Raw genomic sequence first — 57,671 nt, 5'->3', positions numbered from 1 at the left:
TAAGCAAGTATTCCACGGTCATCATCACGAAAACTTTACTTATCGAACAAAGTATCCCTACAAAATCACGAATGTAGGTTTCCGCAGTCTTGCTGATGCAGATGGAAATTATTTGCTACAAACTATCGACGATCGTGAAAAATAAATCTATTCCAAAACAAAAGCCGATTCAAATGAATCGGCTTTTTTACATTCAAAGTGCGGTATTATTCCGCATTGTTTTTCGATTTAATAATGGCGTAAACCACACCTGTTGATAAAGCACCAATCGCAATTGCACCAAGATATTTCAATGGCTCAGATACAAATGGAATGACAAATAATCCGCCGTGTGGAGCTTGTAATGTAATATTTAATCCCATTGAAATCGCACCAGCCACCGCACCACCAATCACTGAGCTAATAATGACTCGAATTGGATCTGCTGCCACAAATGGTAATGCACCTTCAGAAATAAAACATAAACCAAGAACAAATGACGCTTTCCCCGCATCGCGTTGGCTAACTGTGAATTTATTGCGAGCAATCCAAGTCGCAACTGTCATACCAATTGGTGGAACCATACCCGCGGCCATTGCAGCAGCCATTGGCGTATAAACTTGGGATGCAATCAATCCAACAGAAAAGGTGTACGCTGCTTTATTTACCGGTCCGCCCATATCTATACACATCATTGCACCGATAATTGCGCCTAACACAATCGCATTCACTTCGCCCATTGAAGTAAGCCAATTACTTAGCTCTTTCATAATTTCAGCCACTGGTGGATTGATGAGGTAAATCATCGTCAAGCCAACAATCATCGAACCTAAGAGCGGTAAAATTAAAATCGGTTTTAATGAAGTCAGGCTTGCTGGCAATCGAATAATCACATTCAGCCCTTTCACCACATAGCCCGCTAAGAAACCAGCAATAATACCGCCAAGAATCCCTGCACCCGCTTCACTTGCCAGCATCCCCGCAATCAAACCAACTGCAAGTCCTGGACGATCCGCGATAGAAAATGCAACGTAACCGGCAAACACGGCAATCATTAACTTGAACGCCACTCCACTACCGATATTCATCAACATATTTGGAAGATCCTGTAAAACTCCTGTATTTTCAATTACATTAAAACTGAACATAAAGGACATCGCGATCAACAACCCACCCGCAACCACTAACGGTAACATATGAGAAACGCCAGTCATTAAGTGTTTGTACACACCTTTTTTCTCACGGCTTTCTTCTTTTGATTCCGAATTATTTCCACCATCAAAAATTTTGGCTTCTTTAAATGCTTTATCAAATTCTTGCTCGGTTTTCTTCAAGGCTAATCCTGTTGAAGTTCGGTACATTGGTTTACCTTTAAATTTATCTAAAGGCACATCAATATCTGCTGCAACAAATACCAAATCAGCCGCAGCGACTTCTTCTGCAGTAATTTCATTGCCCGCCCCAACTTGACCACGGGTTTCAACTTTTACATTCCAACCTTGTTTTTTCGCATAGGTTTCGATCGCTTCGGCTGACATAAACGTATGTGCAACGCCTGTCGGACAAGCAGTTACCGCAACAATATTTTTTACACCAGAAACACCTGTAAAACTCACCGCACTTTTCGGTGCAACATAATCAGCTCCATTCGCTAAGGCATTTGCCAGCGTGACTTCAGGAGAAATCATGGCGATAGCTTCGCCGATAATAAAGACTTTTTTACCAACTAACGCAGAGTTATTTGGTAATACTGAACCAAATACAAGAACAAGATCTGCTTCGGCTGGTGTTTCTACAATAGAGACATTCGCTTTTTGTGCAGCCGCTCGAAAAACTTCATGTAATAAATAGGCTTTCGCATCACCTACATTAGCTGATTGGGTTAAAAATAACTTCATACTATCCTTCAATCATCGTTATTTGTACTTTTTCTAAAATGGGGTCAAGTAAACTCAAATCACTCACACCAACATTACTTTGAGACACCGCAAAAGCGGACACAGCCGTAGCAAAAGACAAAGTTTCTGTTTCCGATAACCCTTTTTCAAAACCATAGATTAAGCCTGCTACCATTGAATCCCCAGCCCCAACGGTACTCACTACATTTTCACATTTTGGTGGTTCGGCTTTGAGCACGCCTTCATTATTAATCCATAAAGAACCTTTTGCGCCCATTGAAATAATCACGTTTTCAATGCCTTGTGCTTTGAGTTGCTGTGCAGCGGCAATAATTTCCTCAAGACTATTTAATGGATGACCAACCCAAGCCTCAAGTTCTCGATGATTGGGTTTTACTAGCCAAGGTTTCGCTTTTAATCCAGCGGTGAGCGCATCATTGCTACTATCAAGCACAACTTTTACGCCAGCTTGATGAAGCTGATTCAACCAATCAGCAAATAATTCAGAAGATACACCTCGAGGTAAACTGCCACAAACTGCGACAATGTCATAATCTAAACAATAAGCCAAAGAATCAGTCACAAATTGTTGCCAAACTTGTGGGCTTATTTGATATCCCAAGAAATTTAAATCTGTCACATCCGCTTCAGTCTCGGTAATTTTTACATTGATGCGCGTTTTGCCATCAACACGGTGGAATTTATCTTCCAAACCGTACTTATTAAACATTTGCTCGAAATCAGCTGAATTATCCTCGCCCAAGAAACCGCCTACTGCAACATCAACGCCTAAATCTTTTAGTACTTTTGCAACATTAATACCTTTCCCCGCAGGAAATAAGCCAAGGGTTTCTACCGTATTTACTTCACCAAGTTGGATACGATTTAAACGCCCGACTAAATCATAGGCGGCATTTAAAGTAATTGTTACGACGCTTGCCATACTATTCCCCTAAACCCGATTCAATCACAGCACCGATTCCGTCAATAGCCTGTTGCGCTTCATCGCCTGTCGCAACAAAACGTAAACGAGTCCCTTTCACCACTCCAAGCGCAACAATTTTCATCAAGCTTTTAGCGCTCACTAATTGAGAATTACGATCAAGATTCTGAACTGCCACAGAGGCATTATATTTTTTCACTTCGTTTACTAACACTGCACTTGGGCGAGCGTGCAAACCGTGTTCGTTCTTAATTACAAACACAGCCTCAATGGCATTTGCCGGTAAGTTATGATCTTCGCTTACCGCTAGTACGTGAATTTGTTCTCCCATAATCTCAATGGTGTCTGGTTCAGATGGTGGCACTGCAGAAACATTCTCACCCAAACCATCAGCAATCGCTTTGCCCAATGTTTCAATAGCTTGTTTTGCATCTTCCCCCTCTGCCACAAAACGTAAACGATGTCCTTGTGTTACACCAAGCGCAACAATCTTCATCAAGCTTTTTGCGCTGACGACTTCACTTTCACGAGTAAGATTTTGCACGGTAATTTTCGAAGTGAATTTTTTCACTTCATTAACCAAATTTGCACTTGGGCGCGCATGTAAACCGTGTTCATTACGAATCGTAAAGGTTCCTACAACAGCACCTTCTACAGATTGAGTTTCAACATCACTCGATGAACCCAAAAGTGCGGTCAAAATTTCTGTTGAATTACCATTGAGCAAGGTTGTTTGAACATCGTCATCTAATAAACGCGCTAAAGTTGGATTAATTTGATCACTGACGGCTGCAACAGTTATCACGCCTTTTACGGCTTTGCCATTGTGGCTAAAAATCGTTTTGACACGACTAAATGCCAAGGCATTTTTCACATTTCCTACGACAGAATCCGTTACCCATAACCCTTTGCCAAGCGGTAATGCCGCATTATTAATCACCTCAGAAATAAAGCGATTTTCTACCGCACTTTGCACCTGTAATTGCCCCGCATTAATCGCGACTAAAGTTAATAAACTTTGGGTATCTACATCTACACTGATATTGGCAGCAGGAATTTCAAATGGCTCAATTGTCTCGCCCATTAAAATCGCACGAAATTCAGCAACATCCGTTATTTTTGCTAATTTCGCTGCGGTATCTTCATCACTCAAAACGTGAGTAAGTTGACGTAATAAGGACAAATGCTCATCAGATCGCGCCGCAATACCAATCACGACATAAGCAATATTTCCCTCACCCCATTCTATGCCTTGAGGAAATTGAAACACTTGCACGCCCGTTTTCTTTACCATCGAACGAGTATCCAAGGTGCCATGAGGAATAGCGATGCCATTGCCTAAAAAAGTTGAGGTTTGCTGTTCACGCGCCAACATTCCTTGCAAGTAACCATTTTCCACATTATCTGCTTGAACTAATGCGGACGCGGCCATTTCAATCGCTTGTTCTTTATCAGTTGCGTTAGCATTTAAATGAATGTTGCTTTCCGAAAGTTCTAACATTCTTGCTCCTTAATAATTTAAAAATAAAGCTGCTGGTGAAATAAATCGACCAGCAGCTTGTTGAAAAACAATTATTTAGATGTACAGGCTTTCAGCAGTGCTTCACTACCTTGCGCAATATATTCATCATTTTCACCGCGCTCTTTGCCTTTTTGCAAATCACGCATCGCATCATAAATACCTTGAGTCATGCTTTGCGAATCCACTTTTTCCCAACAATTTGCGTTCAAACGTTTAATATTAGCTTGCAATGCTTCCGCATGTAACACACCACTATAATAAGCATATACATCAGAATCATGTCCGCCAGTGTAAAGTTTATCTTGAATTTGTTTCACAGGAACTAAAATACGCCCCAAATACCAGTCATTCGCACCACTTGCAAAATTATCTACAAAGAAATTTTCATTCACGCGACCTTTATATGTCGCCACAGTCGCTTCATAAGCTGCTGCATAAGATTTCTGATCGATTTTATCTTTATCTAAATCAATCACTTTTTTATCGTTCCCCATAAATGGAATATAGTTGGTAACCGATGACCAAGAAGAACAACCTGCCAACATTAACGTAAAAAATAAAACAGAGATTTTTTTAAACATAGTCATACCTGATTAAAGTTAATAAAACGCCGCCATTATACTGGCTGAAGGGGATTAAAGAAAGGGCGGTAATTATTCCGCCTCTTTTACTAAAGACACCAAAATCTGATCGATTTTAAAGTTTTCCGTATCAATTACTTCAAACTTGTATTTTCCGTAAACCACAGAATCGGTTTTTTTCGGAATTTTACGTAGCATATACATCATAAAGCCACTGATGGTTTCGTAATTTTCTTCATCAGGGAAAGATTCAATATCTAACACTCGTGTCACATCTTCTAATGGCGTTGCGCCATCAATAAGCCACGAATTTTCATCACGACTAACAATATATTCTTCTTCGTTAGAAACCAATTCCCCCATGACAATACTCATGACATCATTTAGCGTAACAATACCTACTACAAGGGCATATTCATTCACAATAATCGCAAAATCTTCACCGGTAGATTTAAACAATTCCAACACTTCGTAAAGAGAAAGCGTATCAGGCACAAATAATGCTTTACGTAGTAGTTTAGGATCAGTCAGCACCACATTTTCATTCTGCAAATACATGGTTAGCAACGTATGGGATTCGACATAACCTAAGATTTTGTCGAGGCTATTGTCACAAATCACGATTTTAGAATGAGAATCACGAGAAAGCGTATCCATGACTTCTTGGCGAGAAAAAGTGCGGTCTAAATACACGATATTTTCACGGGTTGTCATGGTGGAAGTCACTGTACGCGCTTGCATATCGAAAATATTTTCGATGAGATAATGCTCTTGAGTTTTCAATACACCTGCTTCTGCACCTGCTTCTACTACAGCGAAAATATCTTCAGACGTCATGCCATCTTCACGCACAGTGGAAATACGAAATAAGCGGAAAAATACATTAGCAATCGTATCAAAAAACCATACAAGTGGCTTAAACACAAACATACTGAAATTCATGATGCCGACAACACGCAAAGCCACCATTTCCGGATAAGTAATAGCAATACGTTTTGGAATAAGATCAGCAAATAAGATAAAGAAACAAGTAACCAATACAAACGCAATTGTGGAAGCTGTTGGCTCAATCCAATCGCCCACAAAAGAGCGGCTTAAAATTTCCGCGATATAAGGACTTAGTGCGCTTTCACCAATTCCCCCTCCAAGAATTGCCACCATATTCAAACCAATTTGAACTACGGTAATAAAACGACCAGGATGCTCTTGTAATTTAAGCACTTGAAGCGCACGCACATCCCCTTCATTTGCAAGGGTTTGTAGTTTCAATTTACGCGAACCCGCCAGTGAAATTTCTGCAGAAGAAACAACCGCACTAATTAGAATTAAGGCAATAATCGCCAAAATAGTATGAAATAATTCCATAATCATTACTCAAAAATATGAAAGAAAACGACCGCACTTTGCGGCCGTTCAGGATATTACTCTTCGCTGTCAAACCAGCCACGAACAAATTGAATAGACAAGAATAAAGTAGCTAACAGGAATGCATAGAAAATCCAAGAAACGATTGGATGACTTGGCGTGTCGTCAGCAGTAATTTCTTTTATTGAGGTTGCATTGCGATATTCATCCATCATCGTAATACGCCAACCATAGTATTTAATTTGCACAAGTTTGTTGTCATTACCCAAAGCCTGCGCTTCAGCCTGTAAATTGGCCGATCCAAATTTGAAGTAAAACGGGAAACCCCAACGGGTATCTTCATTGCGATACACCATAATTTTGCCATCGTCATTTTGCGTATTGATGTAATACACATCACGTGTTGGGCCATCAGCTGGATTCGATTTTGTGATTGGGCCGTCTTTATCAACGCGTTTTACTTCTACGCCAGTAACACGTGTCACATCATAATGAGGGAACACATAATTCACCACAGAAAACATAAAACCGTGGAATAAAAAAACAACAATAAATAAGAAATATTTAAAAAACTTTCGCATACTTTTCCCTTGTCAGAACTGTGCATTTATTCTACACGAATTTTAAATAAACGCTCGAAATTTTGCGTAGTGATTCTAGCAAACTCCTCAGTAGAAACGCCCTTTAAAGTTGCCACGTATTCACATACTTCTCTCGTATAAGCCGGTTGATTTTCTTTTCCCCGATAAGGCACTGGCGCAAGATAAGGCGAATCCGTTTCTACTAATAAGCGATCCATTGGTACATAACGAATAACCTCACGAATCGCTTCAGCATTTTTAAAGGTGACAATGCCAGAACAAGAAATGTAAAAACCTAAATCCAACGCTTTTTTCGCAAACTCCATGGTTTCCGTAAAACAATGAATAACACCACCGCACTTCTCAGCATGGTGTTGGCGTAATATTGCAATAGTATCATCACCTGCAGAACGTGTATGAATAATTACAGGCTTATCTAACTGGTTTGCAATATCGATTTGGCTACCAAACACCGCTTGTTGCTCCGCTTTATTGTCCGCGCTGTAATAATAATCTAATCCAATTTCGCCAATAGCAATCACTTTTGGATCTTGTGCTAAACGCAATAAGCGTTCTGCGTCATAAGGTTCCTCTTCAAAATCCAGTGGGTGAACACCGCAAGCAAGCGAGACATTATTAAATTCACGTAAAGAGTCATAAGCCTGCTCAAAACGGCTTAATGTTACACCAATCGCGAGCAAATGCTTCACATCACGAGAGCGCGCTTTTTCCACCACATCTGCAATGTTTTTATGTAAATTTTCATAATCCAATGCATCTAAATGGCAGTGGGAGTCAACAATGAACATAATTATTTTTCCTTATGCCTAAGGCTTGAACGCCATAGACGATATATTTTCAATTTATTGCGTTTCAAATACTTCTGTGACTAATCTGGTCAAGCTATCTAATAGCATCAATTCAACATTCACACCATTAATTGTCAGCAAATCTGACCGCACTTTTTGCATAATTTTGATTGCTTGTAATAAACCAAGGGCGGTTTGCTCATCGCTGAATTGTTCTATGCCACGGCCAAGATCGGCAACTTGTCGATGACTATCAATTTCAAGTTTATGTTTTAAACAATCGGAAAGAAAAGCCAAAATCCAATCCACTTGCTGAACATAACGTTCTTTATCAAACAACGGAAGCAATTCCAATGGTGAACGTCGGCGATAGAACATCCAAAATTGACGTAAGAAGTTTTTACGCTGTTCAATAAGCCCTTGTTGTAACGTCTCTAATGCTAAAAGCGGACGCCCAAGATTCATCGCAAGTGCGGTCAAAATTTCCTGATTTTCAGCCGCACTTTCTGATTTCAACCAATCAAGAGCTATTTGTTCATTAGGCACGGACAGATTCCACACTTGGCATCGACTATAAATGGTTGCTAATAAACTTGCTGAACTATCTGTCTGAAGTAAAAAATAAGTATTTGTACGAGGCTCTTCCAATGTTTTCAATAACGCATTGGCAGCCGCTTCCGTTAAACGTTCCGCTCCTTGCACATACACCACTTTATTACCGTTTTGTTGTGCGTGCTGCGCGACAATGTCATTAATGTCGCGTACCTGATCAACGCCAATATTCTTACCGCCAATAGGGCTTAATTCATGATAATCTGGATGGCTATGGGCCTGCATTAAATGACAAGAATGGCATTGACCACAAGGCTTATCGCCTTGAGCCACACACATTATTTTCTGCGCAAGTGCATCAAATAAACGTTCTACCCCTAAACCAGAATCAGCTTTAATCAGCACAGCATGATGCCCCAAACCTTCGTCAAAGGTTTGAGCAATTTGATGATAAATTGGCATTAACCAAGGGTAAAGTGCGGTCATTTTTCGTTTGATTTCCACCAATTTTTTACCGCGCTTTCGATATCAGCTTGAACAAGTTCAATACTCGGCTCAGCATTAATCACCACTGCTTTTGGATTATCTTTTACTAACGCTAAATAGCGTGCTCGAGTGCGATGGAAAAAATCCAAATCCATTTGCTCAATACGATCTAATTCACCTCGTCCACGAGCTCGTGCTAAACCGACACTCGGTTCTATATCCAAATAAATTGTTAGATCAGGCTCAAAATCACCTAATACGGTTTCTTTCAAGGTGAGCATAAAATGCGGGTCTAATTGACGTCCACCACCTTGATATGCCTGAGATGACATATCGTGGCGATCGCCTACCACCCATTTTCCTTGCATTAAAGCAGGTTTAATTACGTTATCCACCAACTGAATACGTGCCGCATAAAGCATTAATAACTCTGCTTTCGCAGTCACGGGTTCTTCAGTTTCATGTTTAATTAGATGGCGTAATTTCTCTGCTAATGGGGTTCCACCAGGCTCGCGTGTAAATACGACGTCTTGAATACCAAGTTCATGTAAGACTCTCACAACAGACTGATGAGCGGAGCTTTTCCCCGCACCTTCCAAGCCTTCAATGACAATAAATTTTCCTTTCATATTTTCTTCCGCACTTTTATTTGGCATTTTTCTGGCTGCGATACCAACGTAAATATTCTTGTACTGCTTTATTATGTTCATTCAAATTTCGGGTAAATTTGTGTCCACCAGAACCATCTGCCACAAAATAATAAAAATCTGTTTTTTCAGGGTTCGCAACAGCCTGTAACGAGCTTTCACTTGGCATAGCAATTGGCGTTGGTGGTAATCCATCAATCACATAAGTATTATAAGGCGTTGGCATTTCTAAATCTTTTTTACGAATATTACCACTGTAATTCTCACCCATACCATAAATTACGGTTGGATCCGTTTGTAATTTCATTTTTGCTTTTAAGCGGTTGAGAAATACAGAGGCCACTTTTGCTCGTTCAGCAGCCACGCCCGTTTCTTTTTCCACGATAGAAGCCAAAATCAACATTTCATAAGGATTCGCTAAAGGTAAATCCTCGTCACGCTCGTTCCAAGCCTTATTTAACGCCTTTTTCATTCTCTCTGCTGAGCGCTTCAGTAGCTCCAAGTCTGTCGATTTAGGCGTATAGTTATAAGTATCAGGATAAAGCCAACCTTCCACATTTTTTAGTTCAAGATTTTGACCGACATCTGGCAAATCAAGTAATGTGAAAATTTCTTCGTTACTCTTATTTTTCAAGGTTTGCGCCAAGTGCGGTGCATTTTCAAGATCTTTTCGCCAATCTTTAAAGGTTTTTCCTTCAATCCATTTTACATTGAATTGCACTTCCTTACCTGAATTAAGCAAATCCAGTAAATCTTGCACAGTTTTAACATTCTCAAGAGAATAAGTCCCAGCTTTTATTTTATTTAGCTCAGGTTTCAACTTCAGCAAATAAGGTAATAATTTCCCATCATCAATTAACTTTTCTTGCTCAAAAAGTGCGGCTAATTTTGAACCTGTTGTGCCACGTTCAATAGTTAAAAGTTGATCTGCCTGCACATTTACTGGTGTTTTTACAAATTCAGTAATTTTGTAATAACCAAAATTAGCCACGCCCGCTAAAATCAAAATTAAAAGTAAAATCGCAATTAAAAATTTCTTCATAAGCTATAAGAAAGAGAAAATAAAAAACAACAAAAGGGGCAATTAAGCCCCTTTCTTTTAAACATTAAATCATTTATTAAAATATTGGATATCTGCTTTTTTACGCAATGCTTTAACCCAGTCTTTTGTTGCATCTTGCAATTGAGAATTTACTAAATGTTCATAGGCTTTTTGTGCGTAGGCTTCTGCAGTAAGATCGCCATCTCGCATTCCTGTCACTTCTAAAATATGCCAGCCAAACTCTGTTTTAAACGGTGCAGAAATTACTCCTTGTTTACTTTGTACAACAGTTTGTGCAAACTGTGGCGCATAAGTTTCAGGGAATGCATAACCTAAACTGCCGCCATTTGCGCCGGATAAATAATCTTTTGAATATTTTAACGCTGCATCTGAGAAAGAAATTTTTCCAGCAAGAATATCTGAGCGAATTTTGGTAAGTTCTGCTTTGGCTTGTGCATCATTTAGCATCGGATTTAGTTTAAGCAAAATATGACGAACTTCATATTCTTTTCCTGTTATTTTCTGTACGGAACCTTTTTCTTTTGCTTCCTCTAACATTTTTTGTCCAAGGGCCCAAGCTTCACTACGTGCTTGTTCAACATCCACGCTTTCATGAATTGCTTTATTTCGAATTGCATCGCGGGTCATCGTTTGTAATTGGTTTTCCCAGGCTTTTTTGACATCTTTTGCGATACGTTGGCGAAATTCATTTAGTGAGGAACCTTCATTACTTAGCGCAATAGCGAACTGACCCAAGGTTAAATTGTTTGCTGCAGCAATATGATTAAGCTGTTGCTCTACAGCTGCATTTAATGCTTTAGGGTCAATTGAAGGGGCTTTCACATCTTGCATTGCTTGATGAAGCAAAATGTCATCAATGATTTTATCTAAAGCAACTTGGCGATCTCCACTTTTTCCTATATTCGCTTGAACCTGACTTTCAAGGACTGGAACGCCATTTACCATTGCTACAACACGTTCTTCGGCTTTTACAACAGAAGCTAAAACAATGGCGCTAATAGTGGCTAAAAACAATGATTTAAATGTAGATTTTTTCATTTCTGTTTTATCAAAAAGTATCAACAATGCTCTTTAGATTATCAGTTCTAAAGAAGGTTCACAAGTGACAGTAATTATTTCCCAATAATAGCAACTTCATAGCAACCATCATATTTTTCAGTGCGAACTTGTACTAATTCCTCGCGACTTGTTGGGACATTTTTTCCTACATAGTCAGCCCTAATTGGTAGTTCTCTATGTCCACGATCGATAAAAATGACTAACTCAATTTTTGCCGCTCTACCAAAATCAGTGAGTGCATCCATTGCTGCTCGAATGGTTCGACCAGTAAAAAGTACATCATCGACAAGAATTACTGTTTTGTCTTGAATATTCAAATATTGTGAGGAGCCACTGTATACAGGCATTTTATCCTCTTGATCTACTAAGGTTAGATCGTCTCGGTAAAAGGTAATATCCAGTTCCATAGATGGTAATTTATTACCACTTAATTTTTCTACTCTATGCTGCAATAATGCGGCAATTTCAGCCCCGCGGCGTTTTATTCCAACAATCACTACATTATCGAGAGATTGGTGTTTTTCAATGATTTCATGGGAAATTCGTGAAATTGTACGAGAAAAACGATCGTGATCGATAATAATTTTTTCCATCTTGCCCAGCTTAATAAAAGATTTTCTAGGGGCTAGAGTATAAAGAAAAAGTAGTTAAAAAGCGATTGTATTTACACCCTTTTTCTTATTGTTCCGTTATACTACTAAACAGATAGATTATTGATTAGGAGGCGAGACAATGCATTATTCTATTCAGGATTTTATTCAACTTATTGCTCAATTGCGTAATCCAAATGGCGGATGCCCTTGGGATTTAAAACAAAATTATGAATCCATGATTCCTTGCTTAACGGAAGAAACTTACGAAGTAATCGAAGCGATTGAGAAGAAAGACATTCCAAATTTACGCGAAGAATTAGGGGATTTATTGTTGCAAGTCGTTTTCTTCAGTCAGCTTGCTACAGAAGATAAATACTTTACTTTTGACGATGTATTGCAAGATGTTGCTGAAAAAATTGTGCGCCGTCATCCTCATGTGTTTGGTGATGCAAAAGCGGGGGCCGAAACAGAAGCCCTTTCTCGTTGGAACGAAATGAAAGCCAAAGAAAAGCAAGGTAAAAATGAAGAAACCTCTATTTTAGATAATATACCTCGAGCTTTGCCTTCTCTTACGCGAGCAGCAAAATTGCAAAAACGTTGTTCAAAAGTAGGGTTTGATTGGGAGGAAATTTCACCCGTATTTGACAAAGTGCGGGAAGAGTTAGAAGAAGTTCAAACTGAAATTAACCGCACTTCGATTGAACAAAATAAAGTAGAAGAGGAAATCGGCGATTTATTGTTCGCAACTGTTAATCTTGCTCGCCACTTAAAATGTGATCCTGAAGATGCATTACGGAAAGCGAATTTAAAATTTGAACGTCGTTTCCGAGCAGTAGAGCAAGCGGTTCAACAACAAGGTAAGCAAGTTAATGATGTGCCACTTATTGAATTAGATTTGTTGTGGGATGAAGTGAAAAAACAAGAAAATTAATTGAAAAGTGCGGTAAAAATTTCTCTCATTTTTACCGCTCTTTCTTTGTTAAAGTTGCTGAATATCCAATGCCATTTGGTCTAACATTTCATAACGTTTACGATACATAGAACGTTTTTTACTTGCGATATCTTCTAATTGTTTACGTTCAATATCCAAAGGTAATTGCCAATAATTATGGCGATATTCCCCTTGATTCTCTTGCCAGAACTCATCGTAATTAAACAAAATCTTACTGCGCGCAGAAAGACGATATTTTCCTTGCGCTTTGTGCGGAATGCCCACTAACTCACATTGCCATTTTTCAGCGAGCATTTTAAACGCATAAACCAACAGAAACATTGGACGCATACCGTGCAATGCTTTCGTAGCCTGTTTTACAAGTTCTTGAGCATTGTCACTTGAAGGGCCTTGAATCGAGGCGATAAGCAATTTATTCGGGCTCAAAAAAGTGAAAGAAGCATCGTATACTCGTTCATCATGTTGATTACGAATGTTAATAGAAAAATACCCTTCAAAGGGATCGATATGGTTGATACTCAAAGATAAACGCAAATCATCAGTTAATTGCGTTAACACGATATTTTGTTGTTCCAATAATTGTTGGCAAAGCGAACGTCCCATTTTCTCTTCTGCTAAACGTAAATTCTCCGTAATCGCCGTTAAACGTTCTGAAGCAGAAAAGCGTTTATCGCAAAAAGTAGTAAGAATTGTATTTATACGATAATAATCTTGTGTAAATAAAGGCTGCCATTGAGTTTCTGTATTAAGAAAATCCACTAATTGGCTACATTGCTTTTGATACAACCATTTATAGCCATAATAACGTAATTTTTCCCGCACTTGTTTGAGAAAAGGGCGATCCTTGGAATAAGGATACATTTGAACGTAAGTGGGGAAAATAAAATTATTTTTCGTGGACATAACTCAATATTTTGTGAAATTTAATAAAATTGTCAGTCATTCTAGCGATTATCACGTCATTTGCCAAAATTCTTTTTTGTTTAAAACCTACTTTATAACTCAGATTTTGTTATAATCTTTTCCTTGAATTCCTTTTTCCCTACCCCAATATTTACCCAAATTATCAGAAAGAATTAAGAGAGATAAATTATGGCGAAGAATACCCAACGTACGATGCCCGTATTGCCGTTACGCGATGTCGTCGTTTTCCCTTACATGGTGATGCCACTTTTTGTAGGGCGTGCGAAATCAATTAATGCCCTGGAAGAGGCGATGAACGATGATAAACAACTTCTTTTGGTATCTCAAAGAGAAGCAGATTTGGAAGAGCCGACCCCTGAAGATTTATTTGATGTGGGTACCGTTGCTAATATTATTCAGTTACTAAAACTACCTGATGGCACAGTGAAAGTGCTAGTTGAAGGTCAAAGTCGCGCGAAAATTAACAGCCTTGAAGATGGCGAAAAGTGCTTTTCCGCAAAAATTACCCCTATCGAAACCACTTATGGTGATGAAAAAGAGTTAGATGTTGCGAAAAAAGCGGTACTTTCTGAATTCGAAAATTATCTCACCTTAAATAAAAAAATCCCTGCAGATGTATTAAATGCACTTCATCGTCTTGGTGATGCAGATCGTTTATCAGACACAATGGCGGCTCATTTACCGGTAAGTGTTCGTCATAAACAAAGTGTCTTGGAACTTGCTAACGTACAAGACCGACTAGAATATCTGCTTGGCATGATGGAATCAGAGGCAGACATTCTTCAAGTTGAAAAACGCATTCGCGGTCGTGTAAAGAAACAAATGGAGAAAAGCCAGCGTAACTATTATCTAAGCGAGCAAATTAAAGCCATTCGTAAAGAAATGGATGATGGTGAAAGTGAGGATACGATTGATGAAGTTGAACAACTTCGTCAAAAAGTAGAAGCTGCTGGCATGCCAGCAGATGTGCGCAATAAAGTGGAAAATGAGTTACAAAAACTCAAAATGATGTCAGCCATGTCTTCTGAAGCAACCGTTGTTCGTAGCTACATTGAATGGATGATCCAAGTGCCTTGGCATCAACGTTCTAAAGTGAAAAAAGACATTTTGAAAGCACAACAAGTATTAGATGCCGATCACTATGGTTTAGAACGAGTGAAAGAACGTATTCTTGAATATCTTGCAGTACAAGCTCGTTTAAACAAAGTGAAAGGACCAATTCTTTGTTTAGTCGGGCCTCCAGGCGTAGGTAAAACTTCTCTTGGTCAATCTATTGCTAATGCCACTGGTCGCAAATATGTACGCATGGCATTAGGCGGTGTTCGCGATGAGGCAGAAATTCGCGGTCACCGTAAAACCTATATTGGTGCATTGCCAGGTAAATTAATTCAAAAAATGGCAAAAGTGGGGGTGAAAAATCCATTATTCTTGCTTGATGAAATTGACAAAATGGCATCCGATATGCGAGGTGATCCAGCATCAGCATTGCTTGAAGTATTAGATCCCGAGCAAAACACCACCTTTAACGATCACTATTTAGAAGTGGATTATGATCTTTCTGATGTAATGTTTGTGGCAACATCAAACTCTATGAACATTCCAGGCCCATTATTGGATCGTATGGAAGTTATTCGTCTTTCTGGTTACACCGAAGATGAAAAACTTAATATCGCGATGCGTCATTTGTTAGCGAAACAAATTGAACGTAATGGTTTGAAGAAAGACGAACTTACCGTCGAAGAAAGTGCAATTTTAGATATTATCCGCTATTACACACGTGAAGCGGGTGTTCGTGGATTAGAACGTGAAATTTCAAAAATCTGCCGTAAAGCAGTGAAAAATTTATTGGTAAATCCAAAACTTAAATCTATCACGGTAAATTCAGATAATCTGCACGATTATCTTGGTGTCAAACGCTTTGAATTTGGCAAAGCCGACACACAAAACCGCATTGGTGAAGTGACAGGCCTAGCTTGGACAGAAGTGGGCGGCGATTTACTCACTATTGAAACCGCCTCCGTTGTTGGAAAAGGAAAACTCACATTTACCGGCTCGTTAGGTGATGTAATGAAAGAATCTATCCAAGCGGCAATGACGGTTGTGCGCGCACGTGCTGAAAAATTGGGTATCAATTCTGAATTCCATGAGAAACGCGATATTCACATTCACGTGCCAGATGGTGCTACACCAAAAGATGGCCCGAGTGCAGGTATTGCAATGTGTACTGCATTAGTTTCTTGTTTAACAGGTAATCCTGTACGTGCTGATGTAGCCATGACAGGTGAAATCAGTTTACGCGGAAAAGTATTACCAATCGGTGGATTAAAAGAAAAACTTCTTGCCGCACATCGTGGGGGAATTAAAACTGTATTAATTCCAAAAGAGAACGTTAAAGATCTCGAAGAAATTCCAGAAAACGTGAAACAAAATCTTGCGATTCATGCGGTGGAAACCATTGATGAAGTTCTTGGTCTTGCGTTGGAAAATCCACCTGAAGGCATTGAATTTGTCAAAATTGAAGCTAAAGCGGCAAAATCACCCCGCCGTAAAGCGACCAATAAGACAACAAGAGCGGTCAATTAATTGAATGTTTTAGGGCTTGTGAAAACAGGCCCTTTTTATCAACGTTCACTACGTCAGTTAAGATTTCATATTTACACAACGTTAATTTGTACTTTTTCTAACTGTTCTCACATTTAAAACTTGTTAATAACACCATGCTCAAACTTCCTCCACTTTCCCTTTATGTACACATTCCATGGTGCGTTCAAAAATGCCCTTATTGTGATTTTAATTCGCACGCACAAAAAGGCGATATACCAGAACAAGACTATATTCATCATCTTCTGAAAGATCTGCAGGCCGATTTACAGCGCTTTAAAGATTCTATTCAACAGCGAAAACTCCATTCAATTTTTATTGGTGGCGGTACGCCAAGTTTGTTCTCGGCAGAAAGCATTGCGTATCTCTTAAAAGAAATAAAAAAGCAGATTGATTTTGAAGATAATATTGAAATCACATTAGAAGCGAATCCCGGTACGGTAGAAGCTGAACGCTTTAAAGGTTATGTATCAGCAGGCATTACGCGAATTTCTATGGGAATACAAAGCTTTAATGATGACAAATTACAGCGTCTTGGGCGGATTCATAATGCAGCAGAGGCAAAAAGTGCGGTCAATTTAGCGAAAGTTTCTGGGCTAAAAAGTTTCAATTTAGATTTAATGCACGGTTTGCCAAACCAAACGTTGGAAGAAGCCTTAGATGATCTTCGCCAAGCTATTGAGCTATCTCCTCCTCACCTTTCTTGGTACCAGCTTACTATTGAGCCAAATACGATGTTTGCTTACCGCCCACCTAAATTGCCAGATGATGATGAGCTTTGGGATATTTTTGAACAAGGCCACCAACTGTTAACCGCGGCAGGCTACCAGCAATATGAAACATCGGCTTACGCAAAAGCGGGTTTTCAATGTAAACATAATTTGAATTATTGGCGGTTTGGGGATTATTTAGCTATTGGCTGTGGCGCACATGGGAAACTGACCTTCCCTAATGGCGAGATTACCCGCTTTTCTAAAACCAAGCACCCGAAAGGTTATTTGCGTGGCGAATATCTTTACGAAGAAAAAAACGTGCCAGAAATTGACCGCCCTTTTGAGTTTTTTATGAATCGCTTTCGTTTGTTAGAAGCGGTGCCCAAACAAGAATTTGAAGATTACACAGGTTTATCTCAAAGTGCGGTGAAAAATCAAATTGATTTTGCCATTCAACAAAACTATATTGTGGAAAACGCTGATTCTTGGCAAATCACTGAGCATGGCAAGTTATTTCTCAATGAACTATTGGAATTATTTTTAACGGAATCGTAGCTCATCCGTTAAACCTCTCATTGCTGAAAAATTACACTTGTTTATTAAATACTCTCGTAATAAAGTAACTCAATCGTTTACTTATTAGAATAAGGAAAAGAAATGAATCAATTAGAAATGAAAAAACTCGCCGCACAAGCCGCATTACAATATGTAAAAGCTGACACAATTGTTGGCGTGGGAAGCGGCTCCACGGTGAACTGCTTTATTGAGGCTTTAGGTACAATCAAAGATAAAATTCAAGGCGCAGTAGCGGCTTCAAAAGCATCAGAAGAATTATTACGTAAACAAGGTATCGAAGTATTTAATGCAAATGATGTCTCTAGCTTAGATATTTATGTGGATGGTGCGGATGAAATCAATCCACAAAAAATGATGATTAAAGGCGGCGGCGCAGCGCTCACTCGTGAAAAAATCGTCGCTGCATTAGCCAAAAAATTTATTTGTATTGTGGATTCTAGTAAACAAGTGGATGTTTTAGGTTCGACCTTCCCATTACCAGTTGAAGTTATTCCAATGGCTCGTTCACAAGTAGGTAGAAAATTAGCCGCACTTGGAGGCGCACCTGAATATCGTGAAGGCGTGGTGACAGACAACGGCAATGTGATTTTAGATGTGCATAACTTCACTATTTTAAATCCAGTCGAAATGGAAAAAGAATTAAACAACGTTGCGGGTGTCGTCACTAACGGGATATTCGCGTTACGCGGCGCAGACGTTGTGATTGTCGGTACGCCTGAAGGCGCCAAAATTATTGACTAATTCATAATAAAAATCATAAGGAAGCAAACATGACAAACAAAGTCTCTCTAGACAAATCAAAAATCAAATTTGTATTGTTTGAAGGTGTGCATCAAAGCGCACTTGATACGCTCCATACGGCAGGCTATACCAATATTGATTACTATAAAAAAGCGCTAGATGGTGATGAATTAAAAGAAGCCATTAAAGATGCACACTTTATCGGCTTGCGTTCTCGCACCCATTTAACGGCAGAAATGATTGAGGCAGCACCCAAATTAATCGCAGTGGGATGTTTCTGTATTGGTACTAACCAAGTCGATTTAAATGCGGCAAAAGCGCGTGGAATCCCTGTATTTAATGCCCCATTCTCAAACACTCGTTCTGTCGCAGAACTGGTATTAGGCGAGATTTTATTACTTATGCGCAATGTGCCACAGGCTAATGCCGAAGTACATCGCGGTGTCTGGAATAAATCAGCGACAGGATCTCATGAAGTTCGGGGTAAAAAATTAGGAATTATTGGTTACGGCCACATTGGTTCACAATTAAGTATTATTGCGGAATCATTAGGCATGGATGTACATTTCTACGATATCGAAAATAAACTTCCGCTCGGTAATGCCAAACAGGTTCGTAGCCTTGAAGAATTACTCAGTTCTTGCGATGTGGTTTCATTACATGTGCCAGAGCTGCCATCTACCAAAAACTTAATGAACGCTGAGCGTATCGCACAATTAAAACAAGGTGCCATTTTAATCAATGCTGCGCGTGGCACAGTGGTAGATATTGATGCTCTTGTTCAAGCCTTAAAAGACGGGAAAATTCACGGTGCCGCAATTGATGTATTCCCAATTGAACCTGCGTCAATTAATGAAGAATTTGTCTCACCGTTACGCGAATTTGATAATGTGATTTTAACGCCACATATCGGCGGTTCAACAGCGGAAGCGCAGGAAAATATCGGTTTTGAAGTAGCAGGTAAATTTGTCAAATATTCAGACAATGGTTCAACACTTTCTTCCGTCAACTTCCCTGAAGTATCTTTACCAGAACACGAGGGAACAAAACGTTTATTGCATATTCATGAAAATCGTCCTGGTATATTGAATAAACTGAACCAAATTTTCGTCGAAGCCAACCTCAATATTGCCGCGCAATATTTACAAACTGACCCGAAAATTGGTTATGTTGTCGTAGATGTAGAAACGAATGATGCATCGCCATTACTGACGAAATTGAAAGAAATCGATGGTACAATTCGTGCGCGAGTACTTTATTAGTTAGAAAATAACCCAACTTATAAGATAAGTTGGGTTATTTGTAGAGTATGAAAATTTTACTCGCTAGATTAAGTAAGGGAGAGCCTAGATTTTAGGATGGCTTCAGTTTAATTAAAAATTGTCTAGTTTTCCTAATTTCTTTCATAAGGTGCATCCGTTAAGGTCTTTAAAAAAGATTCTAGTGCATCAATTTCTGTATCAGTTAATGGTTTTCCTTTAAGCGCGTCGTGGCTTACAGTTGGTGCATATTCGGGCAAATCCCAAGGCTTACTGGTTTCTGGATTAATTTTTCGTGTAGGGTTATTGTAGCTATCTAAGAATAATAATACGGTGCGAAGTTCTTTAAATACTCCATTGTGCATGTAAGGTGCTGTAACTGCGACATTACGGAGTGTGGGCACTTTGAATTTTCCTTTTTGTTTTTCATCTCCCTTTACCATTGGATTATCGAGTAAGCCATTATCAATCCAGTTATTGTCTAATTTATTATGTGCAATTAAGGCTTCATTCTTAGGAACACCAAGATTGAAATAACGATAGTTTGTGAAAGTTTCTTCATCGTGATCGGCTGTTTGTAATTGATGACAATTACTACAATTTGTTTTTTCTTTATCAAAAAATAATGCCTTTCCTAAAGATTCTTGTTCTGTGAGGGTATCCTTTCCAGCTAAAGTGCGGTCGTATTTTGAGCTGAATTGGCTAAATAAATCTAAATGTTCAAAAGTAGCTAATGCTTGTTCCATAATGGCATATATTTTCTGATTATCTTTCCATATTTCGGCACCAAAATATTTTGTAATGTAATCTTTCACGGCTTGATTTTCTTCAATACGTTTTACTACATCTGCTTTATCTTTCATGCCCATTTCTACGGGGTTCAATGGCGGACCTCCGGCTTGTTCTGCAAGATTTTTTGCTCTACCATCCCAGAATTGTCCGCCCACATAATCTTTAATTTTTTCATCAAAATGGAAGCTAGGTGAATACTTAGCATAAAGTGCAGTTGGCGTGTTGCGGTTACCAAATTTTGTTGGATCATCTCCTTGAGAGACCATATGAGCGATGTCATTTTGACGCAAGTCAGCAAAGGCTGCTGCTGGCATATGGCAAGTGGAGCAGGATTGGGTCTTATTATGAGAGAGGGATTTATCAAAAAAGAAAACTTCTCCAAGACCGAGTAAAATAGGATCGATTTTTGTTTCCTGTGCTAGACATAGAGTGGGGAAAATTAACATAGGAAGTAATAATTTTTTCATTTAGACTCCAATAAAAAATAGGCAAAAACAAACCGCACTTTGGGTTTTATTCTGTATGTTCACTCAAGAATCCACCGCTTTGGTGAGCCCATAGTTTTGCATATAGTCCATTTTGTTCCAGTAATTCAGCATGGGTACCTTGTTCGACAATTTGTCCTTTATCAAGCACAATCAGGCGATCCATAGCCGCGATAGTGGATAAACGATGGGCAATAGCAATTACTGTTTTATTTTCCATCATCTTATCGAGACTTTCTTGTATTGCCACTTCTACTTCAGAATCCAGTGCGCTTGTGGCTTCATCCAACAATAGAATTGGTGCATCTTTTAACATGACACGAGCAATAGCAATGCGCTGACGCTGACCACCTGAAAGTTTTACACCGCGTTCACCCACATGGGCATCATAGCCTTTTCTGCCCTGAGCATCAGTAAGGAATGGAATGAAATCAGCGGCTTCCGCTCGTTCAGCAGCTAAAACCATTTCTTCATCTGTAGCATTAGGTCGTCCATAAATAATATTGTCACGAACAGAGCGATGTAGCAGCGAAGTGTCTTGAGTCACTAAACCGATTTGGCAGCGTAGGCTTTCTTGTTGCACATCTAGTACATTTTGCCCGTCAATGGTAATCGCACCTTGTTGTGCTTCATAGAAACGAAGCAACAAGTTCACAATTGTAGATTTTCCTGCACCTGAGCGACCGATTAGCCCAACTTTTTCGCCAGGTTTGATGGTAAGATTGAAATGATTGAGCAATGGTTTTGTCGGATCATAAGCAAAGGTAATATCGTTAAATTTAATTTCCCCTTGTTTCACTTGTAACGGCGATGCTTGTGGTTTATCTACAATGGTATGAGGTTTAGTTAAAGTATTCATTCCGTCATTTACGGTTCCGATATTTTCAAACAAACGGGCAGATTCCCACATAATCCAGCGAGATAGTCCATTTACTCGTAATGCCATTGCCGTTGCAGTTGCTATTGCACCCACGCCAACTTGACCATTTTTCCATAAGATAATTCCGAGTACGGCGGTGCTTAGTGTAAGTAAAATATTAGCTGCATAAGTGAGCGTGTCCAGTGATGTTGCTAAGCGCATTTGGGCGTGTACCGTCACCATAAAATCTTCCATAGAACGTTTGGCATAAGCGGCCTCTCGCGAACCATGAGAGAATAATTTTACTGTGGCAATATTGGAATAAGCATCTGTAATGCGTCCTGTCATTAAAGAGCGAGCATCAGCTTGTCGTTGTGCCGTTTTTGATAATTTAGGAATGAGGGTTCGTAGGATAAAAATAAAAATCGTAATCCAAGCAATAAATGGCAGTAAGAACCAAGAATCTAATGCTGCGAGAACTAATCCTGATGTAATAAAATATACGATGACATATACAAACATATCCGCCAGTGTGAGCACTGTATCACGAACAGCAAGTGCGGTTTGCATTACTTTGGCAGATACTCTGCCAGCAAATTCATCTTGATAAAAACTCAAACTTTGCCCAAGCATTAAACGATGGAAATTCCAACGTAATCGCATTGGAAATACGCCTTGTAAGGTTTGTAAACGTACGGTAGAGGCTAAAAATCCCCACACAATGCTAACAAGTAATAGGGCAGCCATGCCAATTAATAAATGACCTTTTTCTTGCCATAATGTCTCAGGTGTAAATGTCCCTAACCAATCTACAAGCGTTCCCATAAATTGGAATAATATGGCTTCCATTACACCAGTACCAACCGTTAGCACTGTCAGTAAGAGAATCCAGCTTTTCATTCCTTCAATGCTAGACCAAATAAAACGCAATAAGCCTTTTTTAGGTGTTGTTGGATTACCTTCTGGATAAGGATTTAAGCGGTTTTCAAACCACGAAAAAATTTTGTTAAACATATCTTTTCCTTAAAAAGAAAAGGCAACAGATGTTGCCTTTCAAAAAACTTGGAGATTATAGCGCAAAAATTCTCCAATTTATAGGCTGGCAGATTTTCTGTATTGGCTTGGCGAAAGTTGGTAGTAATTCTTGAAGGCTTTACTAAAATGCGCTTCCGATTGATACCCTACCTCTAAAGCAATGGCAAGCACAGATTGTTGGGATTGTTTTAATAAAAATGCTGCCGATTGTAACCGCACTTGAGTAATAAAACGCCCTGGCGACATACCAAGTTGTTGTTGAAAAACACGAATAAAGTTTGCACGAGACATTGCAGAAAGATCGGCTAATTGTTCAATTCTCCAATCTTCTTGAGGGCGTTGTAATATCGCACCTAGCACTGCATTTAGTCGCTTGTCTTGCAACGCGAGTAGCACACCGCCAGTAATTAAGTTCTCTTGAATCGCATGGCGTAAAATATAAATTAAAAGTACATTGGAAAGTGCATCGACGACTGATTTTGTACCTGCATCGTTTTTTTGTGCTTCTTGTAGAAAAAGCTGAACCAAAGGATGAATCGGTGTATCACATAAATTGAGATGCAAGTATTCAGGCATAGAAGCTGTAAGGAGAGCATCTTGCTGATAATAAAATGCTCCACAGAACATTTTTAAATCTGGTGTGCCTTGCCCTACTTGATACAATTCAAATGCACCTTGCCAGCTTTTTTTCAATGATGCGTCCTTTGTTTGGTTGGATGAATGACGCATAAAGTGCGGTTGATTTTGGGGAAGGAAAAAGATATCACCTTCCTTTAAATGAAATTGCTTTTGTCCGAGTGTAAGCCAGCATTCGCCTTGTTCAATAAGATGAAATACGCCTTTTCCTGCATCTTTTTCTTGATGGGCAACTTGCCATTCACCTTGAAATTCACAGCGAATATTAATTTCCCCACGCACTTGTGCTAAATGGGTGAGTTTATCTAAATAATCCATAATGAGATGTTAGCGATAAAAATTGAGATAAATAAGCAAGTATCATAATCTAATCTGCCTATAATTTGCCACACCAGTTCGTTATTAATTCAATATATTTAGGAGAACATTATGTTTGCAGATTGGAAAGAAGAAACATCACACGTTAAAAAATCATTTGGTGCGTTAGGTAAACAATATCCAAAAATGTTACAAGCTTATCAAGCATTAGGCGCAGCAGCGGCAGAAGGCAATGTGCTTGACGCTAAAACTCGTGAACTTATCGCATTAGCAGTTGCGGTAACAACTCGTTGCGAAAGCTGCATTAGCGTACACGCAGAAGAAGCTGTAAAAGCTGGCGCAAGCGAAGCTGAAGTGGCAGCAGCATTAGCAATGTCTATCGCATTAAATGCAGGCGCTGCTTATACTTATTCTTTACGTGCATTGGAAGCATATAACGTACAGAAAGGTTAATTACCCGTTATTCCATAGAGTTAAGTTGATTAAAATGAGCGTTATCTTCTGGTGATGCTCATTTTTCTATTCAGGTGTAATCCATTCGACAGCCCAGCTTCCTGTACCTTCTGGAACTAATGTTTTTGTGAGATAAGGCAAAATTTCTTTCATTTGGGTTTCTAATGTCCAAGGTGGATTAATTACTACCATACCGCTTGCTGTCATACCTCGTTGATCGCTATCAGGACGAACAGCGAGTTCAATTCTTAGAATTTTTCTAATCCCCGTTGCTTCTAATCCCTTAAAAATACGTTTAGTTTGTTGGCGTAATACAATGGGATACCAAATCGCATAGGTACCAGTGGCAAAACGTTTATAACCTTCTTCAATCGCTTTGACGACGAGATCATAATCTTCTTTTAATTCATAAGGCGGATCGATTAGCACCAAGCCGCGACGTTCTTTTGGAGGTAGTGTTGCTTTGACTTGTTGAAAGCCATTGTCACATTTTACGGTGACATTTTTGTAGTCACTAAAATTATTGCGAAGAATTGGATAATCGCTAGGATGAAGTTCGGTCAATAGTGCGCGATCTTGTGGGCGCAATAATTCCGCGGCAATTAACGGTGAGCCAGCGTAATAACGTAGTTCTTTGCCACCATAATTGAGTTTTTTGATCATTTTTACATAACGAGCAACATCTTCGGGTAAGTCTGTTTGATCCCACAAGCGTTCAATACCTTCTTTATATTCCCCCGTTTTTTCTGATTCGTTTGAGGATAAACGATAACGCCCTACGCCAGAGTGCGTATCTAAGTAAAAAAAGCCTTTTTCTTTGAGTTTAAGATTTTCCAAAATGAGCATTAAGACGATATGTTTCAAGACATCAGCATGATTGCCCGCATGGAATGAGTGACGATAACTCAGCATAATATATCCTTTGTTTAACAACGAAGGCGAGCCAATTGACTCACCTGATTATGCACTAAAGTGCGGTCATTTTTAGAAGAGTTCTTCTGGCTGGCTAACTGGCACGGGCGCTTTTCCTCCAGTACCATTTAAGCGTTGTTGTAATTCTGGTGGAACATAGTAACCGCGTTCTTGCATTTCGGAAACGTACGTACGGGTTGGTTCAGTTCCCACAATAAAGTATTCTTTTCGTCCACTGGATGGAGAGAGTAAACCAGTCATCGTATCAATACTTTTTTCCATAATTTTTGGAGGTAACGGTAATTTACGTTCTGGTTTGTCGCTCAATGCAGTTTTCATATAAGCGACCCAAGCTGGCATTGCAGTTTTCGCACCTGCTTCACCTTTACCTAATTCGCGTTTGTTGTCATCAAACCCGACATAAGTTGTGGTTACTAAGTTTGCACCAAATCCCGCATACCAAGCCACTTTTGCACTATTGGTGGTACCTGTTTTGCCGCCTATATCGCTACGTTTAATGGTTTGTGCGATACGCCAGCTGGTTCCTTTCCAGCTTAAACCTTGTTCACCATAAATCGCCGTATTTAAGGCGCTACGGATTAAAAATGCTAACTCACCACTGATTACTCGAGGGGCATATTCTGTTTTAGATGAACCATTTTTTGCATCCGCCATTAAATCAATCGCATCTTCTTTAAGTGCGGTGACATTTGACTGTAATTCTGGCAGTTCAGGTACAGTTTCAGGTTGTTGATCAACTTCTTCACCGTTTGTACTGTCATCTGATGGTTTTAAGGCATTTTCGCCTAAAGGAATATTCGCAAATCCGTTGATTTTATCTTTCGTTTCACCATAAACAACTGGGATATCATTACACTCAATACAAGCAATTTTAGGGTTTGCAACAAATAAGTCTTTACCCGCGTTATCTTGAATTTTTTCAATGATATAAGGTTCAATAAGGAAACCGCCATTATCAAACACCGCATAAGCTCTAGCCATTTCTAATGGTGTGAAAGAGGCAGCGCCAAGCGCTAAGGCTTCACTAGCAAAATATTGATCACGTTTAAAACCAAAACGTTGTAAAAATTCTGCTGTGAAATCAATACCTGCCGTTTGGATCGCACGAATAGCAATCATATTTTTAGATTGACCTAATCCTACTCGTAAACGCATTGGGCCATCATAACGATCAGGTGAATTTTTTGGTTGCCACAGTTTTTGTCCAGGTTTTTGAATAGAAATTGGGCTGTCTTGTAATACACTAGAAAGCGTTAAGCCTTTTTCTAATGCCGCTGCGTAAATAAATGGTTTGATAGAAGAACCCACTTGAACTAAGGATTGTGTCGCACGGTTGAACTTACTTTGTTCATAGCTAAAGCCACCAACAATTGCTTCAATCGCACCATTATCTGAGTTAAGCGATACTAATGCAGAGTTAGCTGCTGGAATTTGTCCTAATTGCCATTCACCATTAGTGCGTTGACGAATCCAAATTTGCTCACCTACTTTTACAGGATTGCTTCTGCCAGTCCAACGCATTGCATTAGTGGAGAGCGTCATTTTTTCACCAGATGCTAATAATAGATCCGCACCACCTTTTGCCATGCCAACCACAGCCGCTGGAATAAATGGTTCAGAATCTGGCAATTTACGTAAAAATGCTAGAATACGTTCATCATCCCAAGCCGCTTCATTTTTTTGCCATAAAGGCTCACCACCACGATACCCACGACGCATATCGTAATCAATTAAGTTGTTACGTACGGCTTTTTGGGCTTCAGCTTGGTCTTTTGAAAGTACAGTGGTAAATACTTTATAACCACTGGTGTAGGCATTTTCTTCACCAAAACGGCGAACCATTTCTTGGCGTACCATTTCAGTGACATAATCAGCACGAAATTCAAATTTTGCACCATGATAACTGGCGACGATAGGCTCTTTTAATGCAGCATCATATTCTTCTTTGCTGATGTATTTTTCATCTAACATTCGGCTTAGCACTACATTGCGGCGTTCTTCTGAACGTTTTAAAGAATAAAGTGGGTTCATGGTTGAAGGTGCTTTTGGTAAGCCTGCGATAATGGCCATTTCCGATAATGTCAATTCATTTAATGATTTACCGAAATAGGTTTGTGCGGCAGCCGCAACACCATAAGAACGATAGCCTAAAAAGATTTTATTTAAATAAAGCTCTAAGATTTCTTGTTTGGTGAGGGTATTTTCAATTTCTACCGCAAGCACGGCTTCACGAGCTTTACGAATAATAGTTTTTTCTGGGGTTAAGAAAAAGTTACGCGCTAATTGTTGGGTGATCGTACTTGCACCTTGTGATGCGCCACCATTATTCACAGCAACAAATAATGCGCGAGCAATGCCGATAGGATCGAGACCATGGTGATCATAAAAGCGGCTATCTTCCGTTGCTAAAAATGCATCAATTAAGCGTTGTGGTACATCTGCTAATTTCACTGGAATACGTCGTTGCTCACCCACTTCACCAATTAATTTACCGTCGGCCGTATAAATCTGCATTGGCTGTTGTAATTCAACGGTTTTTAATGCTTCTACTGAGGGCAATTCTGATTTTAGGTGGAAATACAGCATTCCGCCTGCGACTAAACCTAAAATACATAAAGTTAATAAGGTGCTAAATATTAATTTTGCGATCCGCATCGTAAAATTCTCGCTTTGTTAATGAATATTCTTGTCAAGAGACCTATGATTTAGCTGCTAAGTATAAAAGATTCAGCCTTTAAAGAATAGGAAAGAATATGCAATTCTCCCGGAAAAATCACCGCACTTTACAAATTGGTATTCACCGTAAGCAGGGTTATTTTGATTTCGTGTGGTTTGATGAGTTAGAACAACCACAATGTTATCAAATCTTTGTTAATGATAAAGATTTTAAAAATCGTTTTTTACAACATTTAAAAATACAATTTCAAGGGAAAAACTTTCCTTTGCAGTTTGTGGCAAGTATTTCTGCTCATTTGACTTGGTCGAAAGTATTAATGTTACCGCAACTATTAAATTCACAAGAATGTCATCAACAATGTAAATTTGTGATTGAGAAAGAGTTACCTATTCCTTTGGATGAATTGTGGTTTGATTATATTTCTACTCCGTTAAAGCAAGGTTTTCGTTTAGAGATTACGGCCATTCGAGAGGCGAGTGCTCAAACTTATCTGCAGGATTTTCAACCATTTAGAATTAATGTGTTAGATGTTGTTCCTCATAGCATCTTGCGTGCATTTCAATATTTGTTGAATGAACAAGTGCGGTCAGAAAATACCTTATTTTTATTTCAAGAAGATGATTATTGTTTGGCGATTTGTGAAAGAACTCAGCAATCGCAAATTTTACAATCTCATGAAAATCTCACTGTACTTTATGAGCAGTTTACGGAACGTTTTGAGGGAAAACTTGAACAAGTTTTTGTGTATCAAATTCCTTCAAGTCATACGGGATTACTAGAAAACTGGCAGCGGGTAGAAACGGATTTACCCTTTATTGCGCTTGGTAACGCACTATGGCAAAAAGATTTATATCAACAAAAAATGGGTAACTAAATGTCGATGAATTTATTACCTTGGCGTACTTATCAACATCAAAAGCGTTTACGTCGTTTAGTTTTTTATTTCGCTTTATTTATCTTACTTGCGATCAATTTAGCCTTAGCTTTTAGCCATTTGATTGAACAACAGAAACAAAATTTGCAGGTGCAGCAAAAGTTATTTGAGCAACTCAATCAGCAACTTCACAAAACTGCCACTCAAATTGATCTGTTACGTAGTGCGGTGAAAGTTGGTGAAGTTTTGCAATCTCTCACGAATGGGCAAGTTCAAAATAGTTTGCAGCGATTAAGTGAATTGCCTCTTCAAAAAGGCGAATTAAACCGATTTAAACAAGATGCCTATAACTTAAGTTTGGAAGGTCGAGCACAAGATCAAACAGAATTTGAATCGGTACATCAATTTTTAAATAAACATTTTCCCAATGTGAAATTAAGTCAAGTTCAGCCTGAACAACATACATTGTTTTTTCGCTTTGATATGGAGCAAGGAGAGGAAAAGTGAAAGCCTTTTTTAACGATCCTTTTACTCCTTTTGGAAAATGGCTAAGTCAGCCTTTTTATGTACACGGTTTAACTTTTTTATTGTTATTAAGTGTGGTGATTTTTCGCCCCGTTTTAGATTATATCGAGGGGAGCTCGCGTTTTCATGAAATCGAAAATGAGTTAGCGGTGAAACGTTCAGAATTGTTACATCAACAGAAAATTTTAACTTCTTTACAGCAGCAATCGGAAAGTCGAAAACTTTCTCCAGAACTGGCTGCACAAATTATGCCTTTGAATAAACAAATTCAACGTTTAGCTGCGCGTAACGGTTTATCTCAGAATTTACGTTGGGAAATGGGGCAACAGCCTATTTTGCATTTACAGCTTACTGGGCATTTTGAAAAAACGAAGACATTTTTAACCGCACTTTTAGCTAATACGTCACCGCTTTCTGTCAGTCGGCTGCAATTTATGAAACCCGAAGACGGCCCATTGCAAACCGAGATCATTTTTCAGCTAGATAAGGAGGCAAAATGAAGTATTGGTTTTTCCTAGTTGCATTATTTTTTATGAATTGCAGTTGGGGACAAGATCCTTTCGATAAAACACAGCGTAACCTTTCTCAGTTTGATAACGCACAAACAGTAATGGAGCAGACAGAAATAATTTCCTCTGATGTACCTAATAATCAATGCGGAGTGGATGAAAATCGCCAAGCGGCTGAAATTCCTTTGAACGCTTTAAAATTGGTGGGGGTAGTGATTTCTAAAGATAAAGCGTTGGCGTTATTGCTGGATCAGGATTTGCAAATTTACAGCGTTTTAGAGGGCGTTGATGTGGCTAAAGAGGGCTATCTAGTGGAAAAAATTCATCAAAATAAAGTGCAATTTATGCGTAAGCTCGGTGAGCAATGTGATAGCACTGAACAGAAAGAATTAAGTTTTTAAAGGAAGATTATGAAGAAATATCTTTTAAAGTGCGGTTGTTTTTTAATGTGTTTTGGGTTGCCATTAATCGTTTTTGCGAATCTCAAAACTGATAATGAACGTTTTTTTATTCGTTTATCGCAAGCGCCTTTAGCTCAAACTCTGGAGCAATTAGCTTTTCAACATGATATCAATTTAGTGATGGATGAGACGCTAGAAGGCAATGTTTCGTTGAAATTAGACAATATTGATATGCCACGTTTGCTGCAAATAATTGCTAAAAGTAAGAAGCTTACTTTGAATAAAGATGAGGGCATTTACTATCTGAATGGAGGGCAACCAGGCAAAGGTCAAGTAGCAGGAAATCTTGCTACAAATGAACCGCACTTAGTGAGTCATACGGTTAAACTCCATTTTGCTAAAGCCTCTGAATTAATGAAGTCCTTAACGACAGGAAGTGGCTCTTTGCTTTCTCCTGCTGGGAGCATTACCTTTGATGATCGCAGTAATTTACTGGTTATTCAGGATGAACCTCGTTCTGTACAAAATATCAAAAAACTAATTTCTGAAATGGATAAACCTATTGAGCAGATTGCTATTGAAGCGCGTATTGTGACGATAACAGATGAGAGTTTGAAAGAACTTGGCGTTCGGTGGGGGATTTTTAATCCAACGGAAAATGCGGGGCGTGTAGCGGGTAGCTTAGCCGGCAATGGCTTTGAAAATATTGCGGATAATCTTAATGTGAATTTTGCGACAACGACGACACCTGCTGGCTCGATAGCATTACAAGTCGCGAAAATTAATGGGCGATTGCTTGATTTAGAATTGAGCGCTTTAGAGCGTGAAAATAATGTGGAAATTATCGCAAGTCCCCGCTTACTCACTACCAATAAGAAAAGTGCGAGCATTAAACAGGGAACAGAAATTCCTTACGTCGTGAGCAACACTCGTAATGATACACAATCTGTGGAATTTCGTGAGGCAGTGCTTGGTTTGGAAGTGACGCCACATATTTCTAAAGATAACAATATTTTGCTTGATTTATTGGTGAGCCAAAATTCTCCAGGTTCTCGTGTCGCTTATGGACAAAATGAGGTGGTTTCTATTGATAAGCAAGAAATTAATACTCAGGTTTTTGCCAAAGATGGGGAAACCATTGTGCTTGGTGGCGTGTTCCACGATACGATCACAAAAAGCGAAGATAAAGTGCCAGTACTTGGCGATATACCAGGGATTAAACGATTGTTTAGTAAAGAAAGTGAACGACATCAAAAACGTGAGCTAGTGATTTTCGTGACACCGCATATTTTAAAAGCAGGAGAAACGTTAGAGGCTTTGAAGCAAAAAAGTGCGGGTAAAAAATAACTTTTTTAGATGATGAATTTTTTTAATTTTCGCTGTATCCACTGTCGTGGTAATCTTCATATCGCAAAAAATGGGCTATGTTCACGTTGCCAAAAACAAATTAAATCTTTTCTTTATTGCGGTCATTGTGGTGCGGAATTGCAATATTATGCGCAGCATTGTGGTAATTGCCTTAAACAAGAACCTAGTTGGGATAAGATAGTCATTATTGGGCATTATGTTGAGCCACTTTCTATATTGATTCACCGTTTTAAATTTCAAAATCAATTTTGGATTGACCGCACTTTAGCTCGACTTTTATATCTTGCGGTGCGTGATGCTAAACGAACGCATCAACTTAAATTACCAGAAGCAATCATTCCAGTGCCTTTATATCATTTTCGTCAGTGGCGACGGGGTTATAATCAGGCTGATTTATTATCTCAGCAATTAAGTCGTTGGCTGGGTATTCCTAATTTGAACAATATCGTAAAACGCGTGAGACACACGCATACTCAACGTGGTTTGACTGCAAAAGATCGTCGTCAGAATTTAAAAAATGCCTTTTCTCTTGCTGTTTCGAAAAATGAATTTCCTTATCGTCGTGTCGCGCTGGTGGATGATGTAATTACTACTGGTTCTACACTCAATGAAATCTCAAAATTATTGCGAAAATTAGGTGTAGAGGAGATCCAAGTGTGGGGGCTGGCGCGGGCTTAATATAAAGCACTGGAAAAAAAAGCGCGATGAGCGTATTATTCCCGATACTTTCTCTCAAGTATTTAGGACATAATATTATGGAACAAGCAACCCAGCAAATCGCTATTTCTGATGCCGCACAAGCGCATTTTCGAAAACTTTTAGACACGCAAGAAGAAGGAACGAATATTCGTATTTTCGTGGTTAATCCAGGCACACCTAACGCGGAATGTGGCGTATCTTATTGCCCACCGAATGCCGTAGAAGAAAGTGATTTTGAAATGAAATATGACACTTTTTCTGCATTTATTGATGAGGTCAGCCTGCCTTTCTTAGAAGAAGCAGAAATTGATTATGTTACCGAAGAACTTGGTGCGCAACTTACCTTAAAAGCACCAAATGCCAAAATGCGTAAGGTGGCTGATGATGCGCCATTAATTGAACGTGTTGAATATGTGATACAAACTCAAATTAATCCACAGCTTGCAAGTCATGGTGGACGCATAACCTTAATTGAAATTACTGAAGATGGTTACGCAATTTTACAATTTGGTGGTGGCTGTAATGGTTGCTCAATGGTGGACGTTACGTTAAAAGATGGCGTAGAAAAACAACTTATTAGCCTATTCCCTAATGAATTAAAAGGTGCAAAAGATGTAACCGAACATCAGCGTGGAGAGCACTCTTATTATTAGTGAGTGGTAAAAAGAAGATTTATAATAACCGCACTTTGAAAGTGCGGTTATTTTTATGGAGTAAAAAATGAAAACACTTCATCCAGATGATTTTGGTTATTGGTTGCTTACTCAAGGTTCGAATCTTTATTTGCTGAATAATGAGTTGCCTTGTGGTACGGCTAAAACGCTTGGAATGGAAGGGTTGCAGGCAATGCAAATCGGTGAATGGAAAAATCATCCGTTATGGCTTGTGGCTGAGCAAGAAAGTGATGAACGGGAATATGTAAGTTTGCGTGGATTACTTTCACTGTCAGAGGATGAATTCCATGTATTAAGCCGAGGTGTGGAAATTAATCATTTCCTGAAAACCCATAAATTTTGTGGAAAGTGCGGTCATAAAACACAACAAATTCAAGAAGAACTCGCCGTGCAATGTACTCACTGCGGGTATCGAACTTATCCTGTAATTTGCCCATCCATTATTGTTGCGGTTCGACGTGGCAAAGAAATATTGCTTGCTAATCACAAGCGTCATTATCACCCTAACGGAGGAATGTATACCACTCTTGCAGGTTTTGTAGAAGTCGGTGAAACATTTGAGCAAGCGGTGCGTAGAGAGGTTTTTGAGGAAACAGGGATTTTGATAAAAAATATTCGTTATTTTGGTAGCCAGCCTTGGGCATTTCCGAATTCTCAAATGGTCGGTTTTCTGGCTGATTATGAGAGAGGTGAAATTACTTTGCAGGAAAGTGAAATTCATGATGCGCAGTGGTTTTCTTATGATCAACCCTTGCCAGAATTACCGCCAACAGGTACTATCGCACATAAACTTATACATACGACGCTTGAGCTTTGTCGAGCAGAGGATAATCAGAAGGAAATCTAAATGTCAGTATTAAAAAATGATCGTTATTTAAAAGCTTTATTACGTGAATCAGTGGATTACACCCCTGTTTGGATGATGCGTCAAGCTGGACGTTATTTGCCTGAATATAAAGCGACGCGTGCCCAAGCAGGAGATTTTATGTCACTTTGTCGCAATGCTGACTTAGCTTGTGAGGTGACGCTCCAACCCCTTCGTCGTTATGATTTAGATGCTGCGATTTTATTTTCTGATATTTTGACTATTCCAGATGCTATGGGGCTAGGTTTAAGTTTTGGTGCGGGGGAAGGTCCTAAATTTGCCCGACCAATTGAGTGTAAAAGCGCGGTAGAAAATTTACCTATTCCAGATCCTGAGGACGAACTTCAATATGTTATGAATGCTGTACGCACAATTCGTGGTGAGCTAAAAGGCGAGGTACCTCTTATTGGTTTCTCTGGTAGTCCTTGGACATTAGCTACTTATATGGTAGAGGGTGGCTCAAGTAAGACCTTCGGAAAAATCAAAAAAATGATGTATTCTGATCCGAAAACACTTCATTTATTACTTGATAAACTGGCTGATTCCATCACGCTTTATTTGAATGCCCAAATTAAGGCTGGCGCTCAGGCTGTGATGATCTTTGATACTTGGGGCGGAGTGTTGGGACATAGAGAATATTTAGATTTCTCTCTTCAGTATATGCATAAAATTGTAGATGGATTGATTCGTGAGAATGATGGTCGTCGAGTCCCTGTCACATTGTTCACCAAAGGTGGTGGTTTATGGTTAGAAGCCATAGCTAATACCGGATGTGATGCGATTGGATTAGATTGGACAGTGAATCTTGCTGATGCCAAAGCACGTGTAGGGCATAAAGTTGCATTGCAGGGTAATATGGATCCAAGCGTGTTATATGCATCATCAGAGAGTATAGAACAAGAAGTTCAGTCAATTTTAGCTGATTTTGGTACTGGAAGTGGTCATGTATTTAATCTTGGGCATGGAATTCATCAAGATGTGCCAGAAAATGCACCTAAAGTTTTTGTAGATGCGGTGCACCATTATTCTAGAATCTATCATAAATAAGAGAATATCATGCGAAATCCAATTCATAAACGTTTGGAGAATTTAGAAAGTTGGCAACATCTTACTTTTATGGCTGCATTATGTGAACGAATGGCACCTAATTTCAATTTATTCTGTCAGATGAATAATCTTGAAATGGAAGTAAAGGTTTATCAAAACATACTTAATCTAGTATGGGAATATTTAACCGTAAAAGATGCGAAAATCAATTTTGAGAGTCAGCTTGAAAAATTAGAAGAAATTATTCCTGATGTAAATGATTATAATAGTTTTGGGGTTATTCCAGCGTTAGATGCGTGTCAATCTCTTTCAGAGATATTACACGGCATCATAGCGGGCGAAACCTTAGAAAGAGCGGTTGAAATTAGTCAAATTTCTTTAGGTACAATCACGAGTTTGCTAGAAACTGAAACAGGACGAGATTGGACTGAACATGAATTGAAAGAAAGTGAAGAGATCCAAGGTGAATTAGATATACAATGGCAAGTTTATCGTTTGCTTAAAGAGTGTGAAAAGCGAGATATTGCTTTAATTTTAGGCTTAAAGAATGAAATTAGAGCTGAAGGTATATCTAATATTGGTATAGAATTCCATCAATAATGTGATATTTGTCACAAAAAATGAAAATCTTTCTTTTATTTCTTTGAAAGTTAGATTATCCTTTGCAAAGCTATTGCGGTAAAGTCCGCAGGCGTATTTAAATAGTAAAATTTTTCTTTTAACAGAAGGTACAAATTTATGAACAAAACAGATCTAATTGATGCGATTGCAAGCGCAGCAGAATTAAATAAAAAACAAGCTAAGGCTGCATTAGAAGCTACTTTAGATGCAATCACAGCAAGTCTTAAAAAAGAAGAGCCTGTACAATTAATCGGTTTCGGTACATTCAAAGTAAATAAACGCGCAGCGCGTACTGGTCGTAACCCACAAACTGGTGCTGAAATTAAAATCGCCGCATCTAAAGTACCAGCATTCGTATCTGGTAAAGCATTAAAAGACGCAATTAAATAATTAATATTTGAATGATTTTAAACCCTGCCAATGAGCAGGGTTTTTTGTTGACAAAAATTTACTTTACAAAACAATATTGTTTATATAAACTTTCGAAACGAAACTTTTGTATCTAAAGATAGCTTAATGAAAAAAAATAGCCAGCCTCGTAATACTAAACAACGTCGCCATACCATTATGCAACTTTTACAAGAGCAAGGTGAGGTGAGTGTGGATCAACTAGTTCAGCTTTTTGATATATCTGAAGTGACTATTCGGAAAGACTTAAGTGCGCTAGAAACAAGTGGTTTTTTATTGCGTAAATATGGTGGCGCAATTTTAATGCCAAAAGAAATTATGGATGAAAACGAAAATGATGAACTTACGAAGCGAAAGTTTGTCATAGCGAAAGCTGCCGCTGAACGTATTCGAGATCACAACCGCATTATAGTAGATAGCGGTAGTACTACGGCGACTCTGATTAAACAACTTAATTTAAAACAAGGCTTAGTTGTAATGACGAATTCTCTTTCCGTGGCAACGGAATTGAGAGCATTAGAAAATGAGCCAACATTGCTGATGACTGGTGGAACTTGGGATACTCGTTCGGAATCGTTTCAAGGAAAAGTAGCTGAACAGGTGCTACGTTCTTACGATTTTGACCAACTTTTTATTGGTGCTGATGGCATTGATTTAGCGCGAGGTTCTACGACCTTTAATGAACTTGTAGGGTTAAGCCAGGTGATGGCGGAAGTTTCTCGCGAAGTTGTTGTAATGGTGGAATCTCAGAAAATTGGTCGGAAAATGCCAAATTTAGAATTAACTTGGCAACAAATTGATGTGCTTATTACTGATACAGGATTGTCAGAACAAGATAAAAAAGCCATTTTAGCTCATGGCGTAGAAGTAATTTGCGTATAAAGTGCGGTTAAAAAGTAGACGTATTTTTTATTTAATTAACAATAAGGAAAGCTTATGTGTGGTATTGTCGGCGCGGTAGCGCAACGTGATGTAGCGGAAATCTTAATTAATGGTTTACATCGTTTGGAATATCGTGGTTATGATTCTGCAGGTGTAGCAGTGGTAAATGAACATCATGAATTACAACGCGTGCGCTGCTTAGGTAAGGTTAAAGCATTAGATGAGACTGTATCGGAGAAACCATTGATTGGTGGTACAGGGATTGCGCATACTCGTTGGGCAACGCATGGTGAGCCATCGGAAACCAATGCTCATCCACATGTGTCAGGTACCTTTGCCGTAGTACATAATGGTATTATTGAAAATCATGAAGAACTTCGAGAATTACTAAAATCTCGTGGTTATGTCTTTTTATCACAAACAGATACTGAAGTGATTGCTCATCTCGTCGAATGGGAAATGCGTAGCACGGATTCACTTTTAGAAGCTGTGAAAAAAGCAGTAAAACAACTCACGGGCGCATATGGTATGGTAGTAATGGATAGTCGCCATCCTGAACATTTAGTTGCAGCTCGTTCTGGTAGTCCACTTGTGATTGGTTTAGGTCTTGGTGAAAATTTCTTAGCTTCAGATCAACTTGCACTTTTAAGTGTTACCCGCCGTTTTATCTTTTTAGAAGAAGGGGATATTGCGGAAATTACACGTCGTACAGTTGATATTTATGATACTTACGGCAATAAAGTTGAGCGTGAAATTCACGAATCTAATCTTGAAAATGACGCGGCAGAGAAAGGTAAATTCCGTCATTTTATGCAGAAAGAAATTTACGAACAGCCAACCGCACTTATCAATACAATGGAAGGGCGTATCAATCATGAAAATGTGATTGTCGATTCAATTGGTAATGGTGCAAAAGGCATTTTAGAAAAAGTTGAGCATATTCAAATTGTTGCTTGTGGTACATCCTATAATGCTGGTATGGTGGCACGTTATTGGTTTGAATCTTTAGCTGGCGTGAGTTGTGATGTGGAAATTGCATCAGAGTTTCGTTATCGCAAATTTGTTACGCGTCCAAATAGCTTATTGATTACACTTTCTCAATCTGGCGAAACAGCCGATACTTTAGCTGCACTTCGTTTAGCGAAAGAAAAGGGCTATATGGCGGCATTAACAATTTGTAATGTTGCTGGATCTTCGCTAGTACGCGAATCAGATCTTGCATTTATGACTCGTGCCGGTGTTGAAGTTGGAGTGGCGTCAACAAAAGCATTTACGACACAGCTCGCTGCGTTATTAATGTTGGTGACGGCACTTGGTAAAGTTAAAGGTCATATTTCTGCAGAAAAAGAGCACGAGATTATCAAAGCAATGCAATCTTTACCTGCGGAAATCGAAAAAGCGTTAGCATTTGATACAGAAATTGAAGCATTGGCTGAAGATTTTGCTGAAAAACATCATGCACTTTTCTTAGGTCGTGGTGCATTTTATCCAATTGCTGTAGAGGCCTCTTTGAAATTGAAAGAGATTTCTTATATTCATGCTGAAGCGTATGCGGCTGGAGAATTGAAACATGGTCCATTAGCGTTGATCGATGCTGATATGCCAGTAATTGTTGTGGCACCAAATAATGAATTATTAGAGAAAGTAAAATCGAACATTGAAGAGGTTCGTGCTCGTGGTGGTCAATTATACGTATTTGCTGATAAAGAAGCGGGCTTTACACCAAGTGAAGGAATGAAAATCATCACGATGCCAAAAGTCAATGATATTGTTGCACCGATTTTTTATACTATTCCAATGCAGTTGCTTTCTTATCATGTGGCTTTAATTAAAGGTACTGATGTAGATCAACCTCGTAACTTAGCGAAATCCGTCACCGTAGAATAAAGTGCGGTTGATTTTAAGATAAATTTAAAGCACAGGTTATAGCTTGTGCTTTATCTGATTGAATGAAAAGGGCGAACATAAAAATGTTCGCCCTTTTCTATCTAAAAAAACGTATAACTTAGCCCATACCGTATTTTTTTAGTTTTTTACGTAATGTACCACGGTTGATACCAAGCATATTTGCTGCACGGGTTTGATTACCACGAGTATATTGCATAATCATATCTAACATCGGGTGTTCAACTTCCGCTAATACTAATTCGTAAAGATCATTCACATCTTGACCATCTAATTGCGCTAAATAATTACGCAATGCTTGTTTTACTGAATCGCGTAATGGTTTGTTGGTCACTTGTGATTGCGCATTTAATACTGATACCGTTAAAGCATCAGCAGGACTACGTTGTTGTTCTAACATTTTTCTTTATCCAAAATTAAATTGAAAAAATCTTCCAATACAATAAGTTGCTCTTTTGGATCACTAATTGCATTAAAAGTCTGTTTAAAAACGGAATCAGGTTGAATTCCCTGTAAATACCAAGCTACGTGTTTACGCGCAATGCGATAGCCTTTTTGTTCGCCATAGAATTGATGTAATTCTTGAATATGACGCAAAATTTGACCGCACTTTTCGTTTAAACTTGGCATTTGGCTTATCGAATCATGCTCAATTAGGTTTTCCACAGTTTGAAATAACCAAGGATTACCTAAGGCAGCACGACCGATCATAATGGCATCCGCTCCGGTATAATCGAGAACGAATTTTGCTTTCCGAGCAGAATCAATATCACCATTGGCTATAACCGGTATGGCAATCGCTTGTTTAACGGCTTTGATGTTGTCATATTCCGCTTCGCCTTCAAAAAGACAAGCTCGTGTACGACCATGCACTGTTAACGCTTGTATGCCACATTGTTCTGCAATTTTGCCGATTTGAACGCAGTTTCGATTAGATTTATCCCAGCCTGTACGAATTTTTAAGGTCACTGGCACATTGACGGCGGACACTACTTCTCGCAAGATTTTTTCCACCAAATCTGGAAATTGCAACAACGCAGAGCCTGCGAGTTTGCGATTTACTTTTTTGGCAGGGCACCCCATATTAATGTCAATGATTTGAGCGCCATATTCCACGTTGATAGCAGCAGCTTGTGCCATTTCTAGTGGGGCACTACCTGCAATTTGCACGGCATTGAGACCTAAATCTTCGCTATGTGCCAAGCGTAATTTAGATTTTTCAGTATGCCAAACTTGCGGATTTGTGGACATCATTTCTGAAAATGTGAGTCCAGCACCATAATATGCACAAAGGCGACGGAAAGGCTGGTCGGTAATACCTGCCATTGGTGCAAGTAAAACACGATTTTTTAATTGGTATGAACCGATTCGCATTTTACGTTACCTTCCTAGCAAGCCTAAATCTAATTAGTGTCGAACTGGTCGACGACCGACAAGGCTGGCTATAATACGCATTTTGCCTTACTTTGCAAAGTGAAATTTGTTTAAAAAATACACTTTTTTTGGTTGACAAAAAGAAATTAAAGCGTTTTTAGCTTACCTGTAATTCGGCACCATTCTTCTCTCACCTCGACTGGCTCTAACGCAAATGTTTGCGCATAGGCATCGCATACCGATTGAGCTTGAGTTTCTAAAATGCCCGATAAACCAAGATCGCCATCCAGTTTAACAAGTTGGCTAATGATTGGGTAAAGTTCTTTGAGAGGGCCAGCAAGAATATTCGCCACCACGACATCAGCTTTTAAATCAGCGGGTTTTTCATTAGATAAGAACAGCTGTAGGCGATCTGCTACGCCATTCTGCTCGGCATTATTGCGACTGGCTAGAATCGCTTGTGGATCGATATCAATTCCCACCGCACTTTTTGCACCAAGTTTTAATGCTGCAATAGCTAAAATGCCTGAACCACAACCAAAATCGATGACGGTTTTATCTTTTAAATCTAGGCCATCTAGCCATTCTAAACATAGTGCGGTTGTAGGATGAGTGCCTGTACCAAATGCTAAACCAGGGTCGAGCATAACATTGACGGCATTTTCATCTGGCACATCACGCCAACTTGGACAAATCCATAAGCGCTGACCAAATTGCATTGGGTGGAAGTTATCCATCCATTCGCGCTCCCAGTCTTTATCTTCTATTTGTTCAATTTTGTATGCCGTATTGTTATCTAAGTGTTTTGCTTCTTTTAATAAGCGGACGATTTCTGTCATATCTGTTTCTGCATCAAATAACGCAATAACATCGGTGTTGCCCCATAAACGAGTTTCACCAGGCAAAGGCTCAAAAATCGGTGTATCTTGACTATCCATAAAAGTTACAGAGACGGAGCCGATTTCTTCTAAAAAATCACTCATGTGTTCTGCTTTTTCATTGGTGCTATTTAGGCGAATTTGAATCCAAGCCATTTGTTTTTTCCTTTATTTCATAAAATGGGGCGTATTATACCGATTTTTTCAAAATTTTCGGCAGTAAAGTCGAGCTAAGTGTGGCGAGAATAATGATTGTTATACCAAGTGCGGCTGAAAATGACAGTGTTTCGCCAAGTAATGATACGGCAAATAAGATGCCGAATAGCGGTTCAAGTGCAACTAAAATGCCGGAGATATTGGCATCCACACTATTGAGGCCTTTATTCCATAACCAATAGGCAAGCCAGCTACAGCCAATGGCAAGATATAATAAACCAGTAATACCCGTAGAATTTAATGATATTTGCCAGTTTTCAGTGAGTAATAGTGTAAATGGTAACGTTGTGATAGTCCCAAGTACAATGCTGACGGAGGTATAGGCTTGCGTTGAGATTTTGGCCACAACTCGCTGTGTCCAACGTAACACGGCAGCGAAAATGATCCCTGCGCTTAGCACTAATAAACAGCCGAATAAACTGATGTTATCAATACCTTCATTATTTTTTCCACCATTGATTAAAATCGCCACGCCAATAAATGCCATTGCGCCGAATAGCCAGTGAAACCATTTTGCTTTGTCTTTAAAGAAGAAATGTCCAACAAATACAACGAGTAGCGGTTCTAGCCCAATCATGGTGACTGCACTGGAGGCGGATGTATATTTTAGTCCGATGAATTGCAATAAAAATACGGCGGTATAGTTAAAGAATGCTAACCACCAAAGCTGTTTACGCATTGGATTATCAATTTTTTTCCAACGACGTAGAAAGAGTGGTATGACAATAATCATTGCAATAATTAACCGCACTTGCACAACAAGCACAGGATCCATCATCGAATAAGTGAGCTTACCGACGATTAATGAACTGCTCCAAATAAGTAGCGCAAGAATTTGATAGAGCATTGATATATCCCTGTGAATTGTCCCAATTCTATGTTTGAGTGTAGAAATTGCTGACAGTGAGAAAAGTAAATATCACCTTCCTCTAATTTAGAAGAAGGTGACAGCATATTGATTGATGCTTAAAGTGCGGTAACTTTTAATTGAGTTTTTTCAATACGACGTTCGCCCAATTTATTACCCACTAAAAATGCAATTAATCCAAATACTAATGACGGTACGATTTGATGGAAATTAAATAATTTTATGCCAAGTTGAGTGAGCAAGATATAACTTCCCAAGCCGATAATCATTGAGCTTAACGCACCATAAGCATTTGCTTTATCCCAGTAAATACCCAGCACAATCACCCATAAAAATGCGGCTTCTAGTCCACCAAAGGCAAATAGGTTTAACCAAATAATCATATCTGGTGGATTGAGTGCGGCAAAGATTAAAAGTGCGGTCAAAATCAGCGTGATAATAGATGAAAAATAACTTACTTTTTTCTCATTTTTTGCCGCTTCTGGTTTTGTAGAAAGGTATAAATCTTTTACAAAAATAGAAGAAGATTGAATAAGTTGCGCATCAATTGTGGACATAATTGCTGACATCGGTGCGGCTAAGAAAATACCAGCAATAATAGGTGGTAATACTTTTAGCATTAAAGTTGGAATAACTTGATCTGATACTGTTAAATTTGGAATAACTGCACGACCAAGTGCACCGGCTAAGTGCATCCCAAACATAATGATGGAAAGTACAATTGTTCCAATCAGCATGCCTCTATGTAAGGCTTTGCTATCTTTAAATGCCATGCATCGAACAGCAGTATGTGGAAGACCGACGACCCCGAAACAGACGAGCACCCAGAAGGAAGCCATAAATTGAAAATCTAACATTCCATTTGGCCCGTAAGGCGTGACTAATGCAGGATCGATTTCTGTTAATTTATTAACCGCACTTTCTACACCACCGAGCGCATAAATAGTTCCTACAAGGAGAATAATAGTACCTAAAATCATGACGGTACCTTGAATGGTATCCGTGAGTACGACGGCACGGAATCCCCCAATAAATGTATAGATACCTACCGTTAAAGCAAATAAGAGCAATGCTTGAGTATAAGAAATGCCGATGGTTGTTTCTAATAAACGTGCACCACCAATAAATTGCACGGTCATGGCTGCAAAAAATGCGAGAAGAAGGGCAAGACTTGATAGCCAGACTAAATATTTGTTTTTATAACGATAAAGGAAAAGATCGTTAATGGTTAACGCATTGGTTTCTCTTGATAATAGCGCGAATTTTTTACCTAATGCACCTAATGCAAGCCATACTGCCGGCACTTGAATCATCGCCAGTAATACCCAACCTAATCCGTATTTATAAGCTGCACCAGGCCCTCCGACAAAAGAACTTGCACTGGCATAAGTTGATGCAGTTGTCATTGCGAGCACAAACCCCGTCATGGAGCGGTTACCTACATAATATTCCGTTAGGAAATCGCCTTTTGTACGTTTTACATAAGCGAAAATCGCAGCACCAAATATAAATGCAAGATAAATAATTAACGGGAGAATAATACCTAAATTCATTTTTAATTCTCCTCATCCTTGATTTCAAGAGAGATATCTTGATAAATAATTTTGATAATCCAATGGCCAATTACAATAAACAGAATAGGCAAATAAATACAAGAGAGTTCGAACCAGAGGGGGAAACCAATCGGCCCTTGAGTTTCTTTAGGCAAATAAGCACATAAGCACCAACCTATTACATATAAAATAGATAGACCTAATGCCCAACTAGCTTCCTTGGCCGCTTGTTGATAACGTTGTTTTAATGTCATGTTTCTTCCTTAAAATTTTTATAAGTGAAAGTATATTTTTGAATGGTATAAGGGGCATATATTTTATACGCCCCTTATGTTTGCTAATCTTACAACTTTTTTGAATAATTCAAAATGTTTTGCTGATTTCTAAGTAAATTCGATTTTTATCATATTCATAAAAAGGATGAGTACTGCTTACCTTTTGATACGACCAAGATAATTTCGGTGTGATTCCCCAGATATGAAAGTTTCTATGCCAGATAGTAAATACTGATGCATATTCCTTATTTTTCTGGCGAATACCAATAAGATCTTTTTCTTTATAGGCACGTTGTGCATAATTCAGGATTAAACGAGTTGATATTCCCGCTTTCCATTCTTTCCCGCATCCTAATCGGACATTTTTTCGTTGATAAGCGTTATCTAAATCTCGAGTATTTTCGCGATTATAATCAACGCCACCAAACCAATATTGTCCACTTTTCGCCAGGTAAAGTAGCGTAGCGGAAGCTAGATAGTTATTTCCATTTAAATGTTTACGAGTTTCATAGCGTTGTTCACCATACTCAAGTGCGGTCGAAATTTGCCATTTTTCATTTAGCCAATTGGATAAATCCAATCTAGCACCTGAATTTTTAGAGTATTGTTTCATCGTATTTCCGCCAGATGAGCCGCCCGCATACCAACGCTTCTCAGTAAATGGCATTAATGAGAGTTCAAATCGTGCAGTTTGGTATCCAAGACCCACACCAGCTCTCGCGTTAAATTCATTATATTTCTTGTTATCCCAATAATATTTCCCACTACCTTCCAAGGATAATTTTGTAAAGTAGTTGTGAGGTAATGACCATTTCTTTTCAGCATTCCCAAAATACGAAAATCCTCTGGCACTTTCTTTTTCCCAAGCTGTCCAGTTGTCAATTTTGGTGCCTGCTTTTGGTGCATTATTGATATTACTTTCATTTAAAAAACTAAATCCACCTTGGATTTTCCATTGATCTCGTTGATTCAATGCAGAAAGATATTGTTCAATTATTTTTACGGAATCAGGAGAAACTTGCTCTGCTCTTAACTTTTGAAATTGATCTTTTGCCGCCTCGTTATCATTATTCAGAAACAAGGCTTGAGCTAATTGATAGCGTAAAGGTAAAAGATCAGTTTTTTGTGAAAATAAGTGTCGGTAGGCTTTAACGGAATCAGAAAAATGTCCTTTTTCTCGTAAATTAATCGCTTCAGCCCATTCTAACAAAAATGGATCTTTTTTAGGTAAAGGCTGATATAGCGGTAACAAAAGCTGTACTACTTCACCATTATTTTGTAATACGGCAGGAATAAGACCGCGAATAATCAAATCTGGATGTTTCGCTAATTCTTCTTTTGTAATCGATAATTTTGACGGATTATTATTCGTCAAAAGTGCGGGTGTTTTTTGTGGCAAATTTGGTTTAGCCAAATGTAGCTGTTCATCTAAACGCCCATCATGTGGCTGAGGAGATTTTTCCTCAGCAAGAGAATATGAAGTAAGAAATAATGATGAGCTGAGAAATAAAATAAATTTAGTTTGTATATTCATTTTTATTCTTATTGAGAAAAAATAAAGCAAGCCTGAGCTTGCTTTAATTAAATAAAATAAAGATTATTTTTTGGCTGCGAATGTACCACCCCAAGAATTATCATTTGCTTTCACTAAACCGCCTAATTCTTTCGCGTTTTCACCATAAAATTTACCTTCGGCAATACCTTGAGATTTAAAAGCATCGGATTGAGCGATACCTGAGAAGGTATTTCCTGAAATATCAGCCTTAATATTTAATTTTGTGTTATTAACAGATAAAGAACCTGTTAATTTTTTATTTATAAAATCAGCACTAAATTGAGAAGTGCCAACGGCTTCATCAGTATCACCTAATTCGTCATGGTAAGATGATAGGATGCTATCGCCTGTATTATAATTTACCGTACCACCAACGGGCATATTTCTCGTTAGGTTACCATTATAAAAGAAGTAGGTATCTTCATTTTCATTTTTACTTAATACTGTGCCAATACGAGTATCGGTGTATTTGCCACAACAAACTTTAAGATCTCGAGAGGTTTCTATTCCATCTATAGAAACTTTGTCCGATCTAATATCTAACCATCTATCTGATTTAACAGAAAGTGAGGAAAGAGGGATTTTAGTACCATCAATATATAAAGTATTTAGATCAGAATTAGTAGTAATATCTACTGTTTTTAATGTTACGTGTTCATCTTCTCCTGAAATAATAAAAGCACCTCCAATTTTATCATTATCTTTTATTTCCAGATTATTAGGATTAGAAACGTTTACTGGGGGATTTAATATATTCTTGTTTGGAGTAGAATTATTTTTGGAATTATCCGGTGTATGAATTGATGTACTAGGTGTATGTGCTGATTGTGAATTACCACTTCCACCACCACTTCCACAAGCCGTTAATGTTAGGGCTGCAAGTATCGTTAAACTAAATTTTTTTAAATTGATGTTCATAATTTCTCCTAAAATAACTGATGGAGGATTATATAGAAAAAACGATTAATTGTCTTAATAAACTATCGATATAATTGTTTTTTTATAATAAAAGTCTATAAAATCAATAAGAAAATGGCTAACACCTGTTAGCCATTTAAATTTTAATTATTCATGCATACCTAATTTTTTCTCCAAATAGTGGATGTTTGTTCCACCTTTTTGGAAATTTTCATCTTCAAGAATTAATTCATGAAGTGGGATGTTGGTCTTGATACCATCAATAATTGTTTCAGATAATGCATTTTGCATACGACGGATTGCAACTTCACGTGTATCACCATAAGTGATAAGTTTTGCGATCATAGAGTCGTAATGTGGAGGCACCGTATATCCGCCATAAACATGAGAATCCCAACGAACGCCCAATCCGCCCGGTGAATGTAAGTGATTTACTTTGCCCGGAGATGGTAAGAATGTTTTTGGATCTTCTGCATTAATACGGCATTCGATTGCATGGCCTTTAACTTTGATGTCTTCTTGTTTAAAGGAAATTGGCAAGCCTGCCGCAATACGCAATTGCTCTTTCACTAAATCTACACCTGTAATCATTTCAGTTACTGGGTGTTCCACTTGGATACGCGTATTCATTTCAATGAAATAGAATTCGCCATTTTCATATAAGAATTCAAACGTACCTGCTCCGCGATAGCCGATTTCTACGCAGGCTTTTGCACAGCGTGAACCAATATCACGGCGAACTTCTTCTGTGATACCTGGAGCTGGTGCTTCTTCCACAACTTTTTGGTGACGACGCTGCATTGAGCAGTCACGTTCAGCCAAATAAACTGCATTGCCATGAGTATCTGCTAATACTTGAATTTCCACGTGACGTGGATTTTCTAAGTATTTTTCCATATAGACCATATCATTGTTGAATGCAGCTTTCGCTTCTGCTTTTGTCATAGCAATAGATTCTTCTAATGTGTCTTCGCTACGTACAACACGCATTCCTCGGCCGCCACCACCGCCTGATGCTTTGATGATGATTGGATAGCCAATACGTTTAGCAATTTCTTTATTTTTAGCAATGTCGTTACCTACAGGGCCATCAGAACCCGGTACGCAAGGCACGCCTGCTTTTTTCATTGCTTTAATAGCTGAAACTTTATCGCCCATTAAACGGATGACATCTGCAGTAGGGCCGATGAAAGTGAAACCTGAACGTTCAACTTGTTCAGCAAAGTCAGCATTTTCAGATAAAAACCCGTATCCTGGATGAATTGCATCTGCGCCTGTTACTTCGGCGGCAGCAATGATAGCTGGAATATTTAAATAACTTTTTGCGGAAGGTGCTGGACCGATACAAACGGTTTCATCAGCGAGTAAAACGTGTTTTAAATCACGATCAGCGGTGGAGTGAACCGCCACTGTTTTAATACCTAATTCTTTACAAGCACGTAAAATGCGTAGTGCAATTTCACCGCGGTTAGCAATCACAACTTTTTCTAACATAAAAGAGTCCGTTTAGTCAGATAGACGTGAATTTTTATGTAGGTTTTTGAAATATTGTTCTCTCTATTCAAATTTGGCGTGAACAGATTTCAATTTATATCGCCTACGATAAATTCGCTCTAATTATTTGTATATGAAATAGGCGGACTAAAGTCCGCCCGACGAAAATATTGGAAATTATTCAATAACGATTAATGGTTCGTCAAATTCAACAGCGTCACCGTCGTTGATAAGAATTGCTTTTACTACGCCAGCCTTGTCTGCTTCAATGCGGTTCATCATTTTCATTGCTTCAACAATACAAAGTGCATCGCCAACTTTCACAGACTGACCCACTTCAACGAATGCTTTTGCTTCTGGGCTTGGACTGCGATAGAACGTTCCCACCATTGGTGAACGTACAAGATGGCCTGATAATTCATCAGATGCAGCTGGTGCGGATGTCGCCGCTGCTGGCGCTTGAGCTGGCGCAGCAGTCGGAGTTGGTGCTACTACTGGTGCCGCAGCGTATTGAACTGCTGCTGGAGCAACTGCTGGGGCTGCACGGCTAATACGTACTGTACCTTCTTCCTCTTGCACTTCTAATTCAGTAATGCCAGATTCTTCTACTAATTCGATTAATTTTTTGATTTTACGAATGTCCATACGTTTTTCCTAAAAAGATTGAAATTTTAACCGCACTTTTAAATGAAAAAGTGCGGTTATGAATAAACTTATTTTTTATGTTGTAAAGGTTACCTTAAATTTTGCAAATTTGCGATAAAATTCTGTGAATTTCGCCAAAAATGCTCAATTTTCTTATTTTTTAGCAAGGTAATCGATAGCAAATAAAAAGGCAAACTCGTAACCTTTTGCGCCCAAACCGCAAATAACGCCTTCAGCCACATCGCTAAAATAAGAATGATGACGAAATGGTTCACGTTTATGTACGTTGGATAAATGAATCTCCACAAAAGGAATTGAAACAGCTAAAAGTGCATCGCGCAATGCTACACTGGTATGGGTGTAAGCCGCAGGATTGATTAAAATAAAATCGATTTGTTGAAAACTTTCGTGGATCTTATTAATTAATTTTTCTTCACTATTGGCTTGAAAACATTCCACTTTTACATTGTACTGAGTGGATAATGTTTGTATTTTCTCTTCAATGGAGGCAAGAGATATACTGCCATAATGTTTTGGCTCGCGAGCCCCTAACATATTTAAATTCGGGCCATTTAACAGCAAAATTCTGTGTGTTTGCGACATTTTTAATCCTTTTTGTGTGGTGCATTATACTGGTTTTTCGATTTTGGGTGGTCGAATCAGATAATTTTAGTGATAAATTCAGATTCTAAACCCACCATAGGTAAATCAGAACCCGGCCAAGAGCGTACCACTTGATATTCCATCAAATCTAAAGTGTCTAAGCCTGGAATCACATTCGGGGTGTATTGTTGTGCAATTCGCGCGAGCTGAGAGAGCCCCAAACTACTTTCGATACTTGAACTAATAACCGCTTTTAGGCCTAATGAATGTGCTTGGTTAATGAGTTCAGCACAACGTTGAATTGAACCAATTAAAGTGGGTTTAATTACGACAGCCGATAAGTGCGGTTCTTTTTCCAGGCAAAAATTAGGCTCTCGCAGGGATTCATCCCATGCAATTGCAATATCGGTTTGCGATGCAAATTCACGACTGAGTTCTTGTGTTTTACAAGGTTCTTCTAAAAATTGAATACGTTTTCTATGCTGCGGTTTGACTTTAGTGGCAAATTGTAACGCTTTTTCTAACGACCAATGGCGGTTTGCATCTAGTCGTAATTGTAAATCAGGAATGGCCTCTAAAAACATATCGGCAATTAATCCATCGCGATTGGCTTCGTATATGCCCACTTTCATTTTTGCCACTTTTTCGCCTTCCATGCTCGCAAGTTTAGCGTACAGTTCATCTGGATCGCCATAACAAAGTGGTGCCGTATGATAATTGCCTTCAGCTTGTAAATAACCTTTCATTTCATCCATTGCGCAACTGATACCAAAAGCAACGGAGGGATAGGTGCCATCTAATGGTACGCGAGGTGCGTCACAGCTGGCATTGCACCATGTCGTTAGCCATTCAACTGCTTGTTCTTGAGCCTGGTCTAAGGTTTCTTCGCTAAAACCTGGTAGCGGGGCGATTTCTCCCCAACCGTCTCGGCTGCAACTCACTCTTACGATTAAGCCTTCACGGCGTTTTAAAAAACGATCACGCAGAATAAGTTGACTATCAACGGGGATGGAATAACGGTAAAGATTAAATGATTTTTCAGCCATGCTTGCTCCCAATACAAAAGTGCGGTCAAAATTCACGAAGATTTTTAACCGCACTTTAGAACAATAAATTAAGGGTTACGTCTGAATTTGCTGAAGTCTGGGGCGCGTTTTTCGTTAAACGCATTGCGACCTTCTTGACCTTCTTCAGTCATGTAGAACAACATTGTTGCGTTACCCGCTAATTCTTGAAGACCAGCTTGGCCATCACAGTCAGCATTTAATGCTGCTTTCAAACAACGAATTGCGATTGGGCTATTGCGTAACATTTCACGACACCAACGCACGGTTTCTTTTTCAAGATCAGCATAAGGCACAACAGTATTGACTAAGCCCATGTCTAATGCTTCTTGTGCATTATATTGACGGCATAAGAACCAAATTTCACGCGCTTTTTTCTGACCCACTAAACGAGCCATATAGCTTGCCCCCCAACCACCATCGAATGAACCGACCTTTGGCCCAGTTTGACCGAAAATGGCATTTTCAGCAGCAATTGTTAAGTCGCAAAGCATATGTAATACATGGCCACCACCAATTGCATAACCTGCCACCATTGCTACCACAGGTTTTGGACAAGAGCGAATATCGCGTTGGAAATCTAATACATTTAAGTGATGTACGCCGCTGTCATCTTTGTAACCGCCGTAATCGCCACGCACTTTTTGGTCACCACCAGAACAGAATGCTTTTTCGCCTTCGCCAGTTAATACGATGACACCAATGTTTTCATCGAAACGTGCATCAGAAAATGCAGTGATCATTTCTTTCACTGTTTGTGGGCGGAACGCATTACGAACTTCCGGGCGGTTAATCGTGATTTTGGCAATACCATCAGTGGATTTATGATAGCGAATATCGCTATAGCCTTCACTGTGATCAACCCATTCAACAGGCGCATATAACACATCATCTTTTGGATTTTGCATGAGAATTCCTTTTAATTAACGTAAAAAAGTGAGGTCATTATAGCGGAAGTTTTTCGGATCAGGAAAACTAAATTCATTTGCTGCTTTATCTGTTGTGAAGATATTGCTAGAATTTTGCGCATTCTCACTTTTATAAGGATCAAATGTGAAATTAATTGCAACCTTAGGTATGGCAGCATTGCTGTCTGGCTGCTCAATATTTGGTAGCTCACAATCCTCAATCCCAGGTGAATTTGCGGGGGCGGATTACCAACTTTCCGATCAAGATGCAAAACAGTGGGCGATTGCAAGTAAGCAAGCAGAACAATGCGTTTACCCAAATTTAACTCGAATTTTGCAACAGCATTTTTCTAAAGAAGATAGCTATATTCATTCACAATATGTCTTTTTCTATCCATTGGAAAAAATTATTGGCGAGCAATATGTGAAGATTATTCAAGGTGATGAGAAGTCGATGAATTATGCAAGCTATCAGTTTAAAAAATTCCGTACTGAAGTAGGTAATGTTGAGCCTTTAACTGAACAGGCGTGTTTAAAATTACGTAATGAAGCGCGCGATGATTTGGCTGTCGTGAAAGGTCAATATAAAAATGGCATGGTGGAAGTGCAGAAAAATGAAGATGGCACACCGAAAAATCCTGATGGTATCGCGACGAATGAAAATAAATTCTTCTTTGATATCATCAAATGGGGTTCAATGCTATTGCTTTAATTTTTTGGGCATGTAAACATACAACATAAAAATAATAAGGAGGCTACTATGTCAGATGTATTCCATCTTAATCTTACAAAATCTCAACTTAAAGGCGCAACACTCGCTATTGTCCCCGGCGATCCTGCGCGTAGTGAGCGTATTGCTAAACAACTTGATAATCCAGAGTTTCTTGCTAGCACGCGTGAATTTACTTCATGGTTAGGTTATCTTAATGGGCAACCTGTTGTTGTATGCTCTACCGGTATTGGTGGGCCATCAACCTCAATTTGTGTGGAAGAACTGGCTCAACTTGGCATTCGCACTTTCTTACGGATTGGTACAACGGGGGCAATTCAACCACATATTAATGTGGGTGATGTTCTTATTACAACGGCTTCTGTTCGCTTAGATGGTGCAAGCCGCCATTTTGCACCGTTAGAATATCCGGCTGTGTCAAACTTTGAATGTACAACTGCACTTTATAATGCAGCGAAAGCAAAAGGGATTGAACCTTATGTAGGTGTGACTGCATCATCTGATACATTCTATCCAGGTCAAGAACGTTATGATACCTATAGTGGTAAAGTATATCGTGATTACCAAGGACTACTTAAACAGTGGCAAGATTTGAATGTTATGAACTATGAAATGGAATCGTCAACATTGTTTACCATGTGTAGCGCATTGGGGTTACGAGCAGGAATGGTTGCAGGCGTGATTGTAAACCGCACTCAACAAGAAATTCCAAATGAAGCGACAATGAAAGAGACCGAAGAGAAAGCCGTTTCAGTGGTAATAGATGCAGCGAAAATATTGTTAAATTAAAAAATAACGCCTTGTTTTACAAGGCGTTATTTATTCTGGTTCTATTCCCACTCGATCGTTGCGGGTGGTTTTCCGCTGATGTCATACACCACACGGGAAATGCCATTCACCTCATTGATGATACGGTTAGACACTTTGCCTAATAAATCATAAGGCAAATGAGCCCAATGTGCGGTCATAAAATCGATGGTTTCTACCGCGCGTAGGGAGATAACCCAATCGTATTTACGGCCATCGCCCATTACACCTACAGATTTCACCGGTAAGAATACGCTGAAGGCTTGGCTGGTTTTTTCATACCAACCGCTGTTGCGTAATTCTTCGATAAAGATTGCATCCGCACGGCGTAATAAATCGCAGTATTCTTTTTTCACTTCGCCTAATACACGTACGCCTAAGCCTGGGCCAGGGAACGGATGGCGGTTGATCATTGCAGCAGGCAAGCCTAATGCTAAACCGATTTTACGTACTTCATCTTTAAACAATTCACGTAATGGTTCAACTAAGCCAAGTTTCATATAGTCTGGTAAGCCACCTACGTTGTGGTGTGATTTAATCACATGTGCTTTACCGGTTTTGCTTGCTGCAGATTCGATGACATCAGGGTAGATCGTACCTTGTGCCAACCATTTCACGTTGGTGAGTTTTTTCGATTCATCATCGAATACATCAACGAATACTTTACCGATAATTTTTCGTTTTGCTTCAGGATCCGATACGCCTGCAAGTTCACCTAAGAAACGGCTTTCAGCATCAACACGGGTAATGTTCAAGCCGAATTTATCGCCAAACATTTCCATTACTTGGTCACCTTCGTGTAAGCGGAGTAAGCCGTTATCCACGAATACGCAGTGTAAGTTTTTACCGATAGCACGGTGTAAAAGTAATGCAACCACAGAAGAGTCCACACCACCAGATAAGCCTAAAATTACTTCATCATCACCGACTTGCTCTTTAATACGAGCAACGGCATCTTCGATAATGTTTTCAGCTGTCCATTTGGTTTCGCAACCACAAATGTTTACGACGAAGTTGGTTAATAATTCCAAGCCTTTTTTAGTGTGAGTGACTTCTGGGTGGAATTGTACGCCGTAGAAATGACGGCTTTCATCAGACATTGCGGCAATTGGGCAGGTTGGGGTAGTCCCTGTTACTTGGAAGTTTTGAGGTAAACGAGTCACTTTATCACCATGGCTCATCCAAACATCTAAGGTCGGCTCATTTGCTGTCAAGTTATCATTAAGATTGGCAAAAAGTGCGGTGGAATTTTCAAGAGAAACTGAAGCATAGCCGAACTCCCTGTGCTCAGACGTTTCGGTTAAGCCGCCAAGTTGCATCGCCATAGTTTGCATACCGTAGCAAACGCCGAGCACCGGTACACCTGCATTGAACACATATTCCGGTGCACGAGGGCTGTTTTTTTCAGTGGTACTTTCAGGGCCGCCGGAAAGAATGATACCTGTTGGGGCAAATTCACGGATTTGTTGTTCGGTTACATCCCAAGCCCAAAGTTCGCAGTACACACCAATTTCACGTACACGGCGAGCAATTAGTTGAGTATATTGTGAACCAAAGTCGAGGATTAGGATCTTATGATTGTGGATATTTGTCATTTTTTGCCTTATGTTAATTTTGTTTTGTCATGTTGATGTAAGTTCCACCGTATCCATCGCTGATATATTTAATGTGAAATATTTCAGTTTTATCACAGCCTTTTACTGTCCAAGTTTCATTCACTAAATCTACTGTGGAGGTTTTGTTGTTTAGTTTTACATCATCGATCTGAGTGTGAATTTGTTTAGGCGTACAATTATGGATTGCTCTGAAAAATAGGTTAATGTTACTTGCCGTATCATATTTTAGTAAATCATCTGCAGTTGTTTCCCCAGTATAAGTTGGACCGAGTAATGTGCAGGCTGATAGAATAAATGGGATCAGTAATATAAATTTCTTCATTATAGTTCCTTTTATTGCCTGAAACAGTTCAAAAGAGCGGGCAAATTTAACCGCTCTTTTATTCATTGTTAGCCCATACGGTAGTTCGGCGCTTCTTTAGTAATGGTTACGTCATGAACATGGCTTTCTTTAATACCAGCACCACTGATGCGAACGAATTCTGCTTTAGTGCGTAATTCTTCGATGGTCGCGCAGCCAGTTAAGCCCATGCATGAACGTAAGCCACCCATTTGTTGGTGGATGATTTCTTTTAAGTAACCTTTGTATGGAATACGACCTTCGATACCTTCTGGTACGAGTTTGTCTGCAGCGTTATCAGATTGGAAGTAACGGTCTGATGAGCCTTTCGCCATCGCACCTAATGAACCCATACCACGGTAAGATTTAAATGCACGACCTTGGTAAAGTTCGATTTCACCCGGTGCTTCTTCAGTACCCGCGAACATAGAACCAACCATTACACAGCTTGCGCCCGCTGCGATAGCTTTTGCGATATCACCAGAGAAACGGATACCGCCGTCGGCGATAACTGGAATACCACGATCTTTTAATGCTGCTGCTGCATCTGCGATAGCCGTGATTTGTGGAACACCTACACCAGTTACGATGCGAGTTGTACAAATTGAACCAGGGCCTATACCTACTTTCACTGCGCTTGCGCCTGCGTCTGCAAGTGCGATAGCACCTTCAGCCGTTGCTACGTTACCGGCCACGATAGGTAAGTTTGGATATTTTGCACGCGTTTCACGAACACGCTGTAATACACCTTCGGAATGACCGTGAGACGAGTCGATTAACAATACATCTACGCCAGCTTTCACTAAAGCATCAATACGTTCTTCGTTACCAGGACCTGCGCCTACAGCCGCACCGACACGTAAACGACCGAATTCATCTTTACATGCATTTGGTTTTTGTTCTGCTTTTTGAAAGTCTTTAACGGTAATCATACCTTTAAGTTTGAAACTATCATTAACCACTAATACTTTTTCAACACGGTGTTGATGCATTAATTCCAAAATTTCTTCGCGACTCGCCCCTTCTTTTACTGTTACCAAGTCTTCTTTTTTCGTCATTACTTGTGAAACAGTTTTGCTCAAATCTTTTACGAAACGGGTATCGCGTCCAGTAATGATACCGATTAGGTTATTTTCACTATCGACAACAGGGTAGCCTGCAAAGCCATTTTTCTTCACCATTTCAGCAAGTTCGGCAAGGGTTAAATTTGGTGAAACAGTTACTGGTTCAGAAACGATACCGCTTTCGAATTTTTTCACTTTACGAACCCGGTCAGCTTGGCGTTCGATCGTCATATTTTTATGAATAAAGCCGATGCCACCTTCTTGTGCTAAAGAGATCGCAAGTTTGGTTTCGGTCACAGTATCCATTGCTGCTGAAAGCATAGGAATATTCAAGTTAATTTCTTTAGTGAGTTTGGTTGAAAGATTGGCTGTATTTGGAAGCACTGTTGAATGTGCTGGGACGAGTAGAACATCGTCAAAAGTAAGGGCTTCTTGTTTAATGCGTAATGACATTGCAATATTCTCGCTAAGTTGAAGTTAAAAAATATTGCGGCGGGATTATACAGATTTTACTTGATTTTGAAAACGAAATTTTTGGATTTGTGCTATGATTTTCGCTCCGTTTGCTACAAGGAATAAATGATGAATTTCGCTTTATTGACATACTTATCTGATTGTCAGCCGAAAGTGCGGTTTGAATTGGAAAAGTTTTCTCCAGATATTGAAGAGGACATTAAACAATTACGTGAGCTAGGCTTGGAAATTGTCGTTGATGACCAAAATTATTGCTTAGTGCCTAGTCTTCCTTTATTAAATCCTCAGCAAATTTCAACCGCACTTTTTCCTTATAATATCTATTATCAGCCGATTATTTCCTCTACAAATGAATGGATACTACAAAATATTCCTTCCTTAAAAAAAGGTGATCTTTGTGTGGCTGAATATCAAACTGCAGGACGCGGTCGACGTGGTCGCCAATGGTTATCGCCTTTTGCTGGGCAAATTATGTTTAGTTTTTATTGGGCATTTGATCCTAAAAAATCAATTGAAGGTTTAAGTTTAGTCATCGGATTGGCGATTGCCGAGGTGCTAAATGTGCAAGTGAAATGGCCAAATGATATTTTGTTTGATGGGAGAAAGTTAGGCGGAATTTTGGTTGAAATTGCTAACCATAAAAATGGTATGCTCAATTTAGTGATTGGCGTAGGTATTAATGTGTCGTTGCCAAAACAAACGGAAATTAGTCAGCCTTATGCGGAAATATGTGAAATTGATCCTGATGTAGATCGACAAACCTTATTACCAAAACTCATACAACATTTGTATATACGTTTAAATATATTTGAGAAAAATGGTATTAATGCTGAATTTCAGCGAGCATGGCAATCATATAATGCGTTTTCAAATAATGAAGTAAATGTGCTGACTGAACAAGGTGCTATTTCAGGTATTGAACAAGGCATAGATGAACGTGGTTATTTAAAAGTATTATGTGGTAATAAAATCCAGATGTTTAATGGTGGCGAAGTTTCATTGCGTAAGAAATAATAGCGATAAAATTTGAATATTCTAACCGCACTTTTGAGGGATCCGTTTATATTTCCATCAAAAGATCATTTTTTTAAATATTTTTACAAAAAAGTACTTGCAAGGGTTTTGAAAATCTCTATAATGCACCGCACACAACGACGCACTGTCGTGAAGTCTTTAAGTTTCCAAGTGCGTCGTTGTTTTTTGCTCTTTAACAATGTATCAGACAATCTGTGTGGGCACTTGTTGATTGACTTGTTTTAAAAATATTTTTAATTTTGAAGTCTTAATAGGTGCTTAACTGAAAATTCATAATTACTTTTTTAAGTAGTGTTTTTATTTATAGCTAAGCAGTATATTGAGCGATTGAACTTGAATTGAAGAGTTTGATCATGGCTCAGATTGAACGCTGGCGGCAGGCTTAACACATGCAAGTCGAACGGTAGCAGGAGAAAGCTTGCTTTCTTGCTGACGAGTGGCGGA

General features: G+C 39.0%; 57 protein-coding genes and 1 rRNA gene (1 of these 58 running past the window's edge). 24 read left to right on the top strand and 34 right to left on the bottom strand.

The window, feature by feature from the left end:
* Positions 1–145: the final stretch of a metallophosphoesterase family protein gene (locus tag KKW16_RS05615; RefSeq protein ID WP_005636223.1), read on the top strand. Its footprint begins 536 nt before the window's first position; only the last 145 of its 681 coding nucleotides appear in the window; the start codon falls outside the window, past its left edge; its stop codon occupies positions 143–145.
* A gap of 61 nt (positions 146–206) precedes the next feature.
* Here KKW16_RS05615 and KKW16_RS05610 read toward each other — a convergent pair whose 3' ends face one another.
* The 12 genes from KKW16_RS05610 to pyrR form a co-directional block, all read right to left on the bottom strand.
* Complete coding sequence (locus KKW16_RS05610) at positions 207–1,877, bottom strand: fructose-specific PTS transporter subunit EIIC (RefSeq protein WP_005636220.1); 1,671 nt, start codon at positions 1,875–1,877, stop codon at positions 207–209.
* A gap of 1 nt (position 1,878) precedes the next feature.
* Positions 1,879–2,820 (bottom strand): 1-phosphofructokinase, encoded by a 942-nt coding sequence (gene fruK / locus KKW16_RS05605; RefSeq protein WP_005636217.1) that lies wholly within the window; start codon positions 2,818–2,820, stop codon positions 1,879–1,881.
* A gap of 1 nt (position 2,821) precedes the next feature.
* A complete protein-coding gene (fruB, locus tag KKW16_RS05600) occupies positions 2,822–4,321 on the bottom strand; it encodes a fused PTS fructose transporter subunit IIA/HPr protein (protein WP_005636215.1) in 1,500 nt (499 codons plus the stop codon).
* Positions 4,322–4,392: 71 nt separating this feature from the next.
* The gene (locus KKW16_RS05595; RefSeq protein ID WP_005632738.1) at positions 4,393–4,923 is read right to left on the bottom strand and encodes an HI_0449 family lipoprotein; all 531 of its coding nucleotides are present in this window, start codon (positions 4,921–4,923) and stop codon (positions 4,393–4,395) included.
* A gap of 72 nt (positions 4,924–4,995) precedes the next feature.
* Complete coding sequence (gene paeA, locus KKW16_RS05590) at positions 4,996–6,294, bottom strand: polyamine export protein PaeA (protein ID WP_005635716.1); 1,299 nt, start codon at positions 6,292–6,294, stop codon at positions 4,996–4,998.
* A gap of 50 nt (positions 6,295–6,344) precedes the next feature.
* The gene (locus KKW16_RS05585; protein WP_005626131.1) at positions 6,345–6,869 is read right to left on the bottom strand and encodes a DUF1523 family protein; all 525 of its coding nucleotides are present in this window, start codon (positions 6,867–6,869) and stop codon (positions 6,345–6,347) included.
* Positions 6,870–6,895: 26 nt separating this feature from the next.
* Positions 6,896–7,678 (bottom strand): YchF/TatD family DNA exonuclease, encoded by a 783-nt coding sequence (locus tag KKW16_RS05580; RefSeq protein WP_106013577.1) that lies wholly within the window; start codon positions 7,676–7,678, stop codon positions 6,896–6,898.
* A 54-nt stretch (positions 7,679–7,732) separates the two neighbouring features.
* Positions 7,733–8,716 (bottom strand): DNA polymerase III subunit delta', encoded by a 984-nt coding sequence (locus KKW16_RS05575; protein WP_215768044.1) that lies wholly within the window; start codon positions 8,714–8,716, stop codon positions 7,733–7,735.
* Positions 8,713–9,345: a dTMP kinase gene (tmk, locus tag KKW16_RS05570; RefSeq protein ID WP_164994214.1), complete on the bottom strand. Its 633-nt coding sequence runs from the start codon at positions 9,343–9,345 to the stop codon at positions 8,713–8,715. Before tmk ends, KKW16_RS05575 begins: the two co-directional genes overlap by 4 nt.
* A gap of 16 nt (positions 9,346–9,361) precedes the next feature.
* Positions 9,362–10,405: an endolytic transglycosylase MltG gene (mltG, locus tag KKW16_RS05565; protein WP_106013574.1), complete on the bottom strand. Its 1,044-nt coding sequence runs from the start codon at positions 10,403–10,405 to the stop codon at positions 9,362–9,364.
* Positions 10,406–10,474: 69 nt separating this feature from the next.
* Complete coding sequence (locus tag KKW16_RS05560) at positions 10,475–11,464, bottom strand: peptidylprolyl isomerase (RefSeq protein ID WP_106014303.1); 990 nt, start codon at positions 11,462–11,464, stop codon at positions 10,475–10,477.
* 74 nt (positions 11,465–11,538) lie between these two features.
* Complete coding sequence (pyrR, locus tag KKW16_RS05555) at positions 11,539–12,078, bottom strand: bifunctional pyr operon transcriptional regulator/uracil phosphoribosyltransferase PyrR (RefSeq protein ID WP_048952948.1); 540 nt, start codon at positions 12,076–12,078, stop codon at positions 11,539–11,541.
* Between the two features lie 139 nt (positions 12,079–12,217).
* On the opposite strand from pyrR, the gene mazG reads away from it, so the two are divergent.
* The gene (mazG, locus tag KKW16_RS05550) at positions 12,218–13,009 is read left to right on the top strand and encodes a nucleoside triphosphate pyrophosphohydrolase (protein ID WP_215768043.1); all 792 of its coding nucleotides are present in this window, start codon (positions 12,218–12,220) and stop codon (positions 13,007–13,009) included.
* Positions 13,010–13,057: 48 nt separating this feature from the next.
* Here the strand turns inward: mazG and KKW16_RS05545 are convergent, their stop codons facing one another.
* Positions 13,058–13,933, bottom strand: coding sequence for a VirK/YbjX family protein (locus tag KKW16_RS05545; RefSeq protein WP_106013572.1), 876 nt, complete (start codon positions 13,931–13,933; stop codon positions 13,058–13,060).
* A 189-nt stretch (positions 13,934–14,122) separates the two neighbouring features.
* On the opposite strand from KKW16_RS05545, the gene lon reads away from it, so the two are divergent.
* The 4 genes from lon to serA all read left to right on the top strand — a co-directional run bounded on the left by lon (position 14,123) and on the right by serA (position 19,847).
* Positions 14,123–16,537 (top strand): endopeptidase La, encoded by a 2,415-nt coding sequence (gene lon, locus KKW16_RS05540; RefSeq protein WP_106013571.1) that lies wholly within the window; start codon positions 14,123–14,125, stop codon positions 16,535–16,537.
* Positions 16,538–16,671: 134 nt separating this feature from the next.
* Positions 16,672–17,823 carry a radical SAM family heme chaperone HemW gene (gene hemW / locus KKW16_RS05535; protein WP_106013570.1) on the top strand — a complete coding sequence of 384 codons (1,152 nt, stop codon included), beginning with the start codon at positions 16,672–16,674 and terminating at the stop codon, positions 17,821–17,823.
* A gap of 102 nt (positions 17,824–17,925) precedes the next feature.
* Positions 17,926–18,585, top strand: coding sequence for a ribose-5-phosphate isomerase RpiA (gene rpiA / locus KKW16_RS05530; protein WP_005627100.1), 660 nt, complete (start codon positions 17,926–17,928; stop codon positions 18,583–18,585).
* A 29-nt stretch (positions 18,586–18,614) separates the two neighbouring features.
* Positions 18,615–19,847: a phosphoglycerate dehydrogenase gene (serA, locus tag KKW16_RS05525; RefSeq protein ID WP_215768042.1), complete on the top strand. Its 1,233-nt coding sequence runs from the start codon at positions 18,615–18,617 to the stop codon at positions 19,845–19,847.
* 131 nt (positions 19,848–19,978) lie between these two features.
* On the opposite strand, the gene KKW16_RS05520 is transcribed toward serA, so the two are convergent.
* The 3 genes from KKW16_RS05520 to KKW16_RS05510 all read right to left on the bottom strand — a co-directional run bounded on the left by KKW16_RS05520 (position 19,979) and on the right by KKW16_RS05510 (position 23,969).
* Positions 19,979–21,103, bottom strand: coding sequence for a cytochrome-c peroxidase (locus KKW16_RS05520; RefSeq protein WP_215768041.1), 1,125 nt, complete (start codon positions 21,101–21,103; stop codon positions 19,979–19,981).
* Between the two features lie 46 nt (positions 21,104–21,149).
* Positions 21,150–22,994, bottom strand: a complete 1,845-nt coding sequence (locus tag KKW16_RS05515) for an ABC transporter ATP-binding protein (RefSeq protein ID WP_215768040.1) — start codon at positions 22,992–22,994, stop codon at positions 21,150–21,152.
* Positions 22,995–23,072: 78 nt separating this feature from the next.
* Positions 23,073–23,969: a cupin domain-containing protein gene (locus KKW16_RS05510; RefSeq protein ID WP_118805640.1), complete on the bottom strand. Its 897-nt coding sequence runs from the start codon at positions 23,967–23,969 to the stop codon at positions 23,073–23,075.
* Positions 23,970–24,080: 111 nt separating this feature from the next.
* Here KKW16_RS05510 and KKW16_RS05505 point away from each other — a divergent pair, with 111 nt between their 5' ends.
* Complete coding sequence (locus KKW16_RS05505; protein ID WP_005627672.1) at positions 24,081–24,422, top strand: carboxymuconolactone decarboxylase family protein; 342 nt, start codon at positions 24,081–24,083, stop codon at positions 24,420–24,422.
* Positions 24,423–24,488: 66 nt separating this feature from the next.
* On the opposite strand, the gene KKW16_RS05500 is transcribed toward KKW16_RS05505, so the two are convergent.
* Together KKW16_RS05500 and KKW16_RS05495 are read right to left on the bottom strand one after the other, a co-directional pair.
* Positions 24,489–25,334 (bottom strand): 23S rRNA (adenine(2030)-N(6))-methyltransferase RlmJ, encoded by an 846-nt coding sequence (locus tag KKW16_RS05500; protein WP_215768039.1) that lies wholly within the window; start codon positions 25,332–25,334, stop codon positions 24,489–24,491.
* A 72-nt stretch (positions 25,335–25,406) separates the two neighbouring features.
* Positions 25,407–28,010 carry a penicillin-binding protein 1A gene (locus KKW16_RS05495; RefSeq protein WP_215768038.1) on the bottom strand — a complete coding sequence of 868 codons (2,604 nt, stop codon included), beginning with the start codon at positions 28,008–28,010 and terminating at the stop codon, positions 25,407–25,409.
* Between the two features lie 98 nt (positions 28,011–28,108).
* On the opposite strand from KKW16_RS05495, the gene KKW16_RS05490 reads away from it, so the two are divergent.
* The 13 genes from KKW16_RS05490 (at position 28,109) to glmS (ending at position 38,792) form a co-directional block, all read left to right on the top strand.
* On the top strand, positions 28,109–28,906 hold the full coding sequence (locus KKW16_RS05490) for a type IV pilus biogenesis protein PilM (RefSeq protein ID WP_215768037.1): 798 nt from the start codon (positions 28,109–28,111) through the stop codon (positions 28,904–28,906).
* On the top strand, positions 28,907–29,413 hold the full coding sequence (locus KKW16_RS05485; protein WP_215768036.1) for a PilN family protein: 507 nt from the start codon (positions 28,907–28,909) through the stop codon (positions 29,411–29,413).
* Positions 29,410–29,931 (top strand): competence protein ComC, encoded by a 522-nt coding sequence (gene comC / locus KKW16_RS05480; RefSeq protein WP_215768035.1) that lies wholly within the window; start codon positions 29,410–29,412, stop codon positions 29,929–29,931. The genes KKW16_RS05485 and comC overlap by 4 nt, the downstream gene beginning before the upstream one ends.
* Positions 29,928–30,341: a competence protein gene (locus KKW16_RS05475; protein WP_215768034.1), complete on the top strand. Its 414-nt coding sequence runs from the start codon at positions 29,928–29,930 to the stop codon at positions 30,339–30,341. Before comC ends, KKW16_RS05475 begins: the two co-directional genes overlap by 4 nt.
* A 9-nt stretch (positions 30,342–30,350) precedes the next feature.
* A complete protein-coding gene (locus tag KKW16_RS05470; RefSeq protein WP_215768033.1) occupies positions 30,351–31,688 on the top strand; it encodes a type IV pilus secretin PilQ family protein in 1,338 nt (445 codons plus the stop codon).
* A gap of 12 nt (positions 31,689–31,700) precedes the next feature.
* A complete protein-coding gene (locus KKW16_RS05465; protein ID WP_215768115.1) occupies positions 31,701–32,387 on the top strand; it encodes a ComF family protein in 687 nt (228 codons plus the stop codon).
* 77 nt (positions 32,388–32,464) lie between these two features.
* Positions 32,465–33,061 carry a Fe-S biogenesis protein NfuA gene (nfuA, locus tag KKW16_RS05460; protein WP_005634545.1) on the top strand — a complete coding sequence of 199 codons (597 nt, stop codon included), beginning with the start codon at positions 32,465–32,467 and terminating at the stop codon, positions 33,059–33,061.
* Positions 33,062–33,128: 67 nt separating this feature from the next.
* Entirely contained in the window at positions 33,129–33,929 is an 801-nt protein-coding gene (nudC, locus tag KKW16_RS05455) for an NAD(+) diphosphatase (RefSeq protein WP_215768032.1), read from the top strand.
* Entirely contained in the window at positions 33,930–34,994 is a 1,065-nt protein-coding gene (hemE, locus tag KKW16_RS05450) for a uroporphyrinogen decarboxylase (RefSeq protein ID WP_215768031.1), read from the top strand.
* Positions 34,995–35,003: 9 nt separating this feature from the next.
* Entirely contained in the window at positions 35,004–35,594 is a 591-nt protein-coding gene (locus KKW16_RS05445; protein WP_048952928.1) for a YjaG family protein, read from the top strand.
* 138 nt (positions 35,595–35,732) lie between these two features.
* A complete protein-coding gene (locus KKW16_RS05440; RefSeq protein ID WP_048952927.1) occupies positions 35,733–36,005 on the top strand; it encodes an HU family DNA-binding protein in 273 nt (90 codons plus the stop codon).
* A 126-nt stretch (positions 36,006–36,131) separates the two neighbouring features.
* Positions 36,132–36,905 carry a DeoR/GlpR family DNA-binding transcription regulator gene (locus tag KKW16_RS05435; protein WP_140524579.1) on the top strand — a complete coding sequence of 258 codons (774 nt, stop codon included), beginning with the start codon at positions 36,132–36,134 and terminating at the stop codon, positions 36,903–36,905.
* Positions 36,906–36,959: 54 nt separating this feature from the next.
* The gene (glmS, locus tag KKW16_RS05430) at positions 36,960–38,792 is read left to right on the top strand and encodes a glutamine--fructose-6-phosphate transaminase (isomerizing) (protein ID WP_215768030.1); all 1,833 of its coding nucleotides are present in this window, start codon (positions 36,960–36,962) and stop codon (positions 38,790–38,792) included.
* Positions 38,793–38,910: 118 nt separating this feature from the next.
* Here the strand turns inward: glmS and fis are convergent, their stop codons facing one another.
* The 13 genes from fis to menB all read right to left on the bottom strand — a co-directional run bounded on the left by fis (position 38,911) and on the right by menB (position 51,161).
* On the bottom strand, positions 38,911–39,210 hold the full coding sequence (gene fis, locus KKW16_RS05425; protein ID WP_005646807.1) for a DNA-binding transcriptional regulator Fis: 300 nt from the start codon (positions 39,208–39,210) through the stop codon (positions 38,911–38,913).
* Positions 39,204–40,184 (bottom strand): tRNA dihydrouridine synthase DusB, encoded by a 981-nt coding sequence (gene dusB, locus KKW16_RS05420; RefSeq protein WP_215768029.1) that lies wholly within the window; start codon positions 40,182–40,184, stop codon positions 39,204–39,206. The genes fis and dusB overlap by 7 nt, the downstream gene beginning before the upstream one ends.
* Positions 40,185–40,330: 146 nt before the next feature.
* Positions 40,331–41,218 carry a 50S ribosomal protein L11 methyltransferase gene (prmA, locus tag KKW16_RS05415; protein WP_215768028.1) on the bottom strand — a complete coding sequence of 296 codons (888 nt, stop codon included), beginning with the start codon at positions 41,216–41,218 and terminating at the stop codon, positions 40,331–40,333.
* 34 nt (positions 41,219–41,252) lie between these two features.
* Positions 41,253–42,125: a DMT family transporter gene (locus tag KKW16_RS05410; protein ID WP_215768027.1), complete on the bottom strand. Its 873-nt coding sequence runs from the start codon at positions 42,123–42,125 to the stop codon at positions 41,253–41,255.
* A gap of 119 nt (positions 42,126–42,244) precedes the next feature.
* Positions 42,245–43,699 (bottom strand): sodium/pantothenate symporter, encoded by a 1,455-nt coding sequence (gene panF / locus KKW16_RS05405; protein ID WP_005626344.1) that lies wholly within the window; start codon positions 43,697–43,699, stop codon positions 42,245–42,247.
* Positions 43,700–43,701: 2 nt separating this feature from the next.
* On the bottom strand, positions 43,702–43,953 hold the full coding sequence (locus KKW16_RS05400; RefSeq protein ID WP_118795539.1) for a YhdT family protein: 252 nt from the start codon (positions 43,951–43,953) through the stop codon (positions 43,702–43,704).
* A gap of 109 nt (positions 43,954–44,062) precedes the next feature.
* Entirely contained in the window at positions 44,063–45,508 is a 1,446-nt protein-coding gene (locus KKW16_RS05395) for a surface lipoprotein assembly modifier (RefSeq protein ID WP_048952920.1), read from the bottom strand.
* 63 nt (positions 45,509–45,571) lie between these two features.
* A complete protein-coding gene (locus tag KKW16_RS05390) occupies positions 45,572–46,447 on the bottom strand; it encodes a Slam-dependent surface lipoprotein (protein WP_005646749.1) in 876 nt (291 codons plus the stop codon).
* Positions 46,448–46,594: 147 nt separating this feature from the next.
* Positions 46,595–47,941: an acetyl-CoA carboxylase biotin carboxylase subunit gene (gene accC, locus KKW16_RS05385; protein ID WP_048952919.1), complete on the bottom strand. Its 1,347-nt coding sequence runs from the start codon at positions 47,939–47,941 to the stop codon at positions 46,595–46,597.
* Between the two features lie 177 nt (positions 47,942–48,118).
* Complete coding sequence (accB, locus tag KKW16_RS05380; protein WP_046938806.1) at positions 48,119–48,586, bottom strand: acetyl-CoA carboxylase biotin carboxyl carrier protein; 468 nt, start codon at positions 48,584–48,586, stop codon at positions 48,119–48,121.
* Between the two features lie 153 nt (positions 48,587–48,739).
* A complete protein-coding gene (aroQ, locus tag KKW16_RS05375) occupies positions 48,740–49,189 on the bottom strand; it encodes a type II 3-dehydroquinate dehydratase (protein WP_204714422.1) in 450 nt (149 codons plus the stop codon).
* A 56-nt stretch (positions 49,190–49,245) separates the two neighbouring features.
* Positions 49,246–50,235, bottom strand: coding sequence for an o-succinylbenzoate synthase (gene menC, locus KKW16_RS05370; RefSeq protein ID WP_215768026.1), 990 nt, complete (start codon positions 50,233–50,235; stop codon positions 49,246–49,248).
* A gap of 68 nt (positions 50,236–50,303) precedes the next feature.
* Positions 50,304–51,161: a 1,4-dihydroxy-2-naphthoyl-CoA synthase gene (gene menB / locus KKW16_RS05365; RefSeq protein WP_005630980.1), complete on the bottom strand. Its 858-nt coding sequence runs from the start codon at positions 51,159–51,161 to the stop codon at positions 50,304–50,306.
* A gap of 145 nt (positions 51,162–51,306) precedes the next feature.
* On the opposite strand from menB, the gene KKW16_RS05360 reads away from it, so the two are divergent.
* Complete coding sequence (locus tag KKW16_RS05360) at positions 51,307–51,873, top strand: DUF5358 domain-containing protein (protein ID WP_215768025.1); 567 nt, start codon at positions 51,307–51,309, stop codon at positions 51,871–51,873.
* Positions 51,874–51,921: 48 nt separating this feature from the next.
* Complete coding sequence (udp, locus tag KKW16_RS05355) at positions 51,922–52,680, top strand: uridine phosphorylase (RefSeq protein WP_106013554.1); 759 nt, start codon at positions 51,922–51,924, stop codon at positions 52,678–52,680.
* A gap of 41 nt (positions 52,681–52,721) precedes the next feature.
* Here the strand turns inward: udp and guaA are convergent, their stop codons facing one another.
* The 3 genes from guaA to guaB form a co-directional block, all read right to left on the bottom strand.
* Complete coding sequence (gene guaA, locus KKW16_RS05350) at positions 52,722–54,293, bottom strand: glutamine-hydrolyzing GMP synthase (RefSeq protein ID WP_215768024.1); 1,572 nt, start codon at positions 54,291–54,293, stop codon at positions 52,722–52,724.
* A 13-nt stretch (positions 54,294–54,306) separates the two neighbouring features.
* Positions 54,307–54,636: a hypothetical protein gene (locus KKW16_RS05345; protein WP_140527346.1), complete on the bottom strand. Its 330-nt coding sequence runs from the start codon at positions 54,634–54,636 to the stop codon at positions 54,307–54,309.
* 68 nt (positions 54,637–54,704) lie between these two features.
* Positions 54,705–56,171, bottom strand: coding sequence for an IMP dehydrogenase (gene guaB, locus KKW16_RS05340; RefSeq protein ID WP_048952912.1), 1,467 nt, complete (start codon positions 56,169–56,171; stop codon positions 54,705–54,707).
* 129 nt (positions 56,172–56,300) lie between these two features.
* Between guaB and birA the strand changes: the two genes are divergently transcribed.
* Together birA and KKW16_RS05330 are read left to right on the top strand one after the other, a co-directional pair.
* The gene (birA, locus tag KKW16_RS05335) at positions 56,301–57,206 is read left to right on the top strand and encodes a bifunctional biotin--[acetyl-CoA-carboxylase] ligase/biotin operon repressor BirA (RefSeq protein ID WP_048952911.1); all 906 of its coding nucleotides are present in this window, start codon (positions 56,301–56,303) and stop codon (positions 57,204–57,206) included.
* Positions 57,207–57,562: 356 nt separating this feature from the next.
* Positions 57,563–57,671, top strand: a 16S ribosomal RNA gene (locus KKW16_RS05330); the annotation flags it as partial.

Source organism: Haemophilus sp. SZY H8 (genome assembly GCF_018829755.1).
Lineage (GTDB): Bacteria > Pseudomonadota > Gammaproteobacteria > Enterobacterales > Pasteurellaceae > Haemophilus > Haemophilus haemolyticus_K.
This window is presented reverse-complemented; position numbering and strand designations above follow the sequence as displayed.

Excerpts from the sequence above, each read along its gene's own strand:
- accC (WP_048952919.1), bottom strand. The coding sequence starts at position 47,941 with ATGTTAGAAAAAGTTGTGATTGCTAACCGCGGTGAAATTGCACTACGC.
- fruK (WP_005636217.1), bottom strand. The coding sequence starts at position 2,820 with ATGGCAAGCGTCGTAACAATTACTTTAAATGCCGCCTATGATTTAGTC.
- KKW16_RS05495 (WP_215768038.1), bottom strand. The coding sequence starts at position 28,010 with ATGCGGATCGCAAAATTAATATTTAGCACCTTATTAACTTTATGTATT.
- mltG (WP_106013574.1), bottom strand. The coding sequence starts at position 10,405 with ATGAAGAAATTTTTAATTGCGATTTTACTTTTAATTTTGATTTTAGCG.
- nudC (WP_215768032.1), top strand. The coding sequence starts at position 33,129 with ATGAAAACACTTCATCCAGATGATTTTGGTTATTGGTTGCTTACTCAA.
- panF (WP_005626344.1), bottom strand. The coding sequence starts at position 43,699 with ATGAATTTAGGTATTATTCTCCCGTTAATTATTTATCTTGCATTTATA.
- KKW16_RS05510 (WP_118805640.1), bottom strand. The coding sequence starts at position 23,969 with ATGGATTATTTAGATAAACTCACCCATTTAGCACAAGTGCGTGGGGAA.
- KKW16_RS05490 (WP_215768037.1), top strand. The coding sequence starts at position 28,109 with ATGCAATTCTCCCGGAAAAATCACCGCACTTTACAAATTGGTATTCAC.
- KKW16_RS05485 (WP_215768036.1), top strand. The coding sequence starts at position 28,907 with ATGTCGATGAATTTATTACCTTGGCGTACTTATCAACATCAAAAGCGT.
- KKW16_RS05440 (WP_048952927.1), top strand. The coding sequence starts at position 35,733 with ATGAACAAAACAGATCTAATTGATGCGATTGCAAGCGCAGCAGAATTA.
- KKW16_RS05470 (WP_215768033.1), top strand. The coding sequence starts at position 30,351 with ATGAAGAAATATCTTTTAAAGTGCGGTTGTTTTTTAATGTGTTTTGGG.
- KKW16_RS05445 (WP_048952928.1), top strand. The coding sequence starts at position 35,004 with ATGCGAAATCCAATTCATAAACGTTTGGAGAATTTAGAAAGTTGGCAA.
- aroQ (WP_204714422.1), bottom strand. The coding sequence starts at position 49,189 with ATGTCGCAAACACACAGAATTTTGCTGTTAAATGGCCCGAATTTAAAT.
- nfuA (WP_005634545.1), top strand. The coding sequence starts at position 32,465 with ATGGAACAAGCAACCCAGCAAATCGCTATTTCTGATGCCGCACAAGCG.
- KKW16_RS05400 (WP_118795539.1), bottom strand. The coding sequence starts at position 43,953 with ATGACATTAAAACAACGTTATCAACAAGCGGCCAAGGAAGCTAGTTGG.
- KKW16_RS05585 (WP_005626131.1), bottom strand. The coding sequence starts at position 6,869 with ATGCGAAAGTTTTTTAAATATTTCTTATTTATTGTTGTTTTTTTATTC.
- prmA (WP_215768028.1), bottom strand. The coding sequence starts at position 41,218 with ATGGCTTGGATTCAAATTCGCCTAAATAGCACCAATGAAAAAGCAGAA.
- fis (WP_005646807.1), bottom strand. The coding sequence starts at position 39,210 with ATGTTAGAACAACAACGTAGTCCTGCTGATGCTTTAACGGTATCAGTA.
- rpiA (WP_005627100.1), top strand. The coding sequence starts at position 17,926 with ATGAATCAATTAGAAATGAAAAAACTCGCCGCACAAGCCGCATTACAA.
- KKW16_RS05595 (WP_005632738.1), bottom strand. The coding sequence starts at position 4,923 with ATGTTTAAAAAAATCTCTGTTTTATTTTTTACGTTAATGTTGGCAGGT.
- KKW16_RS05575 (WP_215768044.1), bottom strand. The coding sequence starts at position 8,716 with ATGACCGCACTTTACCCTTGGTTAATGCCAATTTATCATCAAATTGCT.
- paeA (WP_005635716.1), bottom strand. The coding sequence starts at position 6,294 with ATGATTATGGAATTATTTCATACTATTTTGGCGATTATTGCCTTAATT.
- pyrR (WP_048952948.1), bottom strand. The coding sequence starts at position 12,078 with ATGGAAAAAATTATTATCGATCACGATCGTTTTTCTCGTACAATTTCA.
- lon (WP_106013571.1), top strand. The coding sequence starts at position 14,123 with ATGGCGAAGAATACCCAACGTACGATGCCCGTATTGCCGTTACGCGAT.
- KKW16_RS05610 (WP_005636220.1), bottom strand. The coding sequence starts at position 1,877 with ATGAAGTTATTTTTAACCCAATCAGCTAATGTAGGTGATGCGAAAGCC.
- KKW16_RS05390 (WP_005646749.1), bottom strand. The coding sequence starts at position 46,447 with ATGAACATCAATTTAAAAAAATTTAGTTTAACGATACTTGCAGCCCTA.
- KKW16_RS05435 (WP_140524579.1), top strand. The coding sequence starts at position 36,132 with ATGAAAAAAAATAGCCAGCCTCGTAATACTAAACAACGTCGCCATACC.
- hemW (WP_106013570.1), top strand. The coding sequence starts at position 16,672 with ATGCTCAAACTTCCTCCACTTTCCCTTTATGTACACATTCCATGGTGC.
- guaA (WP_215768024.1), bottom strand. The coding sequence starts at position 54,293 with ATGACAAATATCCACAATCATAAGATCCTAATCCTCGACTTTGGTTCA.
- KKW16_RS05345 (WP_140527346.1), bottom strand. The coding sequence starts at position 54,636 with ATGAAGAAATTTATATTACTGATCCCATTTATTCTATCAGCCTGCACA.
- menC (WP_215768026.1), bottom strand. The coding sequence starts at position 50,235 with ATGGCTGAAAAATCATTTAATCTTTACCGTTATTCCATCCCCGTTGAT.
- KKW16_RS05520 (WP_215768041.1), bottom strand. The coding sequence starts at position 21,103 with ATGAAAAAATTATTACTTCCTATGTTAATTTTCCCCACTCTATGTCTA.
- accB (WP_046938806.1), bottom strand. The coding sequence starts at position 48,586 with ATGGACATTCGTAAAATCAAAAAATTAATCGAATTAGTAGAAGAATCT.
- tmk (WP_164994214.1), bottom strand. The coding sequence starts at position 9,345 with ATGAAAGGAAAATTTATTGTCATTGAAGGCTTGGAAGGTGCGGGGAAA.
- KKW16_RS05560 (WP_106014303.1), bottom strand. The coding sequence starts at position 11,464 with ATGAAAAAATCTACATTTAAATCATTGTTTTTAGCCACTATTAGCGCC.
- KKW16_RS05515 (WP_215768040.1), bottom strand. The coding sequence starts at position 22,994 with ATGTTTAACAAAATTTTTTCGTGGTTTGAAAACCGCTTAAATCCTTAT.
- KKW16_RS05475 (WP_215768034.1), top strand. The coding sequence starts at position 29,928 with ATGAAGTATTGGTTTTTCCTAGTTGCATTATTTTTTATGAATTGCAGT.
- fruB (WP_005636215.1), bottom strand. The coding sequence starts at position 4,321 with ATGTTAGAACTTTCGGAAAGCAACATTCATTTAAATGCTAACGCAACT.
- glmS (WP_215768030.1), top strand. The coding sequence starts at position 36,960 with ATGTGTGGTATTGTCGGCGCGGTAGCGCAACGTGATGTAGCGGAAATC.
- hemE (WP_215768031.1), top strand. The coding sequence starts at position 33,930 with ATGTCAGTATTAAAAAATGATCGTTATTTAAAAGCTTTATTACGTGAA.
- KKW16_RS05545 (WP_106013572.1), bottom strand. The coding sequence starts at position 13,933 with ATGTCCACGAAAAATAATTTTATTTTCCCCACTTACGTTCAAATGTAT.
- udp (WP_106013554.1), top strand. The coding sequence starts at position 51,922 with ATGTCAGATGTATTCCATCTTAATCTTACAAAATCTCAACTTAAAGGC.
- KKW16_RS05465 (WP_215768115.1), top strand. The coding sequence starts at position 31,701 with ATGAATTTTTTTAATTTTCGCTGTATCCACTGTCGTGGTAATCTTCAT.
- KKW16_RS05395 (WP_048952920.1), bottom strand. The coding sequence starts at position 45,508 with ATGAATATACAAACTAAATTTATTTTATTTCTCAGCTCATCATTATTT.
- KKW16_RS05500 (WP_215768039.1), bottom strand. The coding sequence starts at position 25,334 with ATGCTGAGTTATCGTCACTCATTCCATGCGGGCAATCATGCTGATGTC.
- guaB (WP_048952912.1), bottom strand. The coding sequence starts at position 56,171 with ATGTCATTACGCATTAAACAAGAAGCCCTTACTTTTGACGATGTTCTA.
- dusB (WP_215768029.1), bottom strand. The coding sequence starts at position 40,184 with ATGCGAATCGGTTCATACCAATTAAAAAATCGTGTTTTACTTGCACCA.
- serA (WP_215768042.1), top strand. The coding sequence starts at position 18,615 with ATGACAAACAAAGTCTCTCTAGACAAATCAAAAATCAAATTTGTATTG.
- mazG (WP_215768043.1), top strand. The coding sequence starts at position 12,218 with ATGCATTATTCTATTCAGGATTTTATTCAACTTATTGCTCAATTGCGT.
- KKW16_RS05505 (WP_005627672.1), top strand. The coding sequence starts at position 24,081 with ATGTTTGCAGATTGGAAAGAAGAAACATCACACGTTAAAAAATCATTT.
- birA (WP_048952911.1), top strand. The coding sequence starts at position 56,301 with ATGAATTTCGCTTTATTGACATACTTATCTGATTGTCAGCCGAAAGTG.
- KKW16_RS05410 (WP_215768027.1), bottom strand. The coding sequence starts at position 42,125 with ATGCTCTATCAAATTCTTGCGCTACTTATTTGGAGCAGTTCATTAATC.
- menB (WP_005630980.1), bottom strand. The coding sequence starts at position 51,161 with ATGCAAAATCCAAAAGATGATGTGTTATATGCGCCTGTTGAATGGGTT.
- KKW16_RS05580 (WP_106013577.1), bottom strand. The coding sequence starts at position 7,678 with ATGTTCATTGTTGACTCCCACTGCCATTTAGATGCATTGGATTATGAA.